Genomic DNA, 55817 nt, shown 5'->3' on the forward strand with positions numbered 1-55817 from the left:
GCGGGTCGGGAGCAGAAGGGAAGCGAGCTCGACTACAACGGCCAGCCCGCGGGCTACGCCTCCGAGCCGGACGAGTCGGTCAACTACGTCGACGCCCATGACAACGAGACGCTCTACGACATCGGGATGTGGAAGCTGCCCGCCGACACGAAGATGACCGACCGGGTGCGGATGAACACGCTCTCGCTCGCCACGGCGACGCTCGGCCAGTCGCCCTCGTTCTGGCATGCGGGAACCGACCTGCTGCGCTCGAAGTCGATGGACCGCAACTCGTACAACTCCGGAGACCACTTCAACACGCTCGACTGGTCCATGCAGGACAACAACTTCGCGGTGGGGCTTCCTCCCGCGGCGGACAACTCGACGAAGTGGCCCGCGATGAAGCCCTACCTGGAGAACCCGGCGAACAAGCCGTCCGTGGCAGACATCGCCGCCTCGCACGACCAGGCACTCGAGCTGATGCAGCTGCGCTCGACGCACCCGCTGCTGACGCTCGGCTCGGCCGCCCTGATCGACGAGAAGGTCACGTTCCCCAACGCCGGTGCCGACCAGACGGCCGGCCTGATCCTGATGCGGGTCGACGACACCGTCGGCGAGGACGTCGACAAGGACCTCGACGGGGTGCTCGTGGCGTTCAATGCGTCACCCGAGCCGATCACCGAGGCGGTCGACGGCATGGCCGGGCTCGACCTTGCCCTCTCGCCGGTGCTCACCGACGGGAACCATGACGACCCGGTGCTGGCCGGGGCCGCATGGGACAAGGCGAGCGGCACGCTCACCGTCCCCGCGCGCTCCGCGGTCGTGTTCGTGCAGGAGCAGGCCGACGTCACCCCGTCGCCCTCGCCCAGCCCGAGCCCGTCGGTGACTCCGTCGCCGAGCCCGTCCGCGACCCCGACCGGGAAGCCAACGGGCAAGCCCACCGGCAAGCCGACGAACAAGCCGACCGGCAAGCCGACGAAGCCGAACAAGCCGAAGGACGTCTACACCACGCCCGGGACGCACTTCGTCAACGGTCGCTGGTGGCAGACCTCGTGTGAACCGTACTCGGCGACGAAGCGGTGCCGCACCGAGATCTGGGCGACCACGATCCGCTACGAGGGTGGCCGCTACATCAAGACGACGGGGTGGGTCTTCAACAACCTGACCTACCTCCCGTCGCCCAGGTCGCTGTGGAAGGGCAACCCACTCGGCAACACCGGCTCCTGGACGGCGGCGGACGGTCGGCAGTGGCGCACCGAGTGCGACACCGCGACCACCGGCCGCAACGGCTGCCGCAGCTACCTGAAGGCCGATGTGCTGACCGAACGGAAGGTCGATGGGCGGAGCACGTTCGTCTGGCTGCGTGGCCAGTGGGTGTTCAACAACATCGTGTTGTTCAACCGCTCCTGAGTCACCGCTGCGATGCCCCCGTCGCTCCCGCGGCGGGGGCATCCGCGTCCCCGAGGGCGCTCCAGCTCAGCCGTTCGCGAGCCTCGCCATGCGGTGCATGCCGATGTTGCCCCAACTGTCTCCGGCCTGGAAGTTCTCGGCGAGGTCGACGAAGCCACGACTGCGGTAGAACCGGTGCGCGCGCTCGTTGCCGTCGATCAGCCACAGGTAGAGGTCGGTCCCGTCGTCGAGTCGGTCGAAGAGTTCCGCCGCGAGTCCCGTCCCGTGGAACTCGGGCGCGACGTACAGCCGGCTCAACTCTCTTGGCGCCGGCGAGGGGACGTAGCCGAGCGAGACCTCCCAGTCCGCAGGGCCGTCGACGACCGACGCGACGCCGACGAGGCGGCCCTCCGACTCGGCGACCAGGCGGCGGGCCGTCCCCGGAGCCGAGAACTTCAGCTCGAGGCCCTTCAACCAGTCGGCCCGCTCTGCCTGCTGGCGCTCGATGAAGTCGTCCGGGACGATCCCGGCATAGGCGATCGCCTGCTGGGCGATGAGGAAGTCGAACCAGGCGCCTGCGTCGTCGGGCGTGGGTGGGCGGAGATCGGGCACCGCGTCACTCTACCCGCGGAGTTCCTCCCGTGGACGCGCGCGGGGTGCGGATGCCGCCGCGGATGAAGGTGACAGCCATGCCGATGGGTGCCATCCAGGCGGCGAACCAGAGCGTGCCGAGCAGCAGGGCAACCAGGATGCAGCCGACCAACGCGGCGAGTCCCGGCGCCACGTCCGTTCCGCTCAGCGTGGAGGGCACCGTCACCGCGAGGCTGACGAGGCACGTGGATGCCCATTGCACGAGTGGAATCTCCGCGGTGAACGGGCGCGAGGCGTAGACGAGTCCCCAGCCGATCGAGACGCCTGCCACGAGCCGGAGATCGGCAAGGCCGAGCGACGCTATGAGTCCGGCGGGGAACCCTGCAACCGCGACCAGGAGGGCGGCGAACCGGCGGGTGTGAAGCGGCATGTGAGCCTCCTCGAAGGGCTTGTCACCCCAGTATGCTCCTCGTCGCCCCGGGTGGACAGCCGGTGGGCGGAGCGGGCGGACCCGGTGCAACCCTCATGCGGTGGGGCGGGTCGCGCGCCGACCGGGGTGCCGACCCGGCACAATGTCGGCATGAGTCTGCTTGAGGTGATCGCGCTCCATGCCGCCGACGCCGAGCGCGCCGAGGCGGGAGGCGCCGACCGGGTGGAACTGCTCGGGACGATGGACGACGACGGGCTCTCGCCCGAGCCGCGCGTCGTCGACAAGGTTCGCCGCGCGACGTCGATCCAGATCCGGCCGATGGTCAGGCTCCGCGCCGGGTTCTCCACCGACGGCGGCGAGGTGACGCGGCTGCGCGGGCTGATCTCGTCGTACTTCGACGCGGGCGCCGACGGTGTCGTTCTCGGCTTCCTGAACGGGGCGAACCGGATCGACCGTGAGGTCGTCGGCGAACTCGTCGGCGACGGGTCGTTCCCGTGGACGTTCCACCGGGCCATCGACCACTGCCTCGACCTCGACCGCGCCTGGCGCGACGTCGTGACGCTGCCCGGGATCACCCAGGTGCTGACCGCAGGATCGGCCCGCGGGGTCGAGCAGGGCCTCGATGACCTCGTCTCGCGCGCCAAGGCCGACCCGACGATCGCGCGCCTGATCATGGCGGGCGGCGGCCTCGCCCCCGAGCACGTGCCGTGGCTGATCCGGGCCGGCGTGCGAGCCTTCCATATCGGCTCTCCCGCGCGCCCGGGCCGCTCGTTCAAGGCTTATGTCGACGCCGAGCTGGTCGCGAGCTGGCGAGATCTCATCGACGACGAGATCGCCCATGTCCGACACCCCGACTGAGCGCCCCGTCAAGCGCCGCAGCGGTGCCCGCGTCATCGTCATGGCCGGACACGAGGTGCTGCTCCAAGGCGACACCGATCCCGGGCTGCCGGGCTCCCGCTTCTGGCAGGTGCCGGGCGGCGGGATCGACCCTGGAGAGTCGGCAGGCCAGGCGGCCGCCCGCGAACTGCTGGAGGAGACCGGACTGCGGGTCGAGCCGGAGGACCTGATCGGGCCGGTGGCCCGGCGCCGGGTCTGTCACGGCTACTCGGACCGGGTGCTGATTCAGGACGAGACGTTCTTCCTCCTCCGCACCCCGCGCTTCGAGCCGATCCATCTCGCGCTCACCGAGGCAGAGCGGCGACGCCGGGTCGAGACGGCCTGGTTCGACCTCGACGCGCTTCCCGAGCAGGTGTGGCCAGGTGAGCTCGCCACCCTTGTCGCGTGGGACGGCGGCGGCGCGGTCGACCTCGGCGACGTGGAGGAGTCGACGGTTCCTGTCAGATCGTGAGGCTCAGCGGCCGGGGGAGCGCAGCATCGCGATGCTGAACCCGAGGCAGCACAGGAGCGAGAGCACGCCGAGCAGGGGGTTGGGCGAACCGAGCTCGCCGAGGCCCAACTGGACGAGCAGTCCGAACAGGCCGATGCCGAGGGCAGTGGGACCCACCCACGTCGTGAGCTTCCTGATCCGGAGTCCGAGCACCCCGGCGATGATCAGCACGAACGGCGCGGAGCCGCTGAGCAGCAGACCGAAGAAGGACAGTACGGCGGCGGTCCAGCCCATGACGCGCTGGCTCTGCAGCGTCGGGTCGTACTGCTGGGGGGCGCCGTTGAGCGCCTGAGGGCTCGGCGGGGCCCACTGCTGCGGAGGGAGCTGGGTCGGCCGGGTGCCGACGCCGGGTGCGGGCGGGCGTGCGCCACCGTACTGACCGGTGTACTGCGGAAGCGGAGGAGGTCCGGGGACGGCGAGCGGCTGACCCGTGGGTGGCGGGGGATCGTCGCTGGTGACGACCGTCGCGGATGAGGCGAACGGCTGCCTCGGGTCCCGTGCCGACGACTTCCCTGGCCCGGCGGTCATGGCGAGCGACGCGACGGCGAAGGAGTCCTTCGGGTTGCGCTGCATGGAGATGCTGACTCCGAGCTGGTCGAGCGGACGCTGCTGAGCGGAGTCGAACCCGCCCGGATGGTGCATCGGCCCAGGGGTGGCTGCGCGGTACGGCTCGGCCACCGGCAGCGGGTCGGCCACGGGCGTGGCGAACCCGTCGGGTCGCTCTACCGGCGCGTAGGCGGCGCCGTCCTTCCAGGTGGCCATGGCCCCATCCTAGACGGGTGCTGTCGCACCGGCTCCGATCCAGCCTGCCGTACCCCGACCGTCCCCCACGAGGGTGGTACCGGGCTCCACACCAGCGCCGGTCACCATGAATGATCATTTGAACAAAAAACATGCGCACTTCCATTGCAAAATGGGCACAATCTGTGCAAGTACCGCCCCGCCGGACCTAGGCTTTACCGGTACAGATCTGCCGGGAAGGGCCGGCGCACGAGTGAAGGTAACGAGCCATGGAAATTGTCATCTGCAAGGACCCGCAGGATGTGGGGAAGGTTGCCGCTGATCGGGTGATCTCCTACCTCGAAGGGCTTCCGACGCCGGTGATCGGCCTCGCGACGGGCAGTTCCCCCCTCGCGCTGTACGAGGAGCTGGCGCGTCGCGTCGAGGCGGGCACCTTCGACTTCTCCCACGGCCTCGGCTTCGCGCTCGACGAGTACGTCGGCATCCCGCGCTCGCACGCCGAGAGCTACCACTCCGTGATCACCCGTACGGTCGTCGAGCCCCTCCGCATGGATCCCGCCCGCGTGCGCGTTCCGGACGGCCTCGCCTCCGACCTGCAGGCCGCAGCCGACGAGTACGACGAGGCCATCGAACTGGCCGGCGGCGTCGACGTCCAGATCCTCGGCATCGGCTCGAACGGGCACATCGGCTTCAACGAGCCCTTCTCGTCCTTCTCCTCCCGCACCCGGGTCAAGACCCTTACGCCCGAGACCCGCGAGGACAACGCGCGGTTCTTCGACTCGATCGAGCAGGTTCCCACGCACTGCGTCACCCAGGGACTCGGCACGATCATGGACTCCCGCGTCGCCGTGCTCGTCGCCTCGGGGGAGCGAAAGGCCGAGGCCGTCGCCGCCATGGTCGAGGGCCCGGTCGCGGCCCGCTTCCCCGCGTCGATCCTCCAGTTCCACCCCCGCGCGATCGTGATCGTCGACGAGGCAGCCGCCTCGAAGCTCGAGCACATCGACTACTTCCGCCACGTGCAGGAGCAGGTGGAGGCGGGCGGCTACCCGGCCGACTGAGCCGGTGTTTCAGTCCCTGTGTGCTACCGGATAGACTGAGCGTTCCACTGGCTTCATCAACAAAGTGAGGGCGACGTGCCTACCGGTAAAGTGCGGTTCTTCGACGCCGAGAAGGGCTTTGGTTTCATCACCAAGGACGACGGCGGTGACGTCTACGTGCGCTCGAACGCGCTTCCCGAAGGGGTCACGGCGCTGAAGCCCGGGCAGCGCGTCGAGTTCGGTGTGATCGAGGGGCGTAAGGGCGAGCAGGCGTTGAGCCTGCATGTGCTCGAGACCCCGCCGTCGCTCTCCAAGGCCCAGCGCCGCAAGCCCGAGGACATGGCAGTGCTGATGGAGGATCTGATCAAGATGCTCGACGGCCTCTCGAACGGGTACCGGCACCGCCGTCACCCCGACAGCAGGCAGGCTGCAAAGGTGGCGCAGGTGCTGCGCCGCGTCGCCGACGAACTGGAGCTGTAGATGGCAAAGCCTAAGCTGGACGCCGCGACCGCCGAGGCGGTCGATCTGGCGTGCGCTGCCGCGGTCGAGACCGGGGGAGCAGACGCCGTCGGCGACCACAAGGCTGCGCTCGTGGAGGAGGGTGACCGGATCGTCACCCACATCTTCGAGTGCCTCCTGCCGGGCTATGCCGACTGGCACTGGGCGGTCACGCTGGTGCGCGCCGCGCGGGCCAAGACGCCGACGGTCAACGAGGTCGTCCTGCTTCCCGGAGCCGCGGCGCTGCTCGCCCCGGCCTGGGTGCCGTGGGAGGAGCGCATCGGCGCCGGCGACATCGGCCCCGGGATGCTGATGGCCACGCCCGACAACGATCCGCGCCTCGAGCCCGGTTTCGCAGCGACCGACCTGCCCGTCGACGCCGACAACGCCGACTGGGTCCAGCTGCGCAGCACCGTTGCGGAGCTCGGTCTCGGCCGCGCCCGGGTGCTGAGCCGCTACGGGCGCGACGAGGCGGCTCAGCGTTGGCTCGCCGGGCCTCCGGGGCCGAACAACGAGGCTTCGCAGGAGGCGCCCGGCCCCTGCGCCACCTGCGGCTACTTCGTCGCCCTGCAGGGATCGCTCGGCACCCTCTTCGGGGCCTGCACGAACCAGTACTCGCCCTTCGACGGCCGCGTCGTCTCGCTCGACCACGGCTGCGGCGGCCACTCCGATGTCGTCGCCGAGCAGCGGGCGAAGGAACTGCCCGCCCCGGTGTTCGACACCATCGGCGTCGACGAGACCCTCTTCGACTGAGTCCGACAATGCGGAAGCGGCGGTCACCCAGCGCGGGTGGCCGCCGCTTCCGCGTCGGTACGAGTCTCAGGCGGCGCAGGTGCCGGTGATCAGGAAGCCGATCTGCTCGGTGCTCTCGGTCTTGCCGGAGCCGAGGTCGAGGAACGTTCCGGTGCCGCTCACGGTGAAGGTCTCGCCCTCCCACCCGATGGTGGCCGTGCCCTCGCCCTCCTTCATGGTGCCGATCTTTCCGTCGGCGAGCACCACGCTGGCCTCGATCACCGTCTGCCTGTCCTGGGAGGTGGTCACCGCGGCCTTCGCGCCGCCCTCGTTGCTTCCGCTGACGGTCCACGTGTCGTTGATCTCGGTACACCCCACGGTTGTGATCGCCTCTTCGGTGTCGCCGAGGCGCACGGCAGCGCCGCCCTCGGGGGCCGGGGTGGACACCTCCGTCGGGGGAGCTGCGGCCTGGGGCTGGGAGGTGTTGGCCGCGCCGGTGCCCTGGCCGACCGGGTCCGGGGCTCCGCCGGCGCCGGAGCAGCCGGAGAGGGCGAGGGCCAGCACAGCCGGTCCGACGAGGAGTGTCGCCTTCACGCGGTTCATGGGGGTTACCTTTCCTTCTGCTCCTTCGGGCGCTGCCAAGCTTAGGGCAGCTTGCGGACAAGGCTGGCACGGGTTGCGGGCACACTGCGCAAAGCGGTCACAGAAGTGGTCATAAGTCGGAACCGGTGGGCCGATCCGCGCCCGGGCGCTCTACGATGTGCACCCGTGGTTACGAATCCTCCCTCGGCCGCTCAGGCCCCCCTCCAGGACCCGGCACCAAAGTCCGGCCTGGACCGCTTCTTCGACATCACCAAGCGCCGCTCGACCGTCGGGCGTGAGGTCCGTGGTGGTCTCGTCACGTTCTTCGCGATGGCCTACATCATCGCCCTGAACCCGCTCATTATCGGCACCGCGCCCGACAAGAACTTCAACCTGATCTCCGGCGCGCCCATGTTCCTCGACGAGGCGCACACACAGGTCGACCCGGTCGCCATCGGCGTGTCCATCGGCATGGTCGCCGCGGCGACGGCGCTGATCGCCGGCGTCATGACCATCCTGATGGGCGTCATCGGCCGGTTCCCGCTCGGCATCGCCTCCGGCCTCGGGCTCAACGCGCTCGTCGCCTTCACCCTCGCGCCGCAGATGACCTGGCCGCAGGCCATGGGCCTCGTGGTCTGGGAGGGCATCATCATCGCCATCCTCGTGCTCACCGGCTTCCGCACGGCTGTCTTCAAGGCCGTCCCCAAGCCGCTGCGCACGGCGATCTCGGTCGGCATCGGCCTCTTCATCGCCTTCGTCGGCCTCGTCAACGCCGGCGTCGTGCGACCCGGCGCCGGCACCCCCGTCGAGCTGGGCGTCCAGGGCAAGCTCATGGGCTGGCCGATCCTGGTGTTCTTCATCGGCATCCTCGTCCTGATCACCCTGCACGTGCTCAAGGTCAAGGGCGCGATGCTGATCTCGATCATCACCGCGACCGTCGCCGCCATCATCATCGAGGCGATCACGCACGTCGGCGGGCAGACCCCAGACGGCACCAACCCGCTCGGCTGGGCGCTCAACACGCCAGCTCTCGGCTCCTTCTCCTGGCCGGACCTCAGCCTGATCGGCCGGGTCGACCTGTTCGGCGCCTTCTTCGTCGACGGCAAGTTCGCCGTCGGTCACTTCATCGCGCTCGTCGTCCTCGTCTTCTCGCTGCTGCTGGCCGACTTCTTCGACACCATGGGCACCGTCGTCGCGGTCGGCTCCGAGGGCGACCTGCTCGACGCCGACGGCCTTCCGCCGCGCACCACCGAGATCCTGCTCGTCGACTCGCTCGGCGCCGCTGCAGGCGGCCTCGGGTCCGTCTCGTCGACGACCGCCTACGTGGAGTCCACCGCAGGCGTCGGGGAGGGTGCCCGCACCGGCCTCGCCTCGGTCGTCACCGGCGCCGCGTTCCTGCTCGCCGTCCTGCTCGCACCGCTGGTCAACATGGTGCCGTTCGAGGCGGCAAGCCCGGTGCTGGTCTTCGTCGGCTTCCTGATGATGATCTCCCAGGTCGTCGACGTCGACTGGAACAAGCCGGAGATCGGCATCCCGGCGTTCCTGACGATCATCCTGATGCCGTTCGCCTACTCGATCACCGTCGGCATCGGCGCAGGCTTCCTCGCCTACGTCTTCATCCGCCTGATCAAGGGTGAGGGCAGGAAAATCCACGTGCTGATGTACGTGGTCGCCGCGCTGTTCGTCATCTACTTCCTGCAGGGAGTGATCCTCTCCGCCGTCGGCGGCTGAGCCTGAGCCTCGACGCCCCCGCCCGCAACGCGCGGACGGGGGCGTCACGCATTGACGGGGTTCGTCAAGGGGCTGCTCACCGCCACGGAACGATAGTTGGGGATGGGAGGCTGGCCGCTAGCATGGCGACCATGTTCCACAAGGTTATGGTTGCCAACAGAGGTGAGATCGCGGTCCGCGCGTTCCGTGCGGCGTATGAGCTCGGCCTCGGCACGGTCGCGGTGTTCGCCTACGAGGATCGCAACGCGGACCATCGCGTCAAGGCGCTCGAGTCGTACCTGATCGGCGAGGAGGGCCACCCGGTCCGCGCGTACCTCGACATCGACGAGATCATCCGCGCGGCCAAGGAGGCGGGCGCGGACGCGATCTACCCCGGCTACGGCTTCCTCTCCGAGAACCCCGACCTTGCGGCAGCGTGCGCGGCCAACGGCATCACCTTCATCGGCCCCTCGGCCTCTGTCCTCGAGATGGCGGGCAACAAGGTCGCCGCGATCGAGCAGGCGCGCAAGGCGGGTGTTCCGACGCTCGCCTCCTGCCCCCCGTCGACCGACCCCGAGCAGCTCAAGACCGCAGCGTCCGAGATCGGGTTCCCCGTCTTCATCAAGGCCGTCGCAGGCGGCGGTGGCCGCGGCATGCGCCGCGTCGACGACCCTGAGCGCTTCGAGTCCGAGCTCGGCGCGGCCATGCGCGAGGCTGAGGGTGCGTTCGGCGACCCGACCGTCTTCATCGAGCAGGCCGTCGCGGCGCCCCGCCACATCGAGGTCCAGATCCTCGCGGACAACGAGGGCAACACCGTCCACCTGTTCGAGCGCGACTGCTCCATCCAGCGCCGCCACCAGAAGGTGATCGAGATCGCCCCGGCTCCGCACATCTCTGATGAGCTGCGCGAGGCCCTCACCTCCGACGCCGTGAAGTTCGCGAAGGCGATCAACTACACCTGCGCGGGCACCGTCGAGTTCCTCGTCGAGACCGAGGGCCCACGGGCGGGTCAGCACGTGTTCATCGAGATGAACCCGCGCATCCAGGTGGAGCACACCGTCACCGAGGAGATCACCGACGTCGACCTCGTCCAGGCCCAGATGCGCATCGCCAACGGCGAGACCCTCGCAGACATCGGCATCAGCCAGGACGCCCTCCAGATCCGTGGCGCCGCGCTGCAGTGCCGGATCACCACCGAGGACCCGCTCAACGCCTTCCGGCCCGACACCGGTCTGATCACTGCCTACCGTTCCGCCTCGGGCGCGGGCATCCGCCTCGACGGTGGCACCACGGGAACCGGTGTCGAGATCAGCCCCCACTTCGACTCGCTGCTCGTGAAGCTCACCGCCCGCGGCCGCGACCTCGACATGGCGATCGCCCGCGCCCGTCGCGCGCTCGCCGAGTTCCGCGTCCGCGGCGTGGCGACCAACATCCCGTTCCTGCGCGCCGTCCTCGACGACCCGGACTTCGAGAAGGGCGGGGTGACCACCTCGTTCATCGACGAGCGGCCCTACCTCGTCTCCGCCCGCACCCCCGCCGACCGCGCGACCAAGCTTCTGCGCCACCTGGCAGAGGTCACCGTCAACAAGCCCCACGGGGAGACCCCGACCCAGCTCGACCCGCGCACCAAGCTGCCGAAGGTCGACCTGACGACCCCCGTCCCCGACGGGCCGAAGCAGCTGCTCGACGCGCTCGGCGCCGAGGGCTTCGCCCGCGCGCTGCGCGAGCAGACGGCGGTGGCCGTCACCGACACCACGTACCGCGACGCCCACCAGTCGCTGCTCGCGACCCGGGTGCGCACCCGCGACCTGCTCGCCATCGCGCCCGTCCAGGCGAGGCTGCTTCCCGGGATGTTCTCGGTGGAGTGCTGGGGCGGGGCGACCTACGACGTGGCGCTGCGCTTCCTCGGCGAGGATCCCTGGGAGCGGCTCGCGAAGCTCCGCGAGGCGATGCCCAACCAGAACCTCCAGATGCTGCTGCGCGGCCGCAACACCGTCGGCTACACCCCGTACCCGACGCAGGTGACCGAGGCGTTCGTCGCCGAGGCGGCCGCCACCGGCGTCGACATCTTCCGGATCTTCGACGCCCTCAACGACGTCGACCAGATGCGTCCCGCCATCGACGCCGTCCGCACCACCTCGTCGGTGGCCGAGGTGGCGCTCTGCTACACCTCGAACCTGCTCGATCCGAAGGAGAGCGTCTACACGCTCGACTACTACCTTCGCCTCGCGGAGAGGATCGTCGAGTCGGGAGCGCACATCCTCGCCATCAAGGACATGGCCGGCCTGCTGCGACCGGAGGCGGCACGCCGTCTCGTCGGCGCCCTGCGCGAACGCTTCGAGCTGCCCGTCCACCTGCACACCCACGACACGACCGGCGGTCAGATCGCGACGCTCATGGCGGCGATCGAGGCGGGCGTGGACGCCGTCGACGTCGCCAACTCGGCGATGAGCTCGACCACCTCGCAGCCGCCCATGTCGGCGCTCCTGATGGCGCTCGACCAGACCGAGCGGATGCCCGACCTCGATCCCGAGGCCGTGCTGAACCTCGAGCCCTACTGGGAGGCGGTGCGCAAGCTGTACGCCCCCTTCGAGTCGGGCCTCCCCGCACCGACGGGGCGCGTCTACTCGCACGAGATCCCGGGCGGCCAGCTCTCGAACCTGCGCCAGCAGGCCATCGCGCTCGGCCTCGGAGAGAAGTTCGAGGCCATCGAGGACATGTACGAGGCCGCAGACAAGATCCTTGGCCGCCCGACGAAGGTCACCCCCTCGTCGAAGGTGGTCGGCGATCTCGCCCTCCACCTCGTCGCCGTAGGTGCCGACCCGGCCGAGTTCGAAGCCGACCCGCAGCGCTTCGACATCCCCGACTCGGTGATCGGCTTCCTCAACGGCGAGCTCGGCGAGCCAGCCGGAGGCTGGCCTGAGCCGTTCCGCAGCAGGGCCATGGAGGGTCGTCGCACCCCGGTGCGCGTCACCGAGGTGGCCGCCGAGGACCTCGCCCTCCTGGAGAACGAGGGACGTGAACGCCAGGAGACCCTCAACCGGCTCCTGTTCCCCGGCCCGACCCGCGACTTCGAGCAGCAGCGTGAGGACTTCGGCGACATCTCCGTGCTGCCGACCCTTCCCTACCTGTACGGCATGGAGCGTGGCAAGGAGTACGCCATCACGCTGGAGAAGGGCGTCACCCTGCTCGCGGGCCTTGAGGCGATCTCGGAGCCGGACAAGCGCGGCAAGCGCACCGTCATGACCCTGCTCAACGGGCAGATCCGCCCGGTCCGGGTGCGCGACCTGTCGATCAAGTCCGAGGTCGCCGCGGCGGAAAAGGCCGATGCCGGGAACAAGGGCCACGTCGCCGCACCGTTCTCCGGTGCCGTCACCACGACGATTGAGGAGGGGGCACAGGTCAACGCGGGCGACCCGGTCGCCACGATCGAGGCCATGAAGATGGAGGCCGCGATCAACGCGCCGATCTCCGGAACGGTCAAGCGGGTCGTCCTGACCGGCACCACGCAGCTGGAAGGCGGCGACCTCGTCCTTGTGATCGAGTGAGCCCCCGCTGAACAACGGCGCCTTCCCGGGACCACCGGGGGGGCGCCGCTCAGTTCACGGAGCCGATCACGACGACGTCGAGTCCGTTGGCGACGGACACGCCGAGCACCCCGAGGATCGCTTCGATGAAGTCGCGGGTCTCGGCGGTCATCTCGGTGCTCTGCATGGCGAGCTCCAACGCCTCGGCGGTCTCGGCCACATGGACCGACTTCGCATAGCCCGCCACCTGGTCCGGAAGCGGGCGCAGCGGTGTGCCGAGCTGGCGGTCGGCCAGCCTGCGCAGGGAGTAGTCGCTGTTGAGGCCGCTGCGGGCGAGATCCCACTCGATCCGCTCGAAGAGCGCTGGATCGTAGGGCACCTCCTGGTGGGCGGAGGAGAGCTCTTCGAGCCACACGGTGAACACCTGCCAGCAGGCCTGCGCGCGGTCGGGGGCGATGTAACCGCCGCTCAGCAGCGCGTCGACGTCGCCGCGCAGCGGGCGGTCGGTGCGGACCTCCGTGTCCGGGTCGCGGCGCAGCATCGGTTTGAACCAGGAACGCTTCGAGGGCGTCGGCCCCGAGAAGTGGGCCGCGACGACGCAACGCAGCCGCTCCGCGAGGGCCGGATCGGCCCCGAAGATGTCACGCACGTCATCGATGTCGATGGCGAAGATGACCAGCCGGTTCATGCTCCAACGGTAGCTGGGGCGTAGCATTGGCAGGGTGTTTCCGAGAAGTCGTCGCCTGATCGTCACCGGTGTCCTGGTGGCCCTCATCCTCCTCGCCGTCATCGGCGGGGTCTGGACGGCCGTCGGCGCGTGAGCCACGGTGCCACGCCTGATCGGCCCGTGGGCTGACGCGGATCCACGTCGACCTTGACTATGCTGGGTGAGCGATGAAGACCTTCCTCCGCGGCTGTGCCGCCACAGCCGCCGCCGCGCTCGCCTTGTCCCTCGCGGCGCTGCCTGCTGCCGCGGACGACCTCACGCCGCCCGAGGGATCGACGCCGGTGGTGGGAATGGCCGTCGAGCCGGGCACCTCGCAGCTCTGGCTTGCGGGGCCGGCCGCCGACTCGGGAACCTTCGTCAACGCCGAGACAGGCGACACCTGGTCCTTCGGCGGCGACCCGGATAACGTGCAGGCCCTCGCGTGGAGCGAGGGAAGGCTGTGGGTCGGCGACATCGGCGACCCGGAGGCCGGCCGCGACTTCGTCGTCATCTTCCGTCTCGGCCCGCCAGAGGGTGACCGGTCGACCTACCACGCGTTCGACTTCGAGTACGAGGACGGCGCGCGCGACGCGCGGGCGATGCTGATCTCGGGCCGCGGCAACATCTACATCGTGACCACCGGCGAGGACCCGGGCATCTACCGAGCTCCGTCCGAGCCGTCCCGGCAGTCCATGAACACCCTCACACGCGTGGCAGACGCTCCCGAGGGGGTCAGCGACGGAGTCTTCCTCACCGACGGGGCGACGATGGCGCTGCGCACCGCCACAGGCATCGAGTACGTCGACGCCTTCAGCTGGGAGACGCTGGTCACCGACACGATCACGGGCGCCCCGGAGGGCGAGTCGATCACCGTCGACCAGGACGACCAGGTCTTCGTCGGCGGCAACCCGACCATCCGCACCGAGGAGGTCCCCGCCTCCGACACCACGACGGCCGTGACCCCCGCGCCCACCGCCTCACCGAGCCCGACGGCACCGGCCACCGCCGCGCCGTCGGCCACACCGTCGGCTGAGGCAGAGGCAGAGCACTCGAAGCAGCCGACACGGACCGGCACCTGGTTCGCGCTCGGCATGGCAGCGCTGCTCGCCGTCGCGGCCGGAGCCGTGACGTTCATCGTCAGGAAGTGACCCTGCGGTTCAGAGCCGCTCGATGACGTAGTCGAGGCACTGGGTCAGCGCCTCGACGTCGACCGGATCGACAGCCGCGTAGCAGCCCACGCGCAGCTGGTTGCGCTGCAGCGCCCGGTAGGGGTCGATGTCGACGATCCCGTTCGCCCGCAGCGCCGCGATCACCTGCTTCGCGTCGATGGCCTCGTCGAGGTCGATCGTCGCGACGACCGGGGACCGGTCGGTGGCCTTCGCGACGAACGGAGAAGCGAAGTCGCGCTCCTGCGCCCAGCGGTACAGCGTCGACGTGGAGCGACGGCAGCGCTCGGCCACCGCATCGATCCCGCCCAGTTCGAGCATCCAGCCGAGCTGGTCCTCCAGCAGCAGCAGCGTCGCGAGCGCCGGGGTGTTGAGCGTCTGATGCTGGCGCGAGTTCTTCACCGCGACGGTGAAGTCGAGGCTCTCAGGGATCCAACGGCCCGACGCCTTGATCCGCTCCGCCCGCTCGATCGCGGCCGGGGAGGCGAAGGCCAGCCAGAGCCCTCCGTCTGACGAGAAGTTCTTCTGCGGTGCGAAGTAGTACACGTCGGTCTCCGAGATGGGGGCGTCCATCCCGCCTGCAGCCGACGTCGCGTCGATCAGGACGAGGCCCTCGCCGATCCGGGAGACCGGAGCGGCCGCCCCCGTGGAGGTCTCGTTCTGGGCCCAGGCGTACGCGTCGGCGTCACCGGCGACGGGCAGCGCGACCGAGCCGGGAGCTGCCTCGGACACGAGGGGCGCTTCGAGATGCGGCGCCCTTTCGGCCGCTTTGGCGAACTTGCGCGAGAACTCGCCGAAGACGCCGTGCGCCGATCGTCGCTCGATCAGGGACGAGACCGCGAGGTCCCAGAAGAGCGTCGAGCCGCCGTTGCCGAGCACGACCTCGTAACCGTCGGGGATCCGGTACAGCTCGTTAAGGGACTCCTGGACCACGCGCACCAGGTCCCGCACCGGGGCCTGACGGTGCGACGTGCCCATGATGTCGCTGCGCATGGCCAGGTAGTCGAGCGCCTCGGGGCGCACCTTCGCCGGTCCCGAGCCGAAGCGGCCGTCGGCGGGCAGGATTTCTTCAGGGATCTGGATCTGCACCCGGCCAGCTTAGGACCGGCCGGCGGGTCACCACGTCCGCGCCCGTCATGGTGAAACGCGCACCAAGGTTCGCGCTCGCGGCGCGCCCAGGGAGGGATACGTTTGGCCCATGCCCGACACGTCGCTCCAGTTCGCCCACGCCGTCACTCCCGAAGGGGTCGTCGACGGTGCAGTCATCACGATCGCCGACGGGCGGATCGTGTCGGTCGAGCCGGGGGAGGGCGGCGGATCGCTCTGGGCGGTGCCCGGTTTCGTCGACACCCACTGCCACGGCGCCGTCGGGATCTCCTTCGGCAACCCGGACCGCGAGGAGAACAAGGCGGCGATCGACTACCACCGCACGCAGGGCACGACGACGCTGTTCGCGAGCACCGTGACCGAGCCGGTGGAGAAGTTGGAGGACCAGCTCACCGTCCTGCGCGACCTCGTCTCCGACGGTGAACTCGGCGGCATCCACCTCGAAGGGCCGTACCTCTCCCCGGCGAAGAAGGGCGCCCACGACGCCGCCCTCCTGCGCGACCCGGACGCGGAGTCGGTCGAGAGGCTGATCGCCGCCGGGGGCCCCGCCCTGAAGATGATCACCATGGCCCCCGAACGCGACCACGCGCAGGCCGCCATCGCCCGCTTCGTCGAGGCCGGGGTCGCCGTCGCCTTCGGCCACTCTGACGCCGACGAGGTGGTCACCACCGAGTCCATCGACTGGGGAGCGAGCGTCGCCACCCACCTCTTCAGCGCCATGCGCTCCATCCACCACCGCGAGGCCGGTCCGGTGCCGGTGCTGCTCGTCGACGAGCGGGTGATGGTCGAGCTGATCTGCGACGGCGTGCACCACCAGCCGGTGATCGCGGCCATGGCCATCGACGCCGCCGGTCCGGGGCGGGTGGCGCTGGTCACCGATGCGATGAGCGCGACCGGCAAGGGCGACGGGCGCTACATCCTCGGCGAGCTCGAGGTCGACGTGCTCGACGGCACCGCGCGCCTCGTCACGGCAGACGGTTCACAGGGCGCTATCGCGGGATCGACCCTGACCATGGCGAAGGCGTTCCAGTTCGTTGTCGAGCAGGTCGGCGTCAGCATCCCCGACGCCGCGCTGATGGCCGCGACCACGCCCGCACGCTGGCACGGCCTCGACGAGGTCGGAGAGCTGGCCCCCGGGTGCTGGGCCGACCTGTGTCTCGTCGACGACGACGGCGTGCTGCAGGGCGTGATGCGTCGCGGCGAGTGGATCGTGGAGCCGACCGGTCTCTGAGCAGGCTCAGGCAAGGACGAGGTCAGCGACTCTCGAGCAGGTCCCGCAGCCGGCCGAGATCGGCGGCGACCGCTGCGATGTCGCGCTCGAACTCGTCGTCGCTCAGGTCCCGCTGACGCACAGTGAACAGCACCTCCGCTCCTTCGGGATGGTTCAGGACCTGCAGCGGGTTGTAGACCGACTCGCCTGACGGCAGCCCGACGTCGTGGTCGAGCACCCCGAACGGGTTGCGCGGGGCGAACGTGACCCGGACCCGGCCCATCGGCGAGTCGACGACAACGGCCGAACCATCGGGCGTTGCCTAGCCCTCGGCCAGCCCAGCGGCCCAGGTGGGCAGGTTCGCCGGGTCGGCCGCGTACTCGTAGACCTCGACGGCGGGCCGCGCGATGACGATGCTCACGTGTCTGCTCTGCATCCGCCCAGACTAGTTGCCCGCCGGAGGCCGGTGGCTGTCTCAGCCGAACGGTAGGGCGCTGGCGTTGCGTTCCCGCCTAGGATGGTGGGGGGAGAGGGAGGTCGGCTGTGAGCGATCTGATCGACACGACGGAGATGTACCTGCGCACCGTCTACGAGCTGCTCGAGGAGGGGGTCCAGCCCCTGCGGGCGCGCATCGCCGAGCGGCTGCACCAGTCCGGCCCCACCGTGTCCCAGACCGTCGCCCGCATGGAGCGCGACGGCCTGCTCGTCGTCGAGACCGACCGGACCATCAAGCTCACCCCGACCGGGGCGAAGCTCGCGCGCGACGTGATGCGCAAGCACCGCCTGGCGGAGTGCCTGCTCACCGAGGTGATCGGGCTCGACTGGGACAAGGTGCACGACGAGGCCTGCCGGTGGGAGCACGTGATCTCGGTCGACGTCGAGAAGCGGCTGGTCGAGATCCTCGACAGCCCGACGTTCTCGCCCTACGGCAACCCGATCCCGGGCCTCAAGGAACTCGGCGTGCAGACCGACCACCACCCGTTCCGGCAGGGCGCCGAACCGCTCGCCGATGTCGTGGCCGCCGACGTGCGCCCCTTTATGCTGCGCAGGATGAGCGAGAACATCCAGGCCGACGCCGAGATCCTCAGCGAGCTGGCCGCGGCAGGCCTGCGGCCCGGCGTCCGCTTCGAGGCGGCCCGCAACACCGAGGGGGTGCAGGTCACCATCGGCGAGAGGGTGCTCGACCTCACGCCTTTCGCGGCGGAACTGCTCTTCGTGGAAGCGGTCGCCTGACGTGGACGGCACGCTGAAGTGGTTCGGCGGCCGCACCCCGGGCGCCATGGAGGTGGTCCTCTCACGCTCCTACGGTGGTGGCCGCACCGCCTACGAATGGCTCGCACGGGCGGTGTCGTCTTCGGCAGAGCTCGTGCTCGACCTGGCCTGCGGCGCAGGCGCGATGATCGAGCGGCTCGAGAAGCCGGGGCGCACCGTGATCGGCCTCGACCGCTCCGAGTCCGAGCTCGCCGCCGCCGCGGCCCGTGGTCGCGGACCCCTCGTGCTCGGCCACGCCTCCTACCTGCCGTTCGCCGACAACTCCTTCGACGCGGTGGTCACCTCGCTCGGCATCGGCGTCGTCGCTGACCGGTCACGGTTCCTCTCCGAGGCGGCCCGCGTGCTGCGCCCCGGCGGGATCTTCGCGGCGCTGACTCCGTCGCTGAGGCCCGCGAACCTCGACGACCTGCGGCTGATCTCCCGGCTTGCCAGCTACCTGCGCGTCCCACCCCATCTGCCCGGCACCACCGAGTTCAAGGCGAAGGAGGCGCTCGCGGCGGTCGGGCTCACCAAGGCCGAGGACGCCCGCGCGAAGTACTACTTCGAGGTGACGGACGAGAAGGACGCTGAAGCGCTCCTCGCAGGCCTCCGCGCCCCCGTCGAGGTCGAACGGGCGGGCACCGCCATCGACTTCCTGCGGCAGCGGCTCGTCAACGAACCGGTCAGGATCCCCCTGCCGATGCGGCGCATCATCGCCATCAAGTGAGCCTCTGGTTCACCCTGCGCGCCGCCGACCTCCGCGACGCCGAGGGCGTCGCCCGCCTGTGTGAACGGGCGGACCGGGCGCCCTGGCCTGCCGCCGTGCTCGCGCCTCACCCCGACCGCTGCAGCCTCGTCGCGATCGAGGGCGACGGTGCCCTGATCGGGGTCGCCAAGACGCACCTCCACGTCGACGACGACCCACCCGCACCCGCGGGACACTACCTTGGCGGCATCGTCGTGGACCCGGCGTGGCGGCGCAGGGGCGTCGGCACCGCGCTGACGCTCGCGCGGCTCGACTGGGTCTCGCAGCGCGCAGCGGCGGTGTACTACTTCACCAACGTCCGCAACGCCGCCTCGCTCGCGCTGCACGCCCGGCTCGCTTCGACCAGGTGGCCAGGGCGCACACCATCCGCGGCGTCAGCGCGGACGAGCCCGAAGGTGAACTGGTTCTGCACCGGCTCGCCACAGGCCTTGAAGTGCCCCCTACTGTGGAGGCGTAAGGAATAGCGCGAGCGCGCCGGGCGTTGTACCCGATGACGCACCGAGACCTGACGACGAAAGGGGCCGCACATGGCGACCACCGCACTGACCACCGAGAACTTCGAGAGCACCGTCAACGACAACGACATCGTCCTTGTCGACTTCTGGGCCGACTGGTGCCAGCCATGCAAGCGCTTCTCGCCGATCTACGAGGACGCCTCCGGACGCTATGAGGACGTCGTCTTCGCGAAGGTCGACACCGAGGACGCCCGCGACCTGACCGCCGCCCTCGAAATCCAGTCCATCCCGACCATCATGGCCTTCAAGAAGGGCCAGCTGGTGTTCCGCCAGGCCGGGATCCTGAGCGGCAAGCAGCTCGACTCGCTCGTCGAGCAGGTCAAGGAGCTCGACGTCGACGCCGCCATCGCGGAGGCGAATAGGCAGGCCTGAGCCGGCTCTCCGACGCACGGCCCACCCCGTAACGGGGTGGGCCTTCTTCATGCCCACGGCAGGTGCTCCTGCCCGGCCAAGGGTGGGCGTGAGGCTGGTCGGGAGGGCGTCGGTGTGCAGGCTTGTCCGTCCCACTGGACCGCGGACCGATGCGCCGTTCTACTATGACCTGTAGTAGATCCACTCAGGAGGGGACAGGCAATGGCGCCGGAACGAAAGGACATGACGGTCCAACCGGACCTCATCAACACAGCGGGCCGCGTGGCCCCCGTCCGATCGCGCAAACCCATCTATCTCGACCTGCTCCCGCCGTGCAACGCGGGCTGCCCGGCCGGCGAGAACATCCAGGAGTGGCTGCGCCTGATCAAGGCGGGCCAGGCCGAGGCGGCCTGGCGCCAACTCGTCACCGACAACCCCTTTCCCGCGATCCACGGCCGCGTCTGCTACCACCCGTGCGAGACGGCGTGCAACCGCAGGGATCTCGACTCGGCGGTGTCCATCCACTCGGTCGAGCGGTACCTCGGCGATCTCGCGATCACCAACGGCTGGCAGTTCCCGAAGCCGCGCCGGGTCTCGGGCAGGCGGGTCATGGTCGTCGGCGCGGGCCCGTCCGGGCTTTCAGCCGCCTATCACCTGACCCGGCTCGGCCACCACGTCGAGATCTTCGACGCGGGCGACCTCCCCGGCGGCATGATGCGTTACGGCATCCCCGAGTACAGGCTGCCGCGTGACGTCCTCGACGCCGAGATCGACCGGCTGCGCAACCTGGGCGTCGTGTTCCGGCAGAACACGCCCATCAAGGACCTGCTCTCTATGCAGGCCGAGGGCAACTTCGACGCCGTCTTCGTCGCCGTCGGAGCCCACATCTCCAAGCGGGTCGACATCCCGTCGGCCGACGCATCCCGCGTGGTCGACGCCGTCAGCTTCCTGCGCGACGTCGCCTCCGGGGAGCGCCCGGTGATCGGCAGGAAGGTCGCGGTCTACGGTGGCGGCAACACCGCAATGGACGCCGCCCGCGTGGCCCGGCGCCTCGGCGCCGAGGAGTCCGTGGTCGTCTACCGGCGCACCGAGGCCCAGATGCCAGCCCACGAGGACGAGCGCGAGGGTGCCCAGACCGAGGGCGTCAAGATGAACTGGCTGCGCACCATCACCTCGATGGACGAGGCCGACCTGACCGTCGAGATCATGGAACTCGATGAGGACGGCAAGGCGGTCGGGACAGGTCGCTACGAGAAGCTCGCCGCCGACACCGTGATCCTCGCGCTCGGCCAGCGGGCAGACACCGACTTCCTGCACGCCATCCCCGGCATGAGCTTCCACGACGATGTCGTCGACGTCGATCCGCACTCCCTGATGACGGCGGTGCCCGGCATCTTCGCGGGCGGCGACGCCGTCCCCTCCGACCGCACGGTCACCATCGGGGTGGGGCACGGCAAGAAGGCGGCGAAGCGGATCGACGCCTGGCTCAACACCGAGGATTGGGTCGAGCCAACCAAGCACCCCGTCGTCGGCATCGACCAGATGAACGTGTGGTACTTCGGCGACCACGCCCGCAGGCAGCAGCTCGAGGCGGCCATCGATGAGCGGATGGAGGGCTTCGGTGAGGTGCTCGCCGGCCTGACCGCCGCGGAGGCCGAGTTCGAGGCGCGCCGCTGCCTCAGCTGCGGCAACTGCTTCGAGTGTGACGGGTGCTTCGGCGCCTGTCCCGAGGACGCGGTGATCAAGCTCGGAAAGGGCAACCGGTACCGCTTCGACTATGAGCGGTGCACCGGATGCGCCACATGCTACGAGCAGTGCCCCGTGCACGCCATCGAGATGATCCAGGAGAACAGCCGATGAAGGCCATCATCGACGGCAACGAGGCCGCGGCCGATGTCGCATACCGGGTGAGCGAGCTGTGCTCGATCTACCCGATCACCCCGAGCTCGACCATGGCAGAACTGGCAGACGAATGGTCGGCCCATCGCAGGGCCAACGTCTGGGGTCAGGTCCCCACCGTCATCGAGATGCAGTCCGAGGCAGGAGCGGCGGGGGCCATGCATGGCGCGCTGCAGGGCGGCGCCCTGTCGACGACCTTCACCGCGTCCCAGGGACTGCTCCTGATGATCCCGAACATGTACCGGATCGCGGGCGAGCTCACCTCGACGGTGTTCCACGTCGCCGCGCGCTCGCTCGCCACGCAGGGGCTCTCCATCTTCGGCGACCACCAGGACGTGATGGCGGTGCGCCAGACCGGTGTGTGCCTGCTCAGCTCGGCCTCCGTCCAGGAGGCGCACGACATGGCAGCCATCGCCCACCGGGCGACCCTGCTCAGCCGGCTGCCGTTCGTGCATTTCTTCGACGGCTTCCGCACCTCTCACGAGCTCAACACCATGACCAAGCTCAGCGACGACCAGCTGCGCGAGTTCATCCCGCGCGAGTTGGTGCTGGAGCACCGGGCCCGCGCCCTCAGCCCCGCGAACCCGTTCATCCGGGGAACGGCCCAGAACCCCGACACCTACTTCCAGTCCCGCGAGACGTCCAACCCGTTCTACGCGCGGGTGCCGGGGATCGTCGCCGAGACGATGGAACGCTTCGCCGAGCTGAGCGGCAGGCGATACCGGCTGGTCGAGTACCACGGGGCGCCCGACGCGGAACGGGTCGTGGTCGTGATGGGCTCCGGCGTCGAGGCGATCACGCCCGTCATCGACCGGCTCAACGCCGACGGTGGCAGGGTAGGGGTGTTGCAGATCCGGCTCTACCGTCCGTTCCCCGCCGAGACCTTCCTCGAGGCGCTTCCCGCGAGCGTGCGCCGGATCGCCGTGCTCGACCGCACCAAGGAGCCGGGCGCCTCGGGCGAGCCCCTGTTCCTCGACGTGACGAGCGTGCTGTCCGAGGCCGTCGCCTCCGGCCGACGCGAGGCGCTCCCGATCACCATCGGCGGACGCTACGGACTGTCGTCGAAGGAGTTCACGCCCGCGATGGTGGCCGCGGTCTTCGACGAGCTTGCCCTCGAGGCTCCCCGGCCGAGGTTCACCGTCGGCATCCACGACGACGTCACCCACCTCTCGCTCGACTACGACCCCACCCTCGACCTCGAGGACCCGGAGACGCTGCGCGCCGTGTTCTACGGCCTCGGCTCGGACGGGACCGTCGGCGCGAACAAGAACACGATCAAGATCCTCGGCTCCGAGGACGAGACGTTCGCCCAGGGCTACTTCGTCTATGACTCGAAGAAGTCGGGCTCGCGCACCGTCTCGCACCTGCGCTTCGGGCCGAACCCGATCCGGGCGCCGTACCTCGTCAGCAAGGCGGGCTTCGTCGGCTGCCACCACTGGTCGATCCTTGAGCGCGTCGACGTGCTCGAGTTCGCCCGCCCCGGCACGACACTGCTGATCAACTCGCCACACGGGGCCGACACCTGGCGCCACCTGCCGAATCAGATGCAGGCGAAGATCCTCGAGCTCGGGATCAAAGTCCACGTGATCGACGCGGGGAAGGTCGCCCGGGCGGCCGGCCTCGGGTCGCGCGCCAACACGATCCTGCAGACCTGCTTCTTCGCGATCTCCGGAGTCATGGAGCGCGAGGCGGCCATCGCGAAGATCAAGCAGGCGATCAGCAAGACCTACGCCCGCAAGTCCGAGGAGGTGGTCCGCAAGAACCACCTCGCCGTCGACTCGGCGCTCGCGGAACTGCACCGCCTTGAACCGGCGGACGAGCTGTCGAGCCACGGCTTCATCCCACCCGTGCCCAGCGACGCACCTGACTTCGTGCGCACCGTCACCGCCACGATGCTCGAGGGTCGCGGCGACGACCTGCCCGTGTCCGCGCTGCCCGCCGACGGCACCTACCCGTCGGGAACCACGAGGTTCGAGAAGCGCAACATCTCGGAGATCGTCGCGGAATGGGACGCGGACAACTGCATCCAGTGCGGTAACTGCGCCTTCGTCTGCCCGCACGCCGTGCTGCGCGCCAAGTCGTACCCGGACGCCCAGCTCGACGGCGCGCCCGACGGCTTCCTCAGCGCCCCACTGAACGCTGCCGGCCTACCCTCGACCAGGTACACCCTGCAGGTCTACGTCGAGGACTGCACCGGCTGTGGGCTCTGCGTCGAGGCCTGCCCGGTCAAGCCGATCGACCAGCCCTCCCGGCGCGCCATCAACCTCGAGCCGAAGCTCGAGCGTGAGGTCGATCGACGCGCAGTCGAGTTCTTCGAGTCGATCCCCGAGAACGACCGCTCGAGGGTCGACTTCGGCACCGTCCGGGGAACCCAGTTCCTCGAGCCGCTGTTCGAGTTCTCCGGCGCCTGCTCCGGCTGCGGGGAGACGCCCTACCTGAAGTTGCTCAGCCAGCTCTTCGGCGACCGGGCGACCATCGCCAACGCCACCGGCTGCTCCTCGATCTACGGCGGCAACCTGCCGACCACGCCGTGGGCAAAGAACGCCATGGGCCGGGGACCTGCCTGGTCGAACTCGCTGTTCGAGGACAACGCCGAGTTCGGCCTGGGCATGCGGCTGGCCGCAGACCTGCACGCCGACCTCGCCCGGGCACGCCTGGCCGAGGTGCGCGACCTGGTCGACGACGACGAACTGGTCGACGCGATCCTCGGCTCCGAGCAGCTGCAGGGTTCGGAGCTCGCGGCCCAGCTCGAGCGGATAGACCGGCTCAAGGCCAGGCTCGGCGAGCTCGACGGCCCCCTGATCGCGGACCTGCGCAGCGTCGCCGACACCCTCGTGCGGCGCTCGGTGTGGATCGTCGGAGGCGACGGTTGGGCCTACGACATCGGCAGCTCCGGCGTCGACCACGTGCTCGCCTCGGGCCGCGACGTCAACGTCCTCGTGCTCGACACCGAGGTGTACTCCAACACGGGCGGCCAGGCCTCCAAGTCGACGCCGTTGGGTGCGGTGGCGAAGTTCGCCTCCGGAGGCAAGCAGAGCAACAAGAAGGACCTGGCCATGCAGGCCATGGCCTACGGCTCGGTCTACGTGGCCCGCGTGGCGATGGGCGCCGACCCCCAGCAGACACTCAAGGCGTTCCGTGAGGCGGAGGCCTACGACGGCCCGAGCCTGATCATCGCCTACAGCCACTGCATCGCGCACGGCTACGACATCCGCAAGGGCCTCGACCAGCAGTACAAGGCCGTCAACTCCGGCCACTGGCCGCTGATGCGCTACAACCCGGTGATCCGTGACGCGGGAGGAAACCCCTTCCTGCTCGACTCGCCGCGGCCGCGCATGTCGTTGGAGAAGTACCGCTCGGCGGAGCTGCGCTACAAGGTGCTCAAGGCCGCCGACCCGGATGAGGCGGCCCGCCTGATCGATCTCGCCCAGGCGCAGGTCGACCGGCGGTGGGAAGAGTACGAAGAGCTCGCGTTGCGCGGCGCCGACCGGTTCGCAGCCGACCCCAGGAGGGACTGATCATGGATCTGAGCACCACCTACATGGGGCTGCAGCTGCGCAACCCCGTCGTCGCCTCGGCCGGCCCGCTGTCGCAGTCGGTCGAAGGCGTCCGGGCACTGGCGGACGGGGGAGTCGGGGCCGTCGTCATGTACTCCCTCTTCGAGGAGCAGCTGCGCAGGGAGGCCGAGCAGACCGCGATCCTTGAGGACCTGTACGACGATGCCAATGCCGAGGCGATGAGCTACTTCCCGACGGTGCCGCAGTCGAACCGCGACGCCAGCTCGGCGTATCTGCGGCTCGTCGAGGAGGGGGCGCGAGCCATCGACGTCCCCCTGATCGCCTCGCTGAACGGGGCGAGCGTCGGCAACTGGACGCAGACCGCGCGCAGGCTCCAGGACGCCGGAGCCGCCGGCGTGGAGCTGAACATCTACTTCGTCCCCGGTGACATCACGATGTCGGGGGCCGACGTCGAGGAGCGGCACCTGGAGATCCTCAGCGCCGTCACGTCGGCGGTCGAGATCCCCGTCGCGGTGAAGCTCAGCCCGTACTTCTCGTCGGTGGGCAACATGGCGCTCCGGCTGGACGCCGCCGGCGCCGACGCGCTGGTCCTGTTCAACCGGTTCCTCCAGCCAGACATCGACATCGAGCGCGTCTCGGTCGAGTCGGGGGTCTCGCTCTCGACCCCGATCGAGGGCAGGCTTCCGCGGACCTGGATCGCGGTGCTGCACGACCGGCTCTCGGCGTCACTGGCGGCCACGACCGGCGTCGACACGGCAGACGACGTCGTGCGCTACATCCTGGCCGGTGCCGACGTCGTGATGACCACCTCGTCGCTCGTGCGACGCGGACCCGCCTACGCACAGGTTCTCGTCGAGGGGCTCGACCGCTGGCTGAACTCGCACGAGATCCCCCTGGACAAGGCCCGCGGGCTGCTCGCGGTTCCCCGGGACGCTCCGGCCGACGCCTACGAGCGGGAGGGCTACGTCTCGGCACTCGAGAAGGCCAAGTCGACCTACGGGTCGCTGCGCTGAGCGTCGCCCTGCGATCCCAGGGACTGTTAGCGTCTCCCGCATGTCGGGAGCGCACGGTCACCTGGGTGTCGTCAGCGTCTCCACGGCCACCCCTGCCTCCCACCGTCGCGGACCTGCCCGCGCCGGACGGTGCAGGAGGCGCCCTCCACCCTGTTCGACTCGTACGGCATCGTCTCGCAGGTCGGCGGGATCTTCGCGGCCCCTGACCTGGCGATCGGCTACGCCGTGTACGCGATGGCCGGTTACCACCTCAGCGAAGGTGACCGCGACACCGCCCTCGACCTGGTCTTCGAGACCCAGGACCTGTTCGGGAGGTAGGCCGACGACATCGATCCCGTGCTGCTCGGCCTGTTCGCCGACTCCTTCGCCATCTTCGCCGAGTCGGTGTTCTCCTCGCCTGCGTACCCGCTGGAGCGGATCCACGGGCTGCTGGACGCGCACGAGCGCTTCGTGAGGGACAACGGGTTCACCCTCCAGCCCGTGGTCAACTCCCGTGCCCTGCTCGCCGCCCGGGTGGGGGACCTGGCCAGCCTGGAGTCGCTCCTCGCCGACTCCCTCGAGCTGCTCCCGCCCGAAGGCGCCCGCGTCGGCCTCCCCGAGCTGCGTGCGGTGTTGGCGGTCGGCAGGTCGGACGAAACCACGGCGAAGGCACTGCTCGAAGCGCTGCCCGAGTCGGTGACCCACGCCGGCGATGACATCGGCCGCAACGTGGACATCTTCCGCGCGCCCCTGCTGCGGCGCGAGGGCCGCGGCGCGGACGCTGCGGCGATTGCCGAGCGGGTCTTCGAGGAGGTGGAGCGCGACCCCGAGGAGGTCGCCTACTACACCCCGCTCGCCTACTTCGTCTCCGCGATGGACGCATCCGATCAGTTCGATGCGCTGCTCGAACCCCTCGAGGAGGCGGTGCGCGATGGAATGCCGATCACCTGGGAGAGCCTCGCCGCCATCGCGGGGGTCCTCCTGCGGCGCGACCCCTCGGGCCGGCACGGCAAGGCGCTGCTCGCGGAGGCCACGGCGCACGCCGAGGCGTTGGACCGACGCAACGGCAACACCGCCGCGAGTGATCAGATGCGCGAACTCTGGCTGTAGCCCTCAGGCGTCCACGTCGACCATGACGAGCTGCATGTGGCAGGCCGAGGTGGCGCGCAGCGCGTGTGACGCGCCCGGCGCCATGTAGATCACATCGCCTGCGGTGAGGCTGTGGGTGTTGCCGTCGAGGTCGAAGTCCATGCTGCCGTCGAGCAGCGTGACGGTCACGGCGCGGGGACTGGTGTGCTCGGTCAGCAACTGTCCCTCGTCGAAGGCGAAGTCGACGACCCGCAGCAGCGGGTTGTTCACCAGCACCCGCGAGGTCGTCGCCTCGCGGGTGACGGGCAGGTCGGCGAGGACGCCGGTGTGGACGACGGACTGGTCACGCTCGGTTGCGGGCATCTCGGGCCTCCCGGATCGATGACGGATGCCAGCCCAATTTAACCCAATTGCATAGAGAAACAGGTCTGAGGTGCGCCCCGATCAGTCAAGACCCGCGAGGTGAGCGTGCACGAGTGAGACGGCCGTCGCGCCCTCCCCGGTCGCCGAGGCCACCCGTTTCATTGAGCCGGAGCGGATGTCACCGTTCGCGAAGACGCCAGGCACCGATGTCTCCAGGTCGGCGGGTGGCCGGTCCCCGTGCCACGCCTCCGCGGGCAGGTCGCGCCCGGTCAGGATGAAGCCCCGGTCCTCGCGCAGCACCTCGGAGGGGAGCCAGCCCGACTGCGGTTCTGCGCCGATCAGCAGGCACAGCGCCCGCACCTCCCGGCGCTCCGGCTCACCCGTGTCCAGGTGGCGCAGCTCGACCCACGCGAGGTGCGCGTCCTCGCCCGCCCCGCCGTCGACCACTTCGCAGTCGCCGCACACGGTGATCCGAGGGTTGTACTCGATCTCGTTGATCAGGTACGTCGACATGGTCGCGGTCAGATCGGGTCGTCGGATCACGATCATCACCGAGCGGGCATACCTGGCCAGATGCACCGCGGCCTGGCCTGCGGAGTTACCTCCACCGACGACGATCACGTCCTGGCCCACCAGCTCCGGGGCGACGGACATGGCGGCGCCGTAGTGGACGCCGTTGCCGACGAGCTCCTCGAGCGAGGCAACGCCGAGCCTCCGGTAGGTGACCCCGGTGCCGACCACGACGCAGCGGGCGAGGACGTCGCCGCCGTCTGTGTGCAGGCGATGCGGCCCGCCGTCGGTACCTGCCGTGATCCCGGTCGCCGGCCAGCCGGTGAAGAACCTGGTGCCGAAGCGGATCGCCTGGCTCCGCGCGCGCTGGGTCAGACGCATGCCCGAGATGCCGCGCGGGAAGCCGAGGTAGTTGCGGATCATCGAACTGGCGCCCGCCTGACCGCCGATGGCGTCGGACTCGATGGCGACGGTGCTGAGCCCCTCGCTCGACGCGTACACGGCCGCAGCGAGCCCAGCGGGCCCGGCGCCGACGATCGCGAGGTCGACGACGCCTTCCAGCTCGATCTCGTCAGGTCGGCCGTAGAGCCGGGTGGCCAACTGCGAACCGAGGTGCAGTGCTCGACGATGTCGGCGGCGGCGACGAGCGGCCAGCGGTCCGGCTCGCCCGTGTAGCGGGCGAGCACCGCGCGACCCTGCTCCGAGTCCGGATGGTGGATCCCGTGCGGGGTGCCGGAGCGCAGCAGGAACTCCGAGATCTGCCTGGTCAGCGGCGTCCTTGCCGGTGAGATCACCTGGATCGACACGACCTGGGGCGCAGCCGTCGCACCCCAGTCGTTGAGCAGTTCGCCGATGGCGACATGGAACTCCTCGTCGCGCACCCCACGCGGAAGCAGGAGGTGCGCGTCGATCTTCCCTGCGGCCTGGGCGTGCCAGAACGTGGCCGTGCCCTCCGCGACGAAGCGCTCCCACGGGGTGACGACCACGCGCCGCGCGGTCGGCACCGCCGTGCGCATCATGGAGACCGCCTCGTACCAGGTGGCGTCGGGCAGGGCGCTGTCCATCACACAGAGCGCGACGGTGCTGCCGTCCTCGAGGAGTGCCTTCGTGGTGTGCTTTCCCTCGAGGGCGCTGTGCACGACGTGTACGTCGTAGTCGAAACCTTAGCGGCGGAACTGCGAGGCGAGGGTTTCCGCGTTGTCAGCCGAGATGCAGACGATGGCAGGGGTCTTCGTGGGATCGATCACGTTGCCTCCTCAGGAGGTCTTCAGATGGACATAGCACCAGCGCCAGTTCTCGCCGGGTTCCGCGGACTCCGTGACCGGGTGGCCCGTCTCGTGGAAGTGGGCGGTGGCGTGCTGGCCGGGGGAGGAGTCGCAGCAGGCGACGTTGCCGCAGACCAGGCACTGGCGCAGCGCGACGGTGTGCAGGCCCTCGTCCACGCAGCGCTGGCACAACGGGTCCTCGGCGGTCTCCACCGCCGGATACTCCTCGAGGTCGGGGCAGTCTCCGCCGTCCTCGCCCAGCGGTGCGGTCCGCACGAACTCGCGGCTCTCGGCGCTGACGTCGATCATCGACTCCTCGAGGTCGAGCATGCCGAGGACCTCGCGGACCACGTCGGAGGGGACCCGACCCTCGCTGCGGATCTCGAGCACCCTCGCCCGCTCGGCCTCGATCATCTCGAGCCGGATCCGGGCATACAGGTCGGAAGGGGACTCCTCGCCGGAGGCCGTCGACAGTCGCTCCCAGGCGGCGAAGGTCCGCTGGTCGAGCCTGGAGCGGATCAGGTCGCACACACCGGTATGGTCGTCGTAGTCGAGTTCGGCCATGCGCTTCATGCCCGCGTCGGCAGCCTGCTGCAGGACGGTGGCGCGGGCGAGGGCGTCGCTTGCCGGATCCGGGGCCCGCACCTTGAGAGCCCGGGTCAGGGCGGGAAGCGAAAGGCCCTGGCCGAAGAGGGTGCCGACCACGACCGTCAGCGCGATCAGCATCACCACCTCGTGGTGAGGCACCTCGGACGGGATGATCAGGGCCGCCGCGAGCGTGACAACGCCACGCATGAGCCGATGACGAACGAACTGCGCGGGATCCGCTGTTGCTCCGGGTGGAAGGCGTCGCGGACGGCCTGGGTTCCCATCACGAAGACGAGCCGCACGACGATCACGCAGCCGAGCACCGCGAGGCAGATCGCGACCACGGGTCCGAGGCTGAGGTGGCTCTCGGCCACCTCGGTGAGGATGTGGCGGGTCTGGAGCCCGATCAGCAGGAACACGGAGTTCTCGAGCAGGAAGGCGACGGTGCGCCACGTCGTCGTCTCCGTCAGGCGCGATCGCGCGGTCTGGATGATGGGCGCCTTGTGGCCGAGCAGGATGCCTGCCACCACGACGGCGATGACGCCCGAGGAGTGGATCCGCTCAGCCGTCAGGTACGCGGCGAACGGGGTCACGAAGGAAACCGCCGTGTCGAGGAGGGGATCGGTGATGCGTCTGCGGACCCAGGCCACGACGAAGAACGCGAGCAGCCCGACGACGAGTCCGCCACCCGCTGCGCGCAGGAAGTCGAGCCCGACCTCACCCACGGAAACGGTCGCGGCGATCGCCGCGATGGCGGTGCGGAGGGCGACCAGCGCCGTCGCATCGTTGAGCAGCGACTCGGCCTCGAGGATGGTGACCACCTGGCGGGGCAGGCCGATCCGGCGCGCCACCGCCGTCGCGGCCACTGCGTCCGGAGGGGCGACGACGGCGCCGATCGCGATGGCCACCGGCCAGCCGACCGAGGGGAGGAGTGCCATCACGACCGCGGCCACGGCGAAGGTGGTCACGACCACGAGCACGACCGAGAGTTGGAGCACCTTCCAGACGTTCTCGCGGACGTCGAGCAGCGACGTCTGGATGGCGGTGGAGTACAGCAGGGGAGGCAGGAGACCGAGCAGCACGACCTCCGGCTCCAGGTGGATCTCTGGCACGAAGGGGAGATAGGACCCGACGATGCCGACGGCGATCAGGAGCATCGGGGCGGCGATCCGTAGACGCTCGCTGAGCGCCGTGCCCGCGATGACCGTGATGGCGATCGCGACCAGGGTGGACACTGTTTCCACCCGCCAATTGTGCGACTGGCGCCAAGCCGGTGCGGCGCTTACGCCGTCAGCGTGATCATGGCCGCGTCGTGCCCCTGCTGATGCCAGACTTGGCAAGGAACCTGAGGAGGCGCGATGGTGTTCGTCGAACCCGTGACCCTGACCGGCCGTGGCATCCGGCTCGAGCCGCTGGAGCGCGCCCACCACGACGCGTTGGAGGAGGCTGCGGCCGACGGGGAACTCTGGCGGATCCGCGTGAGCTCCGTCCCCGAGCCGGGAGGCATGGCCGGCTACATCGAACAGGCCCTCGCGTCCCGGGCGGCCGGCGACCGGTTCCCGTTCGCGGTGATCGAGGAGGCAACGGGCAGGGTGCTCGGTTCGACGAGCTTCCATGACATCGCGCCCGCGGTGCGCAGGGTCGAGATCGGCTACACCTGGTACGCCAGATCCGTGCAGCGCACGCACGTCAACACCGCGGCGAAGCGGCTGCTTCTCGCGCACGCCTTCGAGACCCTCGGATGCGGGGTGGTCGGCTGGCGCACCGACAACCTCAACCTCGCCGGCCAACGTGCCATCGAGCGGCTCGGCGCGAAGAAGGACGGCGTGATCCGCGGGCATGCGCTGCGTCGCGATGGCACCGTCCGCGACACCGTGATGTACTCCGTCACCGCGGGCGAATGGCCCGAGATCCGCGCCCACCTCGACCACCTGCTCGACAGGTAACGCGGAAAGGCCCCGCCTCTGACGCGGGGCCTTCTGGTCTCTGCGTCAGGAGGGTCAGTTCACGTCGTTCGGGTGCGAGCCGACGCGGCCGGAGCCGTCACCCGTGTCAAGCGAGTTGATCGCGTCCATCTCGTCGTCGGTCAGGGTGAAGTCGAAGACCTCGAAGTTCTCGATCAGGCGCTCGCGGCGCACCGACTTCGGGAAGACGATCCGGCCGGACTGCAGGTGCCAGCGCAGGACGACCTGGGCTGCCGACTTCTCGTGCACCTGTGCGGCCTCGATGATCGGGGCGAGCGCGTTGATGTCGTACTTGCCCTGACCGAGTGGCCCCCATGCCTCGATCTTGATGTCGTGGTCCGCGCACCACTGGGTCACGTCGCGCTGCTGGTAGCGCGGGTGGAGCTCGATCTGGTTCACGGCGGGGACGGCGCCGCCCGCGGTGATCTTCTCCAGGTGCGGGACGAGGAAGTTGGAGACGCCCGCGCTGGTGGTGAGGCCGCGCTCGCGGATCTCGACGACCTTCTCCCAGGCGTTGAGGTAGTTGTCGCGCTCCGGGGTCGGCCAGTGCACCAGGTAGAGGTTGACGTGGTCGAGGCCGAGCTTCGTCAGGGACTCCTCGATCGCGCGGAACGGCTCGTCGCCGTCGTGGCGGTCGTTCCAGAGCTTCGTGGTGATGTAGAGCTCCTCGCGCGGGATTCCGCTCGCCTTGATAGCGGCGCCGACGCCCTCCTCGTTGCCGTAGATGGCGGCGGTGTCGATGTGCCGGTAGCCGATCTCGAGGGCCTCGGAGACCGCCTTCTCGGTCTCGTCTGCGGGAACCTTGAAGACCCCGTAGCCGAGCTGGGGGATCGACGTGGAGTCGTTGAGCTGAATCTGTGGAACGGTCATGGATCCCATGCAAGCACAGCCGATCAAGTGGCGTGCGTAGCGCCCGACCATCTCGCTGGCCGGGACTGACTGGCGACCCCGGTTGGATTCGAACCAACGACACCCGCTTTAGGAGAGCGGTGCTCTATCCCCTGAGCTACGGGGCCAACCAGGCAAGGATAGCCGTCGTGGGGGCGTCCTCGCATCGTGGCGACGACACTCATACATAGTCCCCGCGAACGAAGGGGCCGTACCTCACATACTTTTCCCCGGGAAACAGTGACCGGCCACGATGGGGTGTGGAGGTTGGAGAGAAGCTGTCGATGGCAGCCCGAGTCGAGATCACGAAGAAGTACGCCAAGGCCTATGCCGCGGCCCCGAAGAAGGGCAAGTCCCAGATCCTCGACCACGTGGTCGAGATCACCGGCTGGAACCGTGACCATGCCCGCCAGCAGTTGGTGGCCCGGTTGAAACAGGCCCCGGGACGGGCCACCGCGACGGTCGCGGTGATCGATCGGCGCAAGACCAAGGCGTGTAAGTACTCCTACGACGCCAGGCTGATCCTGCAGCGGGTATGGGCGGCCTCGGGAGGCAGCTGCGGGCAGTACCTCGCCGCATCCATGAGCGATCTGATCGATGCGATGGAAGCCGAAGGCGAACTGGTGCCTAGCCAGGACCGTTACAGCGCCGAGGTCAGGGCCGAGCTGGAATCGATGTCGGCGGCCACGATCGACCGGTACCTCGCACCGGCGCGGGCGAAGGACCCGATCCGAGGAAAGACCGCCACCAAGCCCGGCAGCCTGCTACGAAACTCGATCACCGTGCGTAAAGCCGGTGACGAGGTCGAAGCCGAACCCGGGTTCTTCGAAGTCGACACCGTGGCCCACTGCGGCCCCACGCTGAAGGGCGAGTTCGCCCGCAGCGTGAACTTCACCGACATGCACACCGGCTGGAGCTTCACCTACTCCATCCGCAACAACGCCCACCTCCACATCCGGACCGCGTTCGACCACTTCATCGCCCAGGTCCCGTTCGCGGTCACCGGGATCGATTGTGACAACGGCTCGGAGTTCATCAACCACGACCTGATCGGCTGGGCCGGCCAACGAGAGGTGTTCTTCACCCGGTCGCGGCCTTACAAGAAAAACGATCAAGCCACCATCGAATCGAAGAACAACCACCTCGTGCGCCGCTACGGCTTCTACCACCGCTACGACACCGCCACCGAACTCGCGTTACTCAACCAGCTATGGCCGCTGGTCAACGACCGGCTCAACTTCTTCACCCCCACGAAGAAACCCGAAGGCTGGGCCACCGACACCGTAGGGCGCCGCAAACGCCTCTACGACAAGCCACGCTCCCCCTACCAGAGGCTCCTGGCCGCCGGGGTCCTCAACCCCGCCCAGGAAACAGAACTAGCCGCCTACAAGGCCACCCTCAAACCCGTCGCAATGCAACGACGCATCACCGAGATCCAACAGGAGCTCACCCGACTCGCAGGCCGAAAGACAGCCCGTCTCGAACAACACATCGCATGGAAGGCACCCGACCCCGCCGGCCTCAAAACCCGGGCCAGCTAACCCTTGTTTTCGCGGGGAAAAATATCTGAGGTAAGGCCTACCATTTCGCGGGGACTTGACAGTGAGGTACCACGCGTGGCGCCCGGGCGCCGGGTCATCGGAGCCTTTCGTCCTCGGGATCTACGCGGGCGGCCAGCGCGTCGACGGCGGCTCGACGGTCGGGCCCAGCTCGACCCTGCGTGCCCGTCGAGTCCCGTGAGGGCCGCGAGCACGTCTCCCGGGTTCAGGTCGCCCTCTGCAAGTGGATCGTCGTCGAGCCGGATGAGGGCCTCGTCGATCACCCGCGGCAGCCCGACCCGTTGCACAAGCTGCAGGCGCACCTGTACGAGGGTCAGGTCCCGGACGGGGACCTCGCGGGCGGTGTGCACCGCGCGGATGAGCCGGGTGGTGTCCGCGCCTGGTTCGCCCCACCGTCCGCCCTCTCAGGTGTCGATGCTCAACCGTCTGTCCATGCGCAGAGGCTACGTGGCGGGCGGTTCCATGACCCCGGGTATTAAACCAAGTTATTTATAAGTAATATGCGTGCTGTGACTGAACTTAACCTCACCCCCAAGTCCGCCTGCGGTTGCGGCGCCGCCCACGACCAGCTGCCGGAACTCGACGCGACGGCCATCCCGCACGCCGTTCGCCACGCGGCGATCCACGGCGTCGTCGACTCGCTCCAGCCTGGAGCGGCCTTCGTCCTCGTCGCCCCGCACGACCCGGTGCCGCTGCTTGCCCAGATCGCCGAACGACACGGCGACGACATCGCCGTCGACTACGTCCAGCGCGGTCCCGAGGCCTGGAAGCTCAAGCTGACCCGCGCCTGATTCCACCCGCCCTGCCGCGCCGTACACGTCGGCGCGGCGGGCACCCACCAGCACGAAGGCCGAGATGAGCACCGTCACCATCGCCGCGACAGGGGAGCGGACCCGCCCGCTGCGCGTCGCGTTGATCGCACTGGCGGGAGTGTCCCTGCTCACCGGGCTCAACGCCGGGCTGCTTCGCCTCGGCGTGTGGGCCCCGGTCGCGTCCGACCGGATCGCCGACCTGCACGGGCCGGTCATGGTGCTCGGCTTCATGGGCACCCTCATCTCGCTGGAGCGCGCCCAGGCGCTGCGCAACCCGCTCGCCTACCTCGCCCCGGGGCTGCTCGGCGTCGGCTCGCTCGCCCTGCTGTCCGGCGCACCCGTCGCGCTCGGCAAGCTGCTGCTGCTCGACGGAACCGTCGCCTTCGTCGTCCTCGCGCTCGCGCTGTGGCGTCGGGCCCCGCTCGGGCTGGTCGCCGCCCAGGCGCTCGCTGCGACCTTCGCCGCCCTCGCGGCCGCGCTCTGGCTTGTCGCCGAGATCCCCGCCGTGATCCCGCTGCTGGCGGCCTTCCTGATCATCACCATCGCCTCCGAACGGGCAGAACTGGCGCAGTTGACGATGGGAAGGCGGGCGGTCCCGACGCTGCTGAGTCTCGGCTCGCTGATCGGGGCCTCCTCTGCCCTCGCGCTCGTGGTCCCAGCTGTGGGATCGCGACTGCTGGGGGTGGGCTGCCTGCTCACCGCGGCCTGGCTCCTGCGTGACGATGTCGGAAGGCGGATGGTCCGCACCTCGGGGCTGCGCCGCTTCAACGCGGCCGCCCTGCTCGGGGGCAACGCCTGGCTCGCCGTCGCGGGAGCCGTGTGGCTCATCGTCGGTCAGCCCACCTCGACGGGCACCTATGACGCGGTGGTCCACGGCGTCTTCCTCGGCTTCGGCATGTCGATGATCATGGCCCACGCCCCGATCATCTTCCCTGCCGTCATCGGCCGACCCCTGCCGTACCGGCCCGTCATGTGGATCCCGCTCGGCCTGCTCAACCTCGGCATGCTCGTCCGCGTCGTCGGCGGCCTGTCGCAGATCACCCCGCTCCATCAACTGGGAGGCTCGCTCACCGTGGCTGCCGTGCTGTTGTTCGCCGTCACCGTCATCATCTCGGTGGTGAAGGGATGAGGAGGAAGCGCTCGCTGCGCGATTACGCCGTCGTCGGCTGGTTCGTCGCCGCGATCATCGTGTCCATCGCACACCGGTGGATCCCCGAAGCCACCTGGTTGATGATCCACCTCATCGCGCTCGGCGCCGTCACGCACGCCATCATGGTGTGGAGCGCCCACTTCACCTCGGCGCTGCTCAAGACCCGCGAGGACGAGCGGGGACGACGGCTCACCAACCTTCGCCTCGGCGGACTCGCTGCCGGTTCCCTGCTCGTGTTCATCGGCGTGCCGACAGCCCTGTGGTGGCTCGTGGTGGTCGGCGCCACGATCGTCTCGGCCGCGGTCGGCTGGCACGCCGTCGTGCTGGTGCGCGACCTGCGCCGCGCGCTGCCCGGCCGCTTCCGGATCTGCATCCGCTACTACATCGCGGCCGCCTGTTGGGTTCCCGTCGGCGCAGGGCTCGGGGCGGCGCTCGCCTTCGGCCTGGACGACCGCTGGCACGCGAACCTCCTGGTGGCCCACTCCATGACCATGCTGCTCGGCTGGGTGGGACTGACCGTTGTCGGGACGCTCGTCACGTTCTGGCCGACCGTGCTGCGCACGCGCATGGACGACCGCGCCGAGCGGCTCGCGAAGGAGGCCCTTCCGATCCTGATCGTCGCCCTGGTCGTGGTCATCGTCGGGGCCGCCCTCGGCGTCCGCGCCGTTTCGGCCGTCGGCATCCTCGGCTACGCGGTGGGCCTGGTGTGGTTCGGGCGCTGCCTCGTGGCCCCCGCCCGCAGACGCCCCCCACGCGAGTTCGCCCCCGCCTCCATCCTCGCCGCAGCGCTATGGTCCTGCGTCGCGCTGATCCTCACCTCCGTGCACGTAGCGTTCGCAGACGACATCGAGCTGGCCACCGACTATCCGATGCTCGCCAGCATCTGGGTGGTCGGCTTCCTGCTGCAGCTCGTCACCGGCGCGCTGTCCTACCTGATCCCCTCGGTGCTCGGGGGCGGCCCCCGGGTCGTGCGCGCAGGAGGGGCCTGGTTCAACAAGGGGGCCGCGCTGCGCCTCGTGATCATCAACGGCGGTCTCGTCGTCTGGCTGTTCCCCCTGCCCAGCTGGGCGAAGGTCACCGTCTCACTGGTTGTCCTCGCGGCGTTGGCCGCCTTCGTGCCCATCCTGATCGGAGGGATCCGCGCCTCGGTGAAGGAGAAGCGCCTCGCCATGCAGGGGGAGCCTGCCAGTACCCCGGTCGAGCGAGAAAACGCCCTGACCGGCAACGGGCTCATGGCAGGGATCGCCGCGCTCGCGGTCGCGCTCAGCCTGGGCCTCGGCATGGATCCGGGCGCAGCGGGCCTCGCCAGCACCGACACGGCCTCAGGGGTCGCGGCCACCGGGCGAACGGTGCGCGTGGAGGTGAAGGCCCACGACATGGTCTTCGAACCGGCGAGCGTCGAAGTGGATCCCGGTGACCACGTGATCATCGAGCTGACCAACGAGGACCCGACCAACCTGCACGACCTCATGATCGGCGGGGCACGGACCCCACGGCTCGGCGTGGGGGAGACGGCACAACTCGACCTCGGCGTCGTCGGGACGGGGCTCCAGGGCTGGTGCACCGTCGTCGGCCACCGACAGATGGGCATGACCTTCGACGTGATCGTCCGGGGCGGGCCGGCGACGGAGGCGAGCGACGAACCCACAGCGGACCATTCCGGCCACGGGGCGACGGCCGACCCCGACGCGACGCTCGGCACCGTCGTCGACCCGGTCGCCCCTGCCGCGACCGAGGCGCGGGTCCACCGCCACGAGTTCCGGGCGAGCGAGGTTCCGCTCGAGGTCGCGCCCGGCGTGTGGCAGCGACGCTGGACCTTCAACGGCGGCTCCGTCGGCCCGACGCTGCGTGGAAGGGTCGGCGACGTCTTCGAGATCACGCTGATCAACGACGGAACCATGGGCCACTCCATCGACTTCCACGCCGGCGCCGTCGCGCCCGACGAGCCCATGCGCACCATCGCGCCTGGGGAGAGCCTCGTCTACCGCTTCACCGCGGAACGGGCGGGGGTGTGGATGTATCACTGCTCGACCATGCCGATGAGCGCCCACATCGCGGCGGGCATGCACGGAGCGGTGATCATCGAACCCGAGGAGGGGCTGCCCGAGGTGGACCGCGAGTACGTGCTCGTCCAGTCCGAGGTCTACACCAGCGACGCCGGTTCGGCCGAGCAGGCCACCGACGTCGAGGCCGAACGGATCGCCACCGGAGATCCCGACTTCGTGGTGTTCAACGGCATCGCCAACCAGTACGACCAGGAGATGTTCGAAGCGTTGGTCGGCGAGAAGATCCGCTTCTTCGTCCTCGCCGCCGGGCCGAACCGGCCCTCGAGCTTCCACATCGTCGGTGGCCAGTTCGACACCCTCTACCGGGAGGGCGGCTACCTGCTGAAGGACAGGGTCGACCCGTTCGGCATGAAGGGCGGAGGCGCCCAGGCGCTCGCGCTGCAGCCGGCGGAGGGCGGTTTCGTGGAACTCACCTTCACCGAGCCGGGCCACTACGCGACGGTGAGCCACATCATGAGCGACGCGGAGCGCGGCGCCCACGGTTTCGTGCACGTCTCCTGACGTCGACGACCTCCACGGTCAGTACATCGTCGTGCCGGACACGGTGGAGGTCACCGGCTGACGTTCACGCCGCGGAGAGGTCTGCCTGCGGCCAGCCTGCGGTGTAGCGGGTGGTCCCGGTGCGACGCTCGAGCCGGGCCGTCACGCCGTGGTTGGTGAGCCAGGCGGGTGCCAGTTCGCCCTTCGTCTGGGACGCGGCGGCCCACGCGCGCGCCTCCAGCGCGGTCGGTGCCGCGACGGTCACCTGGGTCCAGATCGGATGGGGCTGGTCGGCGCGCAGGTCGTCCTCAGCCTTGGAGACCGCGGCGAACCTCGTCGAGACGACCTGCAGCGTCCGTCCTCCAGGGGCGGTGACCGGGATCTCCCAGCCGCCCTCGGGGCTGTCACCGGCCACGGCGACGGCGTCGCCGATGCGGACCAGGAAGCCGCCGCCCGAGTCCGCGTGGAGCCGGCGCGCCAGCAGATCAGCGGCGTGCGAGGGGGCCGTCTCGGACAGGTCGAGGATCGTGCCTCGAGGCAGCTTCACGGTCCCGTCACCGAGCTCGATGCCCCTCCAGACGCCGTCGCTCGGGCTGACGAGGCCCTCGGTCAGGTCGGCCGCCCACAGCGCGGCACCGAGGTAGTCGAGCAGGAGGGCGCTCGCCGGAGCGGTGACCTCGGCGAAGGAGGCGAGCCGGGAGAGGCGCGACACCTCTGAGCGTCGGTCGTCGAAGGAGATGACGGCCGCGAGTCGACTCAGTTCCTCGAGCGCCTCGTCGACCGCTGCAAGCAGGTCCTGCGGCCGGGTCGTGATGATCTGGCACTGCATCCCGAGTGCGGTGAACGTCGCCTCGTGCGGGTAGCTCGTCATTTCTGGTCTCCTGCTCCTGGTGCGCCGTTGAAGTCGATGTGTTCAGACAACAGGCGCAACCTGTGCGCAAGCTGTGCATGTAGTGAGCGCCTCGTGTGAGTCGCGCTGCCGTGACGAGCGCATTCCGGGGCCAGTTCGCGTGTGAGCGAGTCGCCGTTAGGATCGGACGGTCCGCTCATGAAGGGAAACGTCGTGTCCGAAGCCGGCCTTGAAGCCGCTCGCCAGAAGATGACCGACGCTGGGGTCTCCGCCCCGGCGATCGAGGTCTTCTCGCGCTTCTACGAAATGCTGGAGTCCGGGGAGACCGGGGTGATCCGAGAGGACACCATCGAGCCCCTGCTCGACCCTCCGATGCTCACCGACGTCGACATCACCGACCTCGAGGCCCGTGATGCGATCGGCAAGACGGTCATCATCAAGCTCAACGGCGGCCTCGGAACCTCGATGGGCCTCGACAAGGCCAAGACGCTGTTGAAGGTGCGCGACGGGCAGAACTTCCTCGACCTGATCGTGCGCCAGGTGCTCGCGGCACGCGAGCGCTACGACGCCCGCCTTCCGCTGCTGCTGATGAACTCGTTCCGAACCGAGGACGACACGCTGTCCTACCTTGCGAAGTACCCGGAGCTCCGGGTCGAGGGCCTTCCCCTCAGCTTCATGCAGAACCAGGAGCCCAAGCTCCGCGCCGACGACCTCACTCCGGTCGAGTGGCCCGACGACCCGACGCTGGAATGGTGTCCCCCCGGTCACGGCGACCTCTATCCGGCGCTCGAGGGCTCGGGTGTGCTCGACCAACTGCTGGAGCAGGGCTTCCGCTACGCCTGCGTCTCCAACGGAGACAACCTCGGCGCGGCGCCGAACGCGACGATCGCCGGCTGGTTCGCCAAGTCCGGCGCCCCGTACGCCGCCGAGCTCTGCCGCCGCACCGTCAACGACAAGAAGGGCGGACACCTCGCGATCCGCAAGGCCGACGGCCAGCTGATCCTGCGTGACACCGCCCAGACGGCACCGGAGGAGATGGACTTCTTCACCGACGAACACCGCCACCCGTTCTTCCACACCAACAACCTGTGGTTCGACCTCGTGGCGCTGCGCAAGGCCCTGACCGAGCGCAACTCGGTGCTCGGCCTGCCGCTGATCCGCAACGAGAAGACCGTCGACCCGGCCGACTCCGGATCGACCGAGGTCGTCCAGATCGAGTCCGCCATGGGCGCTGCGATCGAGGTGTTCGAGGGCGCCACCGCGATCTGCGTCGGCCGCGACCGCTTCCTCCCGGTGAAGACGACCAACGAGCTGCTGCTGCTGCGCTCCGACGTCTACTCCCTGACCGGTGAGGGCAAGCTCGTCGCCACGACGGAGAACTCACCCGAGATCAGCCTCGACCCCAAGTTCTACAAGCTGGTCGACGAGTTCAGCAGGCGCATCCCGTCGGCCCCCTCGCTCCGGAAGGCGAACTCCCTGAAGGTGAAGGGCGACTGGACCTTCGAACCGGGCGTCGTCGTGTTCGGCGATGTCGAGCTGACCGATGAGGACACACCTGCCACGATTCCCGCCGGCACCCACCTTGGCGACTGACGGGGCTCTCGCCTCGGCCATCGGCCTCGCACTGACCGGTCAGCGGCTGCCGCTGGACGACCCGGCCCGGCTGGGCGCCCAGCTCGAGGCGCTCGGCTTCCCTCCGCGGCGTCTCCGCGAACTGCGTGCCGCACGGCAGGCCGAGCGGGCCGCATGGCCGTTCGCGGTCGCCTTGGAGGAGCGCCGTGGGCTCGGCTTCGCCCGTTTCGACGCTGCGCTGGCCGAGGCGCGACGCGAACTGGGCCTCGATGGCCTGCACCGTGAGCTCATGGCCGAGCGGGGTCTGAACCGCGACGAGCAGCGCCTCGCCGCCGACCGGCCCCCGCACTGGGGCTGATCCGCAGACACGAAACAGGGCGTCCCCGATGGGGGACGCCCTGTTCTGCGTTTGTGCCGAGGTGTTGTCGAGGCCCCGATCCGCCGCGGTCTCAGTGCCAGGAGGCGGGATGCTTTCGGCGGAGCCGGGAGCGTCGACGACGCGTCACTGGCGGCGCTGTGCGCGCAGCTCGTCGCGGATCTCCGCGAGCAGGTCCTCGGAGGTGGCGAAGGCGGGGACCTCCTCCTCCTTCTTCTCGAAGCGCTCCTTGGCCTTGTTGTAGGGGAGCACGACGCCGAAGTAGACCACGGCGGCCATGATGACGAACGCGACCAGAGCGGTCAGGAAGGCGCCGACGCTCACGCCACCCGGCTTGAACGCCGAGAAGTCGGGGGTGCCACCGAGCTTGCCGAGGATGTCCATGAACATCGTGGTGAAGGCGGTCACGACGGTCGCGAAGGCGCCGCCGATGACGAAAGCGACGGCAAGCTCGACGAGGTTGCCGCGCATCAGGAACTCTTTGAAGCCCTTCATAGGAATTCTGACTTTCTGTGTGCCCCTGAGAGGGGTGCTTCCCGGCGCTGCAGGTGGCGCAACTCCGGGTGGGGTTGTTGTGACAACCCGGAAGAGTATAAGCACCGGACTTCGCGTTTCCCGGATTCCGCGGACATCGCCCCGGCCCGACGCATCCGAGGAGAGGTCGACCCACGAGGTTCCTGCCGGCCGGACCGACGACATGACGGTTCCTCCACAGGTGCTCACCGAGCAGCGCGGATGGGGGCCACCAGGTCTTCGGACGGATCACAGGCTGCCGAGCACAACGCTCATCTCTCCGGCCTGGCCGAGGCTCGCGACCTCGCCCGCCTCCGCTTCGGGCACCTCGACGAGGATCAGTTCGCTCTGCCTGCCGGACGCGAGAGCCACCTGCGAGCCAGCCTGCTGCGCCTCCGGAAGGGCGACGACCCGCGCACCCGAGGCAACCACGATCAGGCCCTCCGGCCCGGGGGCGACGAGCGAGACCGTGTCGCCCGGCCTGAGCATGGCCCGCAGGCCTTCGTCGGCGACGAGGATGGGGACCACCGCGGAGCCTTCGGCCGTCGAGTGGTCGCCGCCGAGCAGGCCGGGCTGGAGGATGGTCCCGGCGCTGAGTGGCACCGCCGTCGTGCGACCCTCGAAGTCGGAGGGGGAGAGGACCGCGTCCGCGGGGACAGTGCCCGGGGGCAGTTGGCCGACGGTGAGGTCGGCCGAGGTGAGGGTGTGGCCCGCGGGCAGGTCGGAGGCCGTGACGACCACGGCTGTGGTGGGGGTTGGGGTGCGCAGCGCCGTCGCGAGCAGGAGCACTGCGCCAGCGGCGAGGATTGCGCCGACCGCCCGGCGGTGCCAGGAGACGAACGACGCGATGGAGGTGAGTAGGCGTCTCATGCCCACTTGCTCAGGCGCCCGGGGCCCCCGTTTTCACCTGTCCACAGGTTTTCTGCCGATTAGGCGGACTTCTTCTCCGGAGCAGGTGACGGCTTCGACTCGGCAGGTTTGGCCTCGGCTGGCTTGGACTCGGCGGCCTTCTCGGAGGACTTTGCGCCGGCGGGCGACGTCGAGCTCTTCGAACCGCGCGAGTCGGTGCGGTAGAAGCCCGACCCCTTGAACACGACGCCGACCGCGCTGAAGACCTTGCGCAGTTCGCCCTGGCATTCGGGGCACACGGTCAGCGAGGGATCGCTGAACTTCTGGACGGCTTCGAGTTCGTTGCCGCATTCGGTGCAGCGGTACTGGTACGTGGGCATGCAGCAGGATCCTCGGCTGGGGGTGGACTACCCGCCCATGATAGGTCAGCCAGCAAAGCCGGACGAACCCTGCTCGGTGATGCGAGCGTCCACCGCGACGTCGTGCGCGAGGTGCGGCACCGTGTCGAAGACCTCGGCGGCGCGGGAAAGGGCGATCAGGGGCGCATCCGACCTGCGCCGGGCGAGCGCCCGGTCGTACCAGCCGCCGCCCGTTCCGAGCCTGCTCCCGTCGCGTCCGACCGCGAGGCAGGGGACCAGGATCACGTCGGCCGCGGCCAGCGAAGCCGGGCCGAGGCGCGGGGTCGTCGGCTCCGGGATGTCGCCCCACGACGGTGTCGTCTCCTCCCACGTGCTGAACCGGGCCCAGTCCGGCTCGCGCCTGAGCACTGGCAGCAGGATCTTCCAGCCGCGGGCATGGAGCGCGTCGATCAGGCGACGCGTGCCCGGTTCGCCTGTGCGCGAGACGTACAGGGCCAGCATCGTGGGGGTGCAGGTGCCGAGCCAGTCGAGGACCGCGTCGTCGCGGGCCGTGTCCTCCGCCTCCCAGGTCTGCGGGGAGACGGCCGCGCGGGCAAGCAACACGCTGGCGCGCAGCGAGTCCTTCCGCTGGTCTCGAGGCATTGCCATATCGTAGGCCCCATGGCCTGGTTTGCCCGCAATAAGCAAGAGCCCGTCGTCGAGGAACCGGTCGAGGAGCCCCGCCTGCCGGAGGCGCCCGCGCTCGACGCGGCCGGTCTGCGCAGCGTGGCCGACCACACCAGCTACCTGCTGAGCCTCGTCGAACCGCTGCGTCCCTTCGGCATGTCGCTGCTCGACGCCTGGGACCAGGTGGTGTGCGAGGACATCGACTCGATGATCAACGTCCCACCCAACAGCACCGCGAAGGTGGAGGGCTACGCCGTGCGCGCCGCCGACCTCCTCGACGAGGACGGACACCTCGCAGAGCCGCTCGAGGTGGTCGAGGCGGACGTCGAGCGGCTTCCCTCGGGTGCGGCAGTCGTCGTGGCGCCGGGTGACGTGCTGCCCCGCGGAGCCAACGCGGTGCTTCCTGCCACCTTCGGCTCGCTTGCCGACGGGCGGATCCGGCTGATCGAGAAGGTCGCGGCCGGCGAGTACGTCCGCGCCGCGGGCGAACACCTCAAGGTCGGCACCCGGCTGCTCAGCGAGGGCGAGATCCTGGACGACCGCAGCATCGGGCTGCTCGCCGGCTCCGGCCTCGACAAGGTTATGGTCCGACCCCGCCCGCGTGTGGTGGTGGTCAGCTCCGGAGACAACCTCGTGGATCCGGGGATGGGCGTCGAGCACGGTCAGGCGACCGACGCCAACTCGTTCATGATCGCCGCCGCGGCGAAGGCCGCGGGCGCGACCGTGTTCCGCGTCGCCGTCCACTCCAACGACCGCGCCGAGATCCTGCAGACCATCACCGACCAGTTGATCCGCGCCGACCTGGTCATCTCGACCTCGGGCGGCAAGCGCGAGGACTACGAGACGGTCGCGGACGTGATGCAGGAGATCGGGCTGGTCGACACGGTCAACGTGGCGATGTCGCCCGGCCGCACCCAGACCTTCGGCCTCGTCGGGGAGGACAGGGTGCCGATGCTGATGCTTCCGGGCAACCCGGTCAGCGCCTACGTGTCGTTCCAGGCCTTCGCCCGACCGCTGATCCGTCAGTTGATGGGCGCTCCGACCACGCACCGTGCGGTGCGGGCGATCGCGTCCCACTCGATGCGCTCGATGATCGGACAGCTGCATCTGCTGCGTGGACGCGTCACCTCCGAGGGCAGCGTCCGCCAGGTCGAGGCGGTCTCCATGCCGCACGCGCTCGGCGAACTCGCCGAGTCCAACGCGCTGATCGTCCTCGACGAGCGGGTCGAACAGGTCAGGGCAGGCGAGGCCGTGAAGGTGTGGCTGCTCGACGAGGACTGAGCGCCAGGGCACCGGGTCCCGGATGAACCGGCGACGCGCCCGGAGCGTCGCGAGCAAATTACACCGATGTTGTTTACGGTGGTCGCATGCTCGCCGGAATCCTCATCTCCATCGTTGTCGTCGCCGGTCTTGCGTTCGCCCTTCCGTGGGTGACGTCCCAGCGCACCTCCGATGTCGAGCTTGAGGGTGATCCGACCGAGCGGTTCTCCAACTCGGTGCGCATCCTGCGCCGTGACGTCGTCGACTACCAGGACGAGGACACCTCCGTCGTGTCGACACCGTGCACCCGACGCGCGGAACTCCACGAGTTGAGGATGATCGCGCGCCAGGCGGCCCGCCGCCGCATGGTCATCGTCTGCACCCTGCTCGTCGCCCTCGTCACCCTCACCGTGCTCGGCGCGCTCTCGATCGTGCCCTGGTGGAGCCTCGCGATCCCCGGCGGAATGCTGGTCGCCTTCCTCGCCGTCGCCCGGTTCTCCGTCGTCTCGATGCACCGCAGCCTCGACGCGCGGGCCGCGGCCGTCGCCGTCGGCTTCGGCGATGAGGAGGACACCGAGACGATCGACCTCACCGACTTCGAGGGCACCGAGAGCATCGAGATCTCGGTCGACCTGTCGATGCCGACCACGACGGGGGCGCTGTGGGAGCCGATCCCGGTCACGCCGGCGACCTACGTCTCGCGGCCGCTGCTCCCGCGGACCGTCCGCACCATCGACCTCTCGGCCCCGGTCGCTGCCTCCGCGCCGGTCGTCCCGACGGCGGACAACCCGGCCGAGGCCGTCCAGGAGAAGGACGCCTCGGACGAGCACACCGCAGACAACATCGCCGAGTTCCGCCCCCGCGCCATCGGCGAGTAGGGCGAGTTGGAGCAGATCGCTTCACGCTGCTAAGCTTTCCGATGCTGAAAAGCATGGGGCTATGGCGCAGTTGGTAGCGCGTCTCGTTCGCAATGAGAAGGCCGGGGGTTCGAATCCCCCTAGCTCCACATCACGCACAAGGCTCGAACCCTTGCCAACGGAAACGTTGGTCGAGGTTCGGGCCTTGTGTTCGTCTGCGGCCCAGGTCAGGGCGTTCGCGTTGACCTGCGGATCGAGGAGCATCTCGAACGGCTGGTTGTGCTCGACGCGCAGCTCGTTGTCCTCATCGATGAAGACCTTGGTGAAGAACGCCTGGTTGCACAGCCGCCGGTTGGTGTCGTCGCAGCGGGTGTAGATGTCAGCGCAGTTGGCGAGCAGTCCGAGGGCGTCGTCGAGGTGGGCGCGGGCGTCGGCGTAGTCGCCGTGGTGGGCGTCGATGCGACGGGTCACCTGGTCGAGTTCGGCGACGATGCGGTCCTGCTCACGCTTGAGCACTGAGAGCGGGATCGCGTCGGCATAGTGCGCCTGCATGAGCCGGTCCTGCTCGCCTTCGAGCCGGTCGCGGTTGGTGGTGAGGCGTTCCAGTTCCTCGGTTTCAGCGGCCATGAGCCGGTCGAACTCGTGGTGGAGCATCCCCGCGAGCGCGTCCTGCTGGGCGGGCGTGATCTGGACGCGGGTGTAGTAGTCCTCGACGAGCTTCTCGACATCCTCGATGAGCATCGCCTGGCGTGTGCAATCGGTGCGCTTGGAGAGCCGACCCGAGCACACGAAGTAGCAGTAGACGTTGCCGTGGCGATTCTTCGCGTTCCGCGAGCCGGTCGTACGCCCGGTCGACGAGGTTCGCGGCCTGACGAAGGTCCTCCGCAGTGGCGAGCGCGTCCAGCGCCCCGGCCTCGTGGCTCCCGGCGTCGTTGAACGCGTGCGCGGCCTTGCGCTCGTGAACATCAGCGATCTGGTCGAGCGCCTGCCGCAGCGAGCGCATGCCCGAGGACAGATCACCGATCACCCCGTACATCTCGGCGGGCTGATCGAAGCCCCGGCTCGCGTGCGCGAGGCCGCGCAAGGCTTCGGACGCCTCGGCAGCGTCGGCAGTCGAATCGAAGAACGTAGGCATGGTGACGACGAAGCCATCGAATACGCCATCAGGCGAGGAGCCCAACAGATCGTGCTCTTCGGCTGGTCAATGGGTGCCGCGATCACCCTCCAAATCGCCGCCCGACCTCGACACCAGGGCCTGATCGCCGCGCAAGTACTCGACTCACCAGTCCTCAACTGGACCGAAGTCATCAAGACCAACTGCGCCCGCAGCGGGCTGCCCGCCGCAGCCGGCTACCTCGCAATCCCGTGGCTCACCATGACCCGCTCGCTCGCACCTTCGGCCTACCGGGGCGCATCCCGCTCCGACCCTTCGACTGGACGGCACGAGCCGCAGAACTCACCACGCCGACCCTGATCCTCCACGGCACCAGAGACGACTCCGTGCCGATCCGGCTCTCACAAACCCTCAGAGACGCCCGACCGGACCTTGTCGACCTGGAGACGTTTGACGCTGGGCACACCCTTTCCTGGAACTCCGACCCCAGCCGATGGCAGACCACCGTCACCGCCTGGCTTCAGGAGCATGCCGAGCGCTGACAGCCCCGCAGCGAGTTCGCGCGTGGCCCCCAATCTTGTACGGCCACCACCGGAGAAACCCAACTCAAGCAGTACAACCGCCGATATCATCCGAATGTTGGTCTGCCAGGACTATAGAGCCAGGGAGGGCCAACGCGTCGACAAGCGCCTCACGTTCGAAAACGCCGAGGTCGACGAGCCGGTCCACCTCAAGGACGTCCACTAGGACCACATCTTCCCCCTGTCTCGATTTACGATGAGAATGCTCCTCGACGCCGGTGTCCCGCTCGACAAGGTCGACAACTAAACGGTTGCCGTGAACCTCCTGCCGAACCTCCAGTTGTTCGCTGGGACAGCCAACATCGAGGAAACGACGGACTGCCGCCGGAGTAGAGATCAACACTGCCTTCGCGAGTGCGTACAAGCGAGCCACCTACTTTGCCGAGAACGACTCCTACGGCCTTCCGCTCGCAGTGCAGGCAGTCGCACTACGAGAATGATGCGGCCCACTCCGCGACACGGCGCGAACTCTCTTCCTCGGACAGGTCTTCGACGCGGGTCATCACCGTCCAGCGCACACCGAACGGGTCGCGGATGCTGGCGTAGCGGTCGCCCGAGACGAAGGTAGCCGGTTCTTCGCGAACGATTGCCCCAGCGGCGACCGCGTGCGTGACGACGGCATCGACGTCGGGAACGTAGAGTCCGAGTGAGTAGCAGGCCTTGTCGTCGTCCGGTGGCGGCACAAGCTGGTAGTCCGGGCTGGGAACCCCGACTTGCAGTTGGCCGAGTTCGAAGTTGAGGTCGGCGTGAACCAACTGACCATTCATCTCAGTGACGTCGATGACACGGGCACCGAACACGTCGCGGTAGAACTCGATCGCGCCCGCAGCATCCGTCAGCGCGAGGAAGGGAGTCAGTGAGGTCATGCCGTGAGGCCTGCCCTCCGTGGTGAATGTGCCGGTGACACCCCGGCTCGGTGTTTCTTTATCTGTCATACAGCCACCGTAAGGTCGTCACGGAGCTGGCCGCTTGTACATGCGCGTCACGTTGTCCGCGCATCTACTCTGGATCTATGTTCGATCAGTCGCGAGGGGTGCTGTTTCCCTCGCGACTGCCTGCCTTCCACCGACTCGCGCCCCCTCATGCTGCGGAGGATCTGGTTCAGTGGTTCTGGATACCGGAGTGGAACCTCGATCCGGGTGTCGTTTCACGTCAGACGGTCGTCGGCTATCCAGCCCTGAATCTCGTCGTCGAGCCGCAGGGTGTATCGCTCGTGGGCGCGACGACGCGCATGAGCGAACGGATACTGCGGGGTAGCGGCTGGGCAGTGGGTGCACTTCTGCGACCCGCAGCCGTGCGCACGTTGACAGCCGATGCGAGTTCGCTTGTCGATACCGAGCAACCCTTGAGCGCTCCCGCCCTTCACGACCAGGTTGGCGCGGCGATGGGTAGTGCAAGCAATTGGCGTGAGGAGGCAGTAGACGTGTTCGCGCGATGGTTCAGCGCCCGTGTCGGCGAGGTCTCGTCCGTCGCGCGTCACGCGAATATGATGTCGGAAGTGTTGATCGGTGAGGGCGGCGCGAATACCCCCGCCGAGGCTGCCGCCCGGCTCGCGGTATCGCTGCGCACGCTGCAACGCATGACCCACCGATACATCGGCCTGCCACCGGCTGCCATCATCCGACGTCGGCGACTACAGGACGCCGCTCAACTGGTGCGTGAGCAACCCGAGATCTCTCTCGCGACGATCGCTGCTGATCTCGGCTACACCGACCACGCGCACCTCACCGGCGATTTCCGCAGTGTGCTTGGGTTTACCCCCAGCGGCTACCGGTCTGAGTCATCATGAGGTACTCGGGGGTGGCCTTCGCCTCGTCCAGCGCGGCCTGGGCGCGGTAGATCCAGAACCACTGAGCCAGTTCCGCTGTGCTGGGCGGAGGGGCGAATCGCTGGAACGTTGGCAGGTGGGAGGGGAATAGCACTCCTCGGGTCTGATCCATCAATGGTTTCAGCGTAAGCGTGGCCGTGATGGCGCGCATCTCCAAGCGTCTGCATCGCTGGCACCCATACGGTGAACGCATGACTGATACCGCACACAACGGAGGAGTCCGCATGATCCGTCACACAACCGGCCGCCTACGCGGCGACAACGAGATCGCCGTCGCTCGCACATTCCGGGGCACGGCCGACGACGTCTGGCAGTCGTTCACTGACCCGACCCGGCTGAGCCGCTGGTACGGCACCTACACCGGGGACTGTGCCGACGGCCGGGTCACGGTGGTCATGACGGCCGAGGAGGGCCATGAGGGCACGCCGTTCCACATCGTCCGTTGCGAACGGCCGCACGTGCTTGAGGCGCGGGCCGAGGAGGCGGGCGTCGAGTGGCGTCTGACACTGGAGGTGACCGAGCACGACGGGATTTCGACGCTCACCCTGGTGCAGGCCTTCGACAGTCCCGATGAGGTCGGCTCGGTCGGCCCGGGGTGGGAGTACTACCTTGACCGGCTGGTGGCCGCCGAGACCGGCCAGGACGTCGAGGCGATCTCCTGGGACGAGTACTACCCGGTCCAGCAGGCCTACTACACACAGCTGGCCACCCAGATGCGCTTCTGATCGACGCCGCCGCTTTGCGAATCGCTCAATGCCGGATGTGGCGTTCGCCGGTAAAGATCATGGCCGGGCCGGCTTCGTCGGTCCTGTCGATGACCTTCTGGTCTCCCGTCGAGCCGCCTGGCTGGATGACCGTGGTGGCCCCGGCCGAGATGACACCGTCGAGGCCGTCGGAGAAGGGGAAGAAGGCGTCACCCGCATACACGCCGCCGGCGGCTCGACCCGCGGCCTTTTCACCCGCCAGCCGGCCGGAGTCACGGCGGTTCTGCTGGCCGGCACCGATGTCCCACGTCACGCCGTCCTTCACCAGGATGACGGCGTTGGACTTTGCGTAGGCGCACACCGTCCAGACCATGTCGATGTCGTCCCACTGGTCACCGGGCGGCTGCGCTTCGGTCACCACTTGCCAGTCGGCGCGCCGGCTCACAAACCGGTCTGGGTTCTGCACCAGCTAGCCGCCGCCCACTTTGCGCAACTCCCATTCCACCGAGGTGAGGTCGGGCGCAGGGGCCGAGATGCTGCACAGGTTCTTCTTCGAGGCGATCAGATCGCAGATTGATCCACCAAGCAAGGGGCTGGGACGGCATCATCCCTGCCAAGCAGTCCACGCCTTTCGGTACCCCCTGCTTTGAGCAACGCCGACAGCCACCAAGCAATGCGTGATTCGCCATGACATCACTTGCCTGGCTGGAACAGCCGTCATCACCCAGCGGGGGGCTGTGACTCTACGACCCTACGGAGGGTTCGTCGGATCAGGTCTTCAACGCGATGCCGTGCGAGAAGGCCGTCTGATGCGGCATCAAGCCCCGTATATACAGTGCTCCAGATCATTCGCTCGATCCAGCCGGCGGGAACGGTCGCATCGAGTATCCCCTCGCGCTGACCTCGTTCGATCTCACCGATGAGCAGCGCGTCGACCGCCTTGGCTATCGGGGCATCCGCGTCGGAGGCGGCGCCTTCCGTGGCGGTGAACAGGAACCGGATGCGGTCGTCCAAGTGGACCATCGCGCTGACGAACCGCTCGATCACCTCCAATGCCGACCCCGTTCCCGGACCGGCCTGCTCGATCGCCTCGCGCAGCGTCGCCCAGGAATCGCTGACAAGCGACTGATGGAGGTGCTCCCTGTCAGGGAAGTAGCGATGGATCGTCGCCCGACCCACGCCAGCAGTTGCAGCGATGCGGGCGAGGCCAACAGTGGGGTCATGCGCCCACTCCTTCGCAGCTCCATCCAGGATCGCCTGACGAGTGCGTACACGCTGTGGCGAGAGACCCATTGCACTATGATACATCTCATCCTAGAATGAGACAATGACGTCTCACTCTCGTACTCTTGATCCCATCGTGGTGACGGGTGCCACCGGTTCGGTAGGCCGTGCCGTCGTGGCTGGGCTCATCCAGGCAGGTCGTCCTGTGCGGGCGGTGTCACGTCGCCCTGATCGTGCCGACTTGCCTCCCGAGGCCCAGGTCGTGGCGGGTGACCTCGCTGAGCCCGCGACACTGGAACCGGCCCTCGCGGGAGCGGCCCAGCTCGTCCTTATTGCGTTGCCAGACACAGTTACCGAAGTGGTCGAGCAGGCCCGAGGTGCCGGTGTCGAGCACATCGTCGTCGTATCGTCGGGGGCGGTGACCGCCGGGTTCGACACGACGTACAACCTCTTGGTCGAACAGGTTGTCACAGCTTCTGGCCTCGATTGGACGATCGTCCGACCCGGTGAGTTCGCCACCAATGCTCTGCTCATGTGGGGACCTTCGATCAGGTCGCATCGCCGTGTGGTCGAGCCATTCCCCGATCAGCCCGGCAGCCCGATCCACGAGGCAGATATCGCCGACGTCATCTTGGCCGACCTTCTCCATCCCCAACGCCGTGGTCGGATCGACACGATCGTCGGGCCCGACAGGTTGACCAAGCGAGAGCAAGTCGCCGCGATCGAGGCCGCAATCGGCGAGGACATCGAGTTGGCCGAGGTGACCGCTGAGGAAGCGCGGACCTTTTATCGCGCCCAAGGCGGGTTTGCCGCCTATAACGCCGACTTCCTCTTCGGCTTCGAGAGCTACGACGGCGTCGCGGGCGCGATTGATGAACCTCGTGACGACCTAACCGACTCCTACCTCACTCTCGCTGAGGTCACCGGAAGCCCAGCACGCTCATTCGCGCAGTGGGCGATCGATCACGCTTCCGACTTCTCGACAAGGTGATTCCCACCGTCCGGTCACGGGTGACATGACCGGCCGCGTCCGGCAAGTGAGCGCCGATTCCCGGGCGGGGAGGTGACCGCTTCTCGGCGGTCGTCGCTCGCACAAGCACCACGCACATGCCCGTGGGCCTGCGGGTGCACGACTGCGTGGAGGTCGCACTAGTCCGTTCGGGTTCAGCGACCCTGTTTGGGGAGTTCGGGCGTCGGCATCTCAGTGTGGGTGGGAGTAGTGCCCCTTAAGGTGGTGTAGCACTCGGTGGCCGGCTCGTCGTTCACGACGTAGGCGCGGTCACCGTGTGATCCTTCGAGAAGTCTCTTACCTCCACTCGAAAGGCATCATCACGATGACCGCACTTAACATTGTCGACAGTGAGAATGGAGTCTGGCAACCCCGGGCTGGGGTCTGACTCGATTGTCGACAGGCGTCTTGGATTGCCTTTGCGTGGGATTTGTCGGCCTCGCTGCCCGGGGATGCCGTGCATGTGACCGGACGAGCAGCGTGACCTCATAGGAGCTTGAGCAGCGCCCCCATCACTGTCTTGTCCGCCCGCTCGCCCGGTCACGTGCCGTCCCAGGCATCTAGCACCAAAGGCGGAAACATGAACAACGACGGCTCCAAGCCACGAGAAGTCTTCGGCGGAGTGGACACTGACTCAAACACCCACCATGCCGCGGTGGTCGACCCACTTGGCCGCGAGCTGGCAGATCGCGAGTTCCCGGCCACACCCTCCGGCTACGAAGCGCTGCGGACATGGCTGGTCGGATACGGCCAGTTGGTGATGGTGGGAGTCGAAGGCACAGGATCCTACGGCGCCGGACTGATGCGTGTGCTCGCCGGCACTGGCATCACCGTCGTCGAGGTCGACCGTCCGGACCGTAGTGCTCGACGTGCGGATGGCAAGTCCGATCCGCTGGATGCGTATGCAGCTGCCCGCGCAGCGGCATCAGGGCGCGCTGCCGGAACGCCGAAGTCGCGAGACGGAATTGTGGAATCCATCCGGTGTCTACGTCTGGTCCAGCGCTCTGCCATCAAGGCGCGGACCCAGTGCATCAACCAGATTCGCGCGCTCTTGGTCAACGGACCCACCGACCTTCGAGAACTCATGAGACCGCTGACCACCGCGAGGATGATCAGAACCCTGGCCAACCTTCGGCCTGGAACCGACCTGGCCGATCCGGGTGTCGCCTGCAGACGTGCTGTGCGATCACTGGCGCGCCGCCATGGCGACCTTGACAGGGAAGTGAAGGAACTCCACCGCAGACTCACCGATCTCACCCGCCAAGCCGTGCCGGAACTACTCGAACGACCCGGTGTCGGCGTCCAAGTCGCGGCGCAGTTGCTGATCACCGCTGGAGATAACCCCAACCGCCTCGTCTCCGAGGCAGCGTTCGCCCACTTGGCCGGCGTCGCACCAGTCCCCGCCTCCTCCGGAAAGCGACAGCACCGACACCGACTCAACCGCGGCGGTGACCGCGCCGCGAACAACGCGCTCTACACCGTCGCGCTGGTCCGTATGCGCTTCCACCAGCCGACTCGCGCCTATGTCGCACGCCGCACCGCTGAAGGTCTCTCGAAGAAAGACATCATCCGCTGCCTCAAGCGCGCCGTTGCCCGTGAGATGTTCCATCTCCTCACCAAGCCTGCAGCCCTCTCGGTGCACGCCCACAAACCACTATCGTCAGCCGCTTGACATCTATAGGAGCATCCCTGCCCGCCTGCTTGGTGAAGCCCTGACCGACGCGTCGCCGGATCTGATGCGGCAGCTGCTGCAGACAATGATCAACGCGCTGCTGTCCGCCGACGCGGACGCCGTCGTCGGCGCGGAATGGGGTCAGGTCTGCCCAGACCGGCTCGCGCAACGAAACGGCTACCTCGCCGGCGTCTCGACCGGCCGGATGGACAAGCTCGTCAAGACACTTGGGATCCACTCACTGTCGAAGTCGCAGGTCTCCCGGATGGCCGCGGACCTCGACGAGCAGGTCGACCAGTTCCGCCACCGGCCGCTCGACGACGCCGGGCCGTTCACGTTCGTCGCCGCCGACGCGCTCACCATGAAGGTCCGCGAAGGCGGCCGCGTCATCAACGCGGTCGTCCTGGTCGCGACCGGCGTCAACGCCGACGGGCGCCGCGAGGTCCTCGGCCTGCGGGTCGCGACTAGCGAGACCGGCGCGGCCTGGAACTCGTTCTTCGCTGACCTCGTCGCCCGCGGCCTGTCCGGCGTCCGCCTGGTCACCTCCGACGCGCATCCCGGCCTTGTGGAAGCGATCGCGGCGAATCTGCCCGGAGCTTCCTGGCAGCGCTGCCGCACCCACTACGCCGCCAACCTGATGTCCGTGACACCGAAGAACATGTGGCCGGCCGTCAAGGCGATGCTGCACTGCGTCTACGACCAGCCCGACGCGGCATCCGTGAACGCACAGTTCGACCGACTCCTGGACTACGTCGAGGACAAGCTCCCCGACGCGTTCGAGCACCTCGACACCGCCAGGGCGGACATCCTCGCGTTCACCGGATTTCCCCGAAGGGCTCTGGCAGCAGATCTGGTCCAACAACCCGAACGAGCGGCTCAACCGCGAGATCCGCCGCCGCACCGACTCCGTCGGAATCTTCCCGAACCGCGACGCGGTCATCCGCCTCGTCGGCGCCGTCCTCGCCGAGCAGACCGACGAATGGGCCGAAGGGCGCCGTTACCTCGGCCTCGACATCCTCGCCAAGTCCCGCCTCACCCTCATCCCCGACACCGGAACCGAGGAGGTGAGCGACCCCATCCTCGAACTCAGCGCCTAACCGACACCAACAACTGAAGGATCACCAACGGCTACACAGAGATGATGGATTCGGCTCCGGCGCCGGCGTGACCCGAAATTACACGGACGCCGTTCGCGGCTGTCTTTTTGTGGATCTGTCCGTCGACGCCGGGGTCGCTGCGGGCCGGGCGGGCACATGACTTGATAGGAGCCTGACCGGAAAGTCGTCTCACCTTTGTGCTGTCTGCACTCACCCGACCCGCGGTGACGTTCATCACCATTGGAAGGGAATCTCGTCAATGACGAGCATGACACTCGACCCGCCGCTGACCAACCCGTTGCCACCAGGCTCCGAGTTGGTCGCCGGGGTCGACACGCACAAGAACACGCATCACGTCGCGATCCTCGATCTCGTGGGCCGACCTGTCGCGGACCGAGAGTTCCGTGCCGACGGTCGCGGTTACGCGCAGATCGTCGCGTTCCTCCACGCGCACGGTGATGTCGTCCG

At 68.6% G+C, this 55817-nt stretch carries 58 protein-coding genes, 2 tRNA genes and 1 pseudogene (2 of these 61 running past the window's edge); 37 read left to right on the top strand and 24 right to left on the bottom strand.

Annotated features, from left to right (window positions below):
- Window positions 1-1389, top strand: the 3' end of a protein-coding gene (pulA, locus tag BW733_RS11160) for a pullulanase-type alpha-1,6-glucosidase (protein WP_077350523.1). The gene continues 4974 nt to the left of window position 1, outside the view; the window shows 1389 of its 6363 coding nt (coding positions 4975-6363); the start codon falls outside the window, past its left edge; the stop codon is at window positions 1387-1389.
- A 66-nt stretch (window positions 1390-1455) separates the two neighbouring features.
- On the opposite strand, the gene BW733_RS11165 is transcribed toward pulA, so the two are convergent.
- Entirely contained in the window at window positions 1456-1980 is a 525-nt protein-coding gene (locus BW733_RS11165) for a GNAT family N-acetyltransferase (protein ID WP_077350525.1), read from the bottom strand.
- A gap of 4 nt (window positions 1981-1984) precedes the next feature.
- Window positions 1985-2389 carry a hypothetical protein gene (locus tag BW733_RS11170; RefSeq protein WP_077350527.1) on the bottom strand — a complete coding sequence of 135 codons (405 nt, stop codon included), beginning with the start codon at window positions 2387-2389 and terminating at the stop codon, window positions 1985-1987.
- Between the two features lie 150 nt (window positions 2390-2539).
- Here BW733_RS11170 and BW733_RS11175 point away from each other — a divergent pair, with 150 nt between their 5' ends.
- Window positions 2540-3247 (top strand): copper homeostasis protein CutC, encoded by a 708-nt coding sequence (locus tag BW733_RS11175; protein WP_077350529.1) that lies wholly within the window; start codon window positions 2540-2542, stop codon window positions 3245-3247.
- Window positions 3228-3737: an NUDIX hydrolase gene (locus tag BW733_RS11180; RefSeq protein ID WP_152024678.1), complete on the top strand. Its 510-nt coding sequence runs from the start codon at window positions 3228-3230 to the stop codon at window positions 3735-3737. Before BW733_RS11175 ends, BW733_RS11180 begins: the two co-directional genes overlap by 20 nt.
- 3 nt (window positions 3738-3740) lie before the next feature.
- Here the strand turns inward: BW733_RS11180 and BW733_RS11185 are convergent, their stop codons facing one another.
- On the bottom strand, window positions 3741-4538 hold the full coding sequence (locus BW733_RS11185; RefSeq protein ID WP_077350533.1) for a hypothetical protein: 798 nt from the start codon (window positions 4536-4538) through the stop codon (window positions 3741-3743).
- A 248-nt stretch (window positions 4539-4786) separates the two neighbouring features.
- On the opposite strand from BW733_RS11185, the gene nagB reads away from it, so the two are divergent.
- From nagB to BW733_RS11200, 3 genes are all read left to right on the top strand, one after another.
- A complete protein-coding gene (gene nagB / locus BW733_RS11190; protein ID WP_077350535.1) occupies window positions 4787-5575 on the top strand; it encodes a glucosamine-6-phosphate deaminase in 789 nt (262 codons plus the stop codon).
- 75 nt (window positions 5576-5650) lie between these two features.
- Window positions 5651-6034 carry a cold-shock protein gene (locus BW733_RS11195; protein WP_077350537.1) on the top strand — a complete coding sequence of 128 codons (384 nt, stop codon included), beginning with the start codon at window positions 5651-5653 and terminating at the stop codon, window positions 6032-6034.
- Complete coding sequence (locus BW733_RS11200) at window positions 6035-6805, top strand: DUF3027 domain-containing protein (protein ID WP_077350539.1); 771 nt, start codon at window positions 6035-6037, stop codon at window positions 6803-6805.
- A 66-nt stretch (window positions 6806-6871) separates the two neighbouring features.
- On the opposite strand, the gene BW733_RS11205 is transcribed toward BW733_RS11200, so the two are convergent.
- Complete coding sequence (locus BW733_RS11205) at window positions 6872-7387, bottom strand: lipoprotein LpqH (protein WP_077350541.1); 516 nt, start codon at window positions 7385-7387, stop codon at window positions 6872-6874.
- Window positions 7388-7615: 228 nt separating this feature from the next.
- Here BW733_RS11205 and BW733_RS11210 point away from each other — a divergent pair, with 228 nt between their 5' ends.
- A complete protein-coding gene (locus tag BW733_RS11210; RefSeq protein WP_237268401.1) occupies window positions 7616-9097 on the top strand; it encodes an NCS2 family permease in 1482 nt (493 codons plus the stop codon).
- A 131-nt stretch (window positions 9098-9228) separates the two neighbouring features.
- Complete coding sequence (locus BW733_RS11215; RefSeq protein ID WP_077352918.1) at window positions 9229-12624, top strand: pyruvate carboxylase; 3396 nt, start codon at window positions 9229-9231, stop codon at window positions 12622-12624.
- Between the two features lie 49 nt (window positions 12625-12673).
- On the opposite strand, the gene BW733_RS11220 is transcribed toward BW733_RS11215, so the two are convergent.
- Entirely contained in the window at window positions 12674-13291 is a 618-nt protein-coding gene (locus tag BW733_RS11220; protein ID WP_077350543.1) for a DUF7691 family protein, read from the bottom strand.
- Window positions 13292-13497: 206 nt separating this feature from the next.
- Between BW733_RS11220 and BW733_RS11225 the strand changes: the two genes are divergently transcribed.
- On the top strand, window positions 13498-14457 hold the full coding sequence (locus BW733_RS11225) for a hypothetical protein (RefSeq protein WP_077350545.1): 960 nt from the start codon (window positions 13498-13500) through the stop codon (window positions 14455-14457).
- Window positions 14458-14466: 9 nt separating this feature from the next.
- Here BW733_RS11225 and serC read toward each other — a convergent pair whose 3' ends face one another.
- Window positions 14467-15564 carry a phosphoserine transaminase gene (serC, locus tag BW733_RS11230; RefSeq protein WP_077350547.1) on the bottom strand — a complete coding sequence of 366 codons (1098 nt, stop codon included), beginning with the start codon at window positions 15562-15564 and terminating at the stop codon, window positions 14467-14469.
- Between the two features lie 109 nt (window positions 15565-15673).
- Between serC and BW733_RS11235 the strand changes: the two genes are divergently transcribed.
- Entirely contained in the window at window positions 15674-16813 is a 1140-nt protein-coding gene (locus BW733_RS11235) for an N-acetylglucosamine-6-phosphate deacetylase (protein ID WP_077350549.1), read from the top strand.
- Window positions 16814-16835: 22 nt separating this feature from the next.
- Here the strand turns inward: BW733_RS11235 and BW733_RS19015 are convergent, their stop codons facing one another.
- On the bottom strand, window positions 16836-17075 hold the full coding sequence (locus BW733_RS19015) for a hypothetical protein (protein ID WP_202970184.1): 240 nt from the start codon (window positions 17073-17075) through the stop codon (window positions 16836-16838).
- Between the two features lie 260 nt (window positions 17076-17335).
- On the opposite strand from BW733_RS19015, the gene BW733_RS11245 reads away from it, so the two are divergent.
- The 9 genes from BW733_RS11245 (at window position 17336) to BW733_RS11285 (ending at window position 27194) form a co-directional block, all read left to right on the top strand.
- Entirely contained in the window at window positions 17336-18025 is a 690-nt protein-coding gene (locus tag BW733_RS11245; protein ID WP_077350551.1) for an iron-dependent transcriptional repressor DtxR, read from the top strand.
- A 1-nt stretch (window position 18026) separates the two neighbouring features.
- Window positions 18027-18770, top strand: coding sequence for a class I SAM-dependent methyltransferase (locus BW733_RS11250; RefSeq protein WP_077350553.1), 744 nt, complete (start codon window positions 18027-18029; stop codon window positions 18768-18770).
- Entirely contained in the window at window positions 18767-19273 is a 507-nt protein-coding gene (locus BW733_RS11255; RefSeq protein ID WP_077350555.1) for a GNAT family N-acetyltransferase, read from the top strand. The genes BW733_RS11250 and BW733_RS11255 overlap by 4 nt, the downstream gene beginning before the upstream one ends.
- Before the next feature lie 63 nt (window positions 19274-19336).
- Window positions 19337-19696, top strand: coding sequence for a thioredoxin (gene trxA, locus BW733_RS11260; protein WP_077350557.1), 360 nt, complete (start codon window positions 19337-19339; stop codon window positions 19694-19696).
- Window positions 19697-19897: 201 nt separating this feature from the next.
- The gene (locus BW733_RS11265; RefSeq protein WP_077350559.1) at window positions 19898-21535 is read left to right on the top strand and encodes an NAD(P)-binding protein; all 1638 of its coding nucleotides are present in this window, start codon (window positions 19898-19900) and stop codon (window positions 21533-21535) included.
- Complete coding sequence (nifJ, locus tag BW733_RS11270) at window positions 21532-25092, top strand: pyruvate:ferredoxin (flavodoxin) oxidoreductase (protein ID WP_152024679.1); 3561 nt, start codon at window positions 21532-21534, stop codon at window positions 25090-25092. The genes BW733_RS11265 and nifJ overlap by 4 nt, the downstream gene beginning before the upstream one ends.
- On the top strand, window positions 25092-26105 hold the full coding sequence (locus tag BW733_RS11275) for a dihydroorotate dehydrogenase-like protein (protein ID WP_077352922.1): 1014 nt from the start codon (window positions 25092-25094) through the stop codon (window positions 26103-26105). Before nifJ ends, BW733_RS11275 begins: the two co-directional genes overlap by 1 nt.
- Before the next feature lie 129 nt (window positions 26106-26234).
- Window positions 26235-26423, top strand: a complete 189-nt coding sequence (locus tag BW733_RS11280) for a hypothetical protein (protein WP_077350561.1) — start codon at window positions 26235-26237, stop codon at window positions 26421-26423.
- Window positions 26424-26441: 18 nt separating this feature from the next.
- Entirely contained in the window at window positions 26442-27194 is a 753-nt protein-coding gene (locus BW733_RS11285; protein WP_077350563.1) for a hypothetical protein, read from the top strand.
- Between the two features lie 3 nt (window positions 27195-27197).
- On the opposite strand, the gene BW733_RS11290 is transcribed toward BW733_RS11285, so the two are convergent.
- From BW733_RS11290 to BW733_RS19030, 5 genes are all read right to left on the bottom strand, one after another.
- Window positions 27198-27536: a cupin domain-containing protein gene (locus BW733_RS11290; protein ID WP_077350565.1), complete on the bottom strand. Its 339-nt coding sequence runs from the start codon at window positions 27534-27536 to the stop codon at window positions 27198-27200.
- A gap of 81 nt (window positions 27537-27617) precedes the next feature.
- A complete protein-coding gene (locus BW733_RS19020; protein ID WP_237268167.1) occupies window positions 27618-28547 on the bottom strand; it encodes an NAD(P)/FAD-dependent oxidoreductase in 930 nt (309 codons plus the stop codon).
- Window positions 28466-29185, bottom strand: a complete 720-nt coding sequence (locus BW733_RS19445) for a response regulator (RefSeq protein WP_237268168.1) — start codon at window positions 29183-29185, stop codon at window positions 28466-28468. The genes BW733_RS19020 and BW733_RS19445 overlap by 82 nt, the downstream gene beginning before the upstream one ends.
- A 117-nt stretch (window positions 29186-29302) precedes the next feature.
- The gene (locus BW733_RS19450; protein ID WP_237268169.1) at window positions 29303-30106 is read right to left on the bottom strand and encodes a UBP-type zinc finger domain-containing protein; all 804 of its coding nucleotides are present in this window, start codon (window positions 30104-30106) and stop codon (window positions 29303-29305) included.
- The gene (locus BW733_RS19030) at window positions 30073-31143 is read right to left on the bottom strand and encodes a cation:proton antiporter (protein WP_202970186.1); all 1071 of its coding nucleotides are present in this window, start codon (window positions 31141-31143) and stop codon (window positions 30073-30075) included. The genes BW733_RS19450 and BW733_RS19030 overlap by 34 nt, the downstream gene beginning before the upstream one ends.
- Window positions 31144-31257: 114 nt before the next feature.
- On the opposite strand from BW733_RS19030, the gene BW733_RS11305 reads away from it, so the two are divergent.
- On the top strand, window positions 31258-31845 hold the full coding sequence (locus BW733_RS11305) for a GNAT family N-acetyltransferase (protein ID WP_077350567.1): 588 nt from the start codon (window positions 31258-31260) through the stop codon (window positions 31843-31845).
- Window positions 31846-31899: 54 nt separating this feature from the next.
- On the opposite strand, the gene BW733_RS11310 is transcribed toward BW733_RS11305, so the two are convergent.
- Entirely contained in the window at window positions 31900-32733 is an 834-nt protein-coding gene (locus tag BW733_RS11310) for an aldo/keto reductase (RefSeq protein WP_077350569.1), read from the bottom strand.
- A 70-nt stretch (window positions 32734-32803) separates the two neighbouring features.
- Window positions 32804-32879, bottom strand: a tRNA-Arg gene (locus tag BW733_RS11315).
- A gap of 156 nt (window positions 32880-33035) precedes the next feature.
- Between BW733_RS11315 and BW733_RS11320 the strand changes: the two genes are divergently transcribed.
- A complete protein-coding gene (locus BW733_RS11320) occupies window positions 33036-34292 on the top strand; it encodes an integrase catalytic domain-containing protein (RefSeq protein WP_152024495.1) in 1257 nt (418 codons plus the stop codon).
- On the opposite strand, the gene BW733_RS20125 is transcribed toward BW733_RS11320, so the two are convergent.
- The gene (locus BW733_RS20125; protein ID WP_418361319.1) at window positions 34289-34660 is read right to left on the bottom strand and encodes a contact-dependent growth inhibition system immunity protein; all 372 of its coding nucleotides are present in this window, start codon (window positions 34658-34660) and stop codon (window positions 34289-34291) included. The genes BW733_RS11320 and BW733_RS20125 overlap by 4 nt on opposite strands.
- Before the next feature lie 159 nt (window positions 34661-34819).
- On the opposite strand from BW733_RS20125, the gene BW733_RS11330 reads away from it, so the two are divergent.
- The 3 genes from BW733_RS11330 to BW733_RS11340 all read left to right on the top strand — a co-directional run bounded on the left by BW733_RS11330 (window position 34820) and on the right by BW733_RS11340 (window position 38839).
- On the top strand, window positions 34820-35101 hold the full coding sequence (locus BW733_RS11330; protein WP_237268170.1) for a DUF2249 domain-containing protein: 282 nt from the start codon (window positions 34820-34822) through the stop codon (window positions 35099-35101).
- Window positions 35102-35165: 64 nt separating this feature from the next.
- The gene (locus BW733_RS11335; RefSeq protein ID WP_169836076.1) at window positions 35166-36251 is read left to right on the top strand and encodes a DUF8744 domain-containing protein; all 1086 of its coding nucleotides are present in this window, start codon (window positions 35166-35168) and stop codon (window positions 36249-36251) included.
- Window positions 36248-38839: a multicopper oxidase domain-containing protein gene (locus tag BW733_RS11340; RefSeq protein ID WP_077350575.1), complete on the top strand. Its 2592-nt coding sequence runs from the start codon at window positions 36248-36250 to the stop codon at window positions 38837-38839. Before BW733_RS11335 ends, BW733_RS11340 begins: the two co-directional genes overlap by 4 nt.
- Before the next feature lie 64 nt (window positions 38840-38903).
- On the opposite strand, the gene BW733_RS11345 is transcribed toward BW733_RS11340, so the two are convergent.
- Window positions 38904-39689, bottom strand: a complete 786-nt coding sequence (locus tag BW733_RS11345; protein ID WP_077350577.1) for an FAD:protein FMN transferase — start codon at window positions 39687-39689, stop codon at window positions 38904-38906.
- 192 nt (window positions 39690-39881) lie between these two features.
- Here BW733_RS11345 and BW733_RS11350 point away from each other — a divergent pair, with 192 nt between their 5' ends.
- Both BW733_RS11350 and BW733_RS11355 read left to right on the top strand, forming a co-directional pair.
- Window positions 39882-41261, top strand: coding sequence for a UTP--glucose-1-phosphate uridylyltransferase (locus tag BW733_RS11350; RefSeq protein WP_077352926.1), 1380 nt, complete (start codon window positions 39882-39884; stop codon window positions 41259-41261).
- On the top strand, window positions 41251-41598 hold the full coding sequence (locus tag BW733_RS11355) for a hypothetical protein (protein ID WP_077350580.1): 348 nt from the start codon (window positions 41251-41253) through the stop codon (window positions 41596-41598). Before BW733_RS11350 ends, BW733_RS11355 begins: the two co-directional genes overlap by 11 nt.
- Window positions 41599-41742: 144 nt before the next feature.
- On the opposite strand, the gene mscL is transcribed toward BW733_RS11355, so the two are convergent.
- The 4 genes from mscL to BW733_RS11375 form a co-directional block, all read right to left on the bottom strand.
- Window positions 41743-42111: a large conductance mechanosensitive channel protein MscL gene (gene mscL, locus BW733_RS11360; protein WP_077350582.1), complete on the bottom strand. Its 369-nt coding sequence runs from the start codon at window positions 42109-42111 to the stop codon at window positions 41743-41745.
- A 267-nt stretch (window positions 42112-42378) separates the two neighbouring features.
- Window positions 42379-42999: an SAF domain-containing protein gene (locus BW733_RS11365; RefSeq protein WP_077350584.1), complete on the bottom strand. Its 621-nt coding sequence runs from the start codon at window positions 42997-42999 to the stop codon at window positions 42379-42381.
- A gap of 59 nt (window positions 43000-43058) precedes the next feature.
- Window positions 43059-43358: an FmdB family zinc ribbon protein gene (locus tag BW733_RS11370; RefSeq protein WP_077350586.1), complete on the bottom strand. Its 300-nt coding sequence runs from the start codon at window positions 43356-43358 to the stop codon at window positions 43059-43061.
- 45 nt (window positions 43359-43403) lie between these two features.
- Complete coding sequence (locus BW733_RS11375; protein WP_161490213.1) at window positions 43404-43979, bottom strand: 5-formyltetrahydrofolate cyclo-ligase; 576 nt, start codon at window positions 43977-43979, stop codon at window positions 43404-43406.
- 18 nt (window positions 43980-43997) lie between these two features.
- Between BW733_RS11375 and BW733_RS11380 the strand changes: the two genes are divergently transcribed.
- The 5 genes from BW733_RS11380 (at window position 43998) to BW733_RS18620 (ending at window position 47594) form a co-directional block, all read left to right on the top strand.
- Window positions 43998-45284, top strand: a complete 1287-nt coding sequence (locus BW733_RS11380) for a molybdopterin molybdotransferase MoeA (RefSeq protein WP_077350590.1) — start codon at window positions 43998-44000, stop codon at window positions 45282-45284.
- 86 nt (window positions 45285-45370) lie between these two features.
- A complete protein-coding gene (locus BW733_RS11385) occupies window positions 45371-46141 on the top strand; it encodes a hypothetical protein (RefSeq protein ID WP_077350592.1) in 771 nt (256 codons plus the stop codon).
- Between the two features lie 55 nt (window positions 46142-46196).
- A tRNA-Ala gene (locus BW733_RS11390) sits at window positions 46197-46269 on the top strand.
- A gap of 58 nt (window positions 46270-46327) precedes the next feature.
- On the top strand, window positions 46328-46639 hold the full coding sequence (locus BW733_RS18430; protein ID WP_162494733.1) for a hypothetical protein: 312 nt from the start codon (window positions 46328-46330) through the stop codon (window positions 46637-46639).
- 397 nt (window positions 46640-47036) lie between these two features.
- Window positions 47037-47594 (top strand): alpha/beta hydrolase family protein, encoded by a 558-nt coding sequence (locus BW733_RS18620; protein ID WP_179947112.1) that lies wholly within the window; start codon window positions 47037-47039, stop codon window positions 47592-47594.
- Between the two features lie 246 nt (window positions 47595-47840).
- Here BW733_RS18620 and BW733_RS17910 read toward each other — a convergent pair whose 3' ends face one another.
- Together BW733_RS17910 and BW733_RS11405 are read right to left on the bottom strand one after the other, a co-directional pair.
- Window positions 47841-48179, bottom strand: coding sequence for a hypothetical protein (locus tag BW733_RS17910; protein WP_152024680.1), 339 nt, complete (start codon window positions 48177-48179; stop codon window positions 47841-47843).
- Between the two features lie 64 nt (window positions 48180-48243).
- Window positions 48244-48681 (bottom strand): VOC family protein, encoded by a 438-nt coding sequence (locus BW733_RS11405; RefSeq protein ID WP_237268171.1) that lies wholly within the window; start codon window positions 48679-48681, stop codon window positions 48244-48246.
- 146 nt (window positions 48682-48827) lie between these two features.
- Here BW733_RS11405 and BW733_RS11410 point away from each other — a divergent pair, with 146 nt between their 5' ends.
- Together BW733_RS11410 and BW733_RS11420 are read left to right on the top strand one after the other, a co-directional pair.
- Window positions 48828-49604 (top strand): helix-turn-helix domain-containing protein, encoded by a 777-nt coding sequence (locus BW733_RS11410; RefSeq protein ID WP_077350596.1) that lies wholly within the window; start codon window positions 48828-48830, stop codon window positions 49602-49604.
- A 230-nt stretch (window positions 49605-49834) separates the two neighbouring features.
- Complete coding sequence (locus tag BW733_RS11420; RefSeq protein WP_202970187.1) at window positions 49835-50368, top strand: SRPBCC domain-containing protein; 534 nt, start codon at window positions 49835-49837, stop codon at window positions 50366-50368.
- Window positions 50369-50393: 25 nt separating this feature from the next.
- Here the strand turns inward: BW733_RS11420 and BW733_RS11425 are convergent, their stop codons facing one another.
- On the bottom strand, window positions 50394-50813 hold the full coding sequence (locus tag BW733_RS11425; RefSeq protein WP_161490214.1) for a hypothetical protein: 420 nt from the start codon (window positions 50811-50813) through the stop codon (window positions 50394-50396).
- 254 nt (window positions 50814-51067) lie between these two features.
- Window positions 51068-51640: a TetR/AcrR family transcriptional regulator gene (locus tag BW733_RS11430; RefSeq protein WP_077350603.1), complete on the bottom strand. Its 573-nt coding sequence runs from the start codon at window positions 51638-51640 to the stop codon at window positions 51068-51070.
- Between the two features lie 34 nt (window positions 51641-51674).
- On the opposite strand from BW733_RS11430, the gene BW733_RS11435 reads away from it, so the two are divergent.
- From BW733_RS11435 to BW733_RS11450, 4 genes and pseudogenes are all read left to right on the top strand, one after another.
- On the top strand, window positions 51675-52562 hold the full coding sequence (locus BW733_RS11435) for an SDR family oxidoreductase (RefSeq protein WP_077350605.1): 888 nt from the start codon (window positions 51675-51677) through the stop codon (window positions 52560-52562).
- A gap of 598 nt (window positions 52563-53160) precedes the next feature.
- Window positions 53161-54252, top strand: a complete 1092-nt coding sequence (locus BW733_RS11440; RefSeq protein ID WP_077350607.1) for an IS110 family RNA-guided transposase — start codon at window positions 53161-53163, stop codon at window positions 54250-54252.
- A 1-nt stretch (window position 54253) separates the two neighbouring features.
- Window positions 54254-55349, top strand: a pseudogene (locus BW733_RS11445) (IS256 family transposase).
- A 259-nt stretch (window positions 55350-55608) separates the two neighbouring features.
- A protein-coding gene (locus BW733_RS11450; RefSeq protein ID WP_077350609.1) for an IS110 family transposase crosses the window boundary here: on the top strand, window positions 55609-55817 show its 5' end (the start). Its footprint extends 1090 nt past the window's final position; the window shows 209 of its 1299 coding nt (coding positions 1-209); it begins with the start codon at window positions 55609-55611; its stop codon lies beyond the right edge, outside the window.

This window comes from Tessaracoccus flavescens (genome assembly GCF_001998865.1).
Taxonomy (GTDB): Bacteria; Actinomycetota; Actinomycetes; order Propionibacteriales; family Propionibacteriaceae; genus Arachnia; species Arachnia flavescens.

What these genes read in the sequence shown, in the direction of transcription:
- BW733_RS11440 (WP_077350607.1), top strand. Translation starts at nt 53,161, where the DNA reads ATGAACAACGACGGCTCCAAGCCACGAGAAGTCTTCGGCGGAGTGGAC.
- BW733_RS11225 (WP_077350545.1), top strand. Translation starts at nt 13,498, where the DNA reads ATGAAGACCTTCCTCCGCGGCTGTGCCGCCACAGCCGCCGCCGCGCTC.
- BW733_RS11430 (WP_077350603.1), bottom strand. Translation starts at nt 51,640, where the DNA reads ATGGGTCTCTCGCCACAGCGTGTACGCACTCGTCAGGCGATCCTGGAT.
- BW733_RS11370 (WP_077350586.1), bottom strand. Translation starts at nt 43,358, where the DNA reads ATGCCCACGTACCAGTACCGCTGCACCGAATGCGGCAACGAACTCGAA.
- BW733_RS11305 (WP_077350567.1), top strand. Translation starts at nt 31,258, where the DNA reads ATGGTGTTCGTCGAACCCGTGACCCTGACCGGCCGTGGCATCCGGCTC.
- trxA (WP_077350557.1), top strand. Translation starts at nt 19,337, where the DNA reads ATGGCGACCACCGCACTGACCACCGAGAACTTCGAGAGCACCGTCAAC.
- BW733_RS11235 (WP_077350549.1), top strand. Translation starts at nt 15,674, where the DNA reads ATGCCCGACACGTCGCTCCAGTTCGCCCACGCCGTCACTCCCGAAGGG.
- BW733_RS11335 (WP_169836076.1), top strand. Translation starts at nt 35,166, where the DNA reads ATGAGCACCGTCACCATCGCCGCGACAGGGGAGCGGACCCGCCCGCTG.
- BW733_RS11385 (WP_077350592.1), top strand. Translation starts at nt 45,371, where the DNA reads ATGCTCGCCGGAATCCTCATCTCCATCGTTGTCGTCGCCGGTCTTGCG.
- BW733_RS11200 (WP_077350539.1), top strand. Translation starts at nt 6,035, where the DNA reads ATGGCAAAGCCTAAGCTGGACGCCGCGACCGCCGAGGCGGTCGATCTG.
- BW733_RS11185 (WP_077350533.1), bottom strand. Translation starts at nt 4,538, where the DNA reads ATGGCCACCTGGAAGGACGGCGCCGCCTACGCGCCGGTAGAGCGACCC.
- BW733_RS11380 (WP_077350590.1), top strand. Translation starts at nt 43,998, where the DNA reads ATGGCCTGGTTTGCCCGCAATAAGCAAGAGCCCGTCGTCGAGGAACCG.
- BW733_RS11220 (WP_077350543.1), bottom strand. Translation starts at nt 13,291, where the DNA reads ATGAACCGGCTGGTCATCTTCGCCATCGACATCGATGACGTGCGTGAC.
- BW733_RS11205 (WP_077350541.1), bottom strand. Translation starts at nt 7,387, where the DNA reads ATGAACCGCGTGAAGGCGACACTCCTCGTCGGACCGGCTGTGCTGGCC.
- BW733_RS11340 (WP_077350575.1), top strand. Translation starts at nt 36,248, where the DNA reads ATGAGGAGGAAGCGCTCGCTGCGCGATTACGCCGTCGTCGGCTGGTTC.
- BW733_RS11420 (WP_202970187.1), top strand. Translation starts at nt 49,835, where the DNA reads ATGACTGATACCGCACACAACGGAGGAGTCCGCATGATCCGTCACACA.
- BW733_RS11170 (WP_077350527.1), bottom strand. Translation starts at nt 2,389, where the DNA reads ATGCCGCTTCACACCCGCCGGTTCGCCGCCCTCCTGGTCGCGGTTGCA.
- BW733_RS11310 (WP_077350569.1), bottom strand. Translation starts at nt 32,733, where the DNA reads ATGACCGTTCCACAGATTCAGCTCAACGACTCCACGTCGATCCCCCAG.
- nifJ (WP_152024679.1), top strand. Translation starts at nt 21,532, where the DNA reads ATGAAGGCCATCATCGACGGCAACGAGGCCGCGGCCGATGTCGCATAC.
- BW733_RS11365 (WP_077350584.1), bottom strand. Translation starts at nt 42,999, where the DNA reads ATGAGACGCCTACTCACCTCCATCGCGTCGTTCGTCTCCTGGCACCGC.
- BW733_RS19450 (WP_237268169.1), bottom strand. Translation starts at nt 30,106, where the DNA reads ATGCGTGGCGTTGTCACGCTCGCGGCGGCCCTGATCATCCCGTCCGAG.
- BW733_RS11290 (WP_077350565.1), bottom strand. Translation starts at nt 27,536, where the DNA reads ATGCCCGCAACCGAGCGTGACCAGTCCGTCGTCCACACCGGCGTCCTC.
- nagB (WP_077350535.1), top strand. Translation starts at nt 4,787, where the DNA reads ATGGAAATTGTCATCTGCAAGGACCCGCAGGATGTGGGGAAGGTTGCC.
- BW733_RS11375 (WP_161490213.1), bottom strand. Translation starts at nt 43,979, where the DNA reads ATGCCTCGAGACCAGCGGAAGGACTCGCTGCGCGCCAGCGTGTTGCTT.
- mscL (WP_077350582.1), bottom strand. Translation starts at nt 42,111, where the DNA reads ATGAAGGGCTTCAAAGAGTTCCTGATGCGCGGCAACCTCGTCGAGCTT.
- BW733_RS11405 (WP_237268171.1), bottom strand. Translation starts at nt 48,681, where the DNA reads ATGACCTCACTGACTCCCTTCCTCGCGCTGACGGATGCTGCGGGCGCG.
- BW733_RS11265 (WP_077350559.1), top strand. Translation starts at nt 19,898, where the DNA reads ATGGCGCCGGAACGAAAGGACATGACGGTCCAACCGGACCTCATCAAC.
- BW733_RS11180 (WP_152024678.1), top strand. Translation starts at nt 3,228, where the DNA reads ATGTCCGACACCCCGACTGAGCGCCCCGTCAAGCGCCGCAGCGGTGCC.
- BW733_RS11175 (WP_077350529.1), top strand. Translation starts at nt 2,540, where the DNA reads ATGAGTCTGCTTGAGGTGATCGCGCTCCATGCCGCCGACGCCGAGCGC.
- BW733_RS11410 (WP_077350596.1), top strand. Translation starts at nt 48,828, where the DNA reads ATGTTCGATCAGTCGCGAGGGGTGCTGTTTCCCTCGCGACTGCCTGCC.
- BW733_RS11435 (WP_077350605.1), top strand. Translation starts at nt 51,675, where the DNA reads ATGACGTCTCACTCTCGTACTCTTGATCCCATCGTGGTGACGGGTGCC.
- BW733_RS11320 (WP_152024495.1), top strand. Translation starts at nt 33,036, where the DNA reads ATGGCAGCCCGAGTCGAGATCACGAAGAAGTACGCCAAGGCCTATGCC.
- BW733_RS19015 (WP_202970184.1), bottom strand. Translation starts at nt 17,075, where the DNA reads ATGGGCCGGGTCCGGGTCACGTTCGCCCCGCGCAACCCGTTCGGGGTG.
- BW733_RS11345 (WP_077350577.1), bottom strand. Translation starts at nt 39,689, where the DNA reads ATGACGAGCTACCCGCACGAGGCGACGTTCACCGCACTCGGGATGCAG.
- BW733_RS11215 (WP_077352918.1), top strand. Translation starts at nt 9,229, where the DNA reads ATGTTCCACAAGGTTATGGTTGCCAACAGAGGTGAGATCGCGGTCCGC.